A 56865-nucleotide genomic window follows, 5' to 3' on the forward strand; every position below is an offset into this window, starting at 1 on the left:
ATATGTGTATAACAGACTGGGGCCGGGGCCGGGTCGATCACCTTGACCAGCGACTTCGCGCCGACGCTCGCGTCGATGACCTGCGAGAACAGCTTGGCGGGCAGATCGAGATAGACGCCGCCGGGACGGCCGGAGACCGCGGCGCGGATCGCGCGGGCCACGCCGATGCCGATATCGGCGGCGTGCAGCACGCGGAAGGCGGCCTTGCACAGCGGCTTGGCGATGGCGAGCTGGTCCATCTCCTCGTAGTCGCCCTGCTGCAGGTCGACGATCTCGCGCTCGGAGGAGCCGGAGATCAGGATCATCGGGAAGCAGTTGGTGGTGGCGTTCGCCAGCGCGGTCAGGCCGTTGAGGAAGCCCGGCGCGGAGACCGTGAGGCAGATGCCCGGCTTCTTGGTGAGGAAGCCGGCGATCGCGGCGGCGTTGCCCGCGTTCTGCTCGTGGCGGAAGGAGATGACGCGCAGGCCCTCGGCCTGGGCGAGGCGGCCGAGATCGGTGATCGGGATGCCGGGGACGTTGTAGATCGTCTCGATGCCGTTGAGCTTGAGCGCATCGATGACGAGGTGGAAGCCGTCGGTCAGCTCCGCTTCCTCGTGGGGCATGGCGCCCGCGGTGATCGCGTCGATGTTCTGGGCCTGGACGGTCATGCGGCGTTCTCCCTCGTGATGCGGATGGTTCTTGGCCGGCGCGGAACCCGATGGCGTCGGGCCGGGCTCGTTTCGCGTCTCTTGCAGCGCCAAGCTCGGCGCGCGGACCGTTCGATGGACGGCGGGTCTCGTTGCGACCGGGCTGGCATACCAAATACCAAATGGCCGGTCAAACGAAACAGACGCCTTCGGACACGTACGCCTTCGGCGCCTGGAAATCGGGCCGTGGACAGGACGGGCGCGCGGGACGCGAGCTCTTCCGAAGCGGGGAATGCGGCCGATTCGCCCCCATCTATATCCGATCGGGCCCGGCATGGCTCCGGAGCGCGATCCGACCTCGGCTCGGGCCTTGCGCTGACGCGCGCGCCCTGAATGCAAAGACGCGCGCCGGGCGTCATCCGCCGGGCGCGCGTCGCGTCGATCGGGGGCCGGAGCGGCCGGGGTCCGACCCCGGCCCGCGGCCCGGTGGATCGCCTCAGGCGAGCTTGACCGTCTGCGCCTCGGCCGCCTCGGCGATCTCCGCCTCCGCCGCGAGGTAGCGCCGCCGCATCGGCTTCAGCACGAAGACCGCGATCGCGGCGGCCACGATGTTCAGACCGATGATGAGGCCGAACACCGCCGACCAGCCGTAATGCGCCGACAGCACGCTGGCGAGGGGGACGAGGAAGGCCGCCGTGCCCTTGGCGGTGTAGAGCAGGCCGGCGTTGCTGGCCGCGTACTTCGAGCCGAAGGTGTCGCCGCAGGTCGCCGGGAACAGCGAGTAGATCTCGCCGAACACCCCGAAATACATCGCCGTGCACAGCACGAAGACGATCGGGTTGCGCCCGTAGCCGAGCAGCAGGATGCAGGCGGTCGCGGCGATGGTGAAGGCGATGAACATCGTGTTCTCGCGGCCGATGTTGTCGGACACCCAGCCGAAGAACGGCCGGCCGAACCCGTCGAAGATGCGGTCGAGCGAGATCGCCAGGGTGAGCGCGGCCATCTGCAGGCCGAACAGGTTCATCGTCACGCCCGCGACCTTGAAGTCGTGGGCGATCGGGGCGATCTGCGCCGCCGCCATCAGGCCGCCGGAGGCGACCATCACGAACATCGCGTACATCGTCCAGAAGACGGGCGTGCGCACCGCTTCCTTCGGGCTGCGGTCGATCTTGGTCTGGGGCAGGCGCAGGTTCTTGCGCTTGATCGCCACCGCGACCGACGGCTTGCGCAGCAGGAAGGACAGGAGGAGCACGACGGCGCCCTGGCCGAGGCCGAACACGAGGAAGGCCTTCTGGTAGCCGCTCGCCGCGATCATGTTGGCGATCGGGATCACGGTGATCGCCGCCCCGGCGCCGAAGCCGGCCGCGGTCGCACCCGCCGCGAGGCCGCGCCGGTCGGGAAACCACTTCAGGGCGTTGCCGACGCAGGTGCCGTAGACCGAACCCGCGCCGATGCCGCCGATCACCGCCGCGGTGTAGAGCAGGAAGAGCGATTCGGCGTAGGCGTTGAGCGTCCAGGACAGGGCGATCATGAGGCCGCCGAAGCCGACGACGAGGCTCGGGCCGTAGCGGTCGACGAACCACGTCTCGACCGGCACGAGCCAGGTCTCGGTGGCGACGAAGATCGTGAAGGCGAACTGGATCGCCGTGCGTCCCCATTGGTGCTGCGCGTCGATCGGATCGACGAACAGGGTCCAGCCGTACTGGAGGTTGGCGATCATCGCCATGCAGAGCACGCCGAAGGCCAGTTGCCACCACTTGGCGGACGGCGCGTCCGAAGGCGCCGCTGGATGCGCGTGCTGCTCTGCCGGTTGGTAGACCATCCGGTGTCTCCTCAAAACGTTTCCGGTGCTCCCCTGGCGCGGCATCAAGCATGATGATGCCAGGCATACAATATACCAGGGGGACGAAGATCGAGCGGGAAGGCTGCGGCACCCCGGCACACCCACGGGGGGCGCCAGTTCGGCGCGCCCCGTTCGATCGGTTGCAGGAGGTCCGCTGTGAGAACGCGTCGGCGCGCACCGGGCGGTCTGGCCCGGTGCGCGTCGAGGGTCGTGGGTGAGCCGGAGCGGACGAGCCGTCCGGAGGCGGCGCTCAGTGCACCGCTGCGGCGGTCTTCGGCTTGGCTTCCAGGGCGGTCTGCTCGCGCGTGTAGGCCTGCCGCATCGGCTTGAGGACGAAGATCGCCATCAGAGCCGCGAGGATGTTGAGCGCGGCCGCCGCCAGGAACACCGCGTGCCAGCTTCCCGTCATCGTGGTGAGGATGCTGGTATAGGGCACGATCAGCGCCGCCGTTCCCTTGGCGGTGTAGAGCAGGCCCGCATTGGTGGCGGCATACTTGGAACCGAAGGTGTCGCCGCAGGTCGCCGGGAACAGCGAGTAGATCTCGCCCCAGGCGAAGAACACGAGACCGGTCAGGATCACGAACATGATCGGGTCCTGGCCGAACTGGCTCAGCATGTAGATGCCCACGCCCTCGATGCCGAAGGAGAGGAACATCGTGTTCTCGCGGCCGATATGGTCGGAGATCCAGCCGAAGAGCGGACGCGTGACGCCGTTGAGCACCCGGTCGATGGTGGCGGCGAAGGTCAGTGCCGGCAGGGTGATGCCGAACAGGCTGACCGGCACGTCGGCGATGTGGAAGTCCTTGGCGATGGGGCCGAGCTGGGCGGTCGCCATCAGGCCGCCGGCGGCCATCATCACGAACATCGCGTACATCACCCAGAAGATCGGGGTGCGCACCATCTCGCCCGGGCTGAAGTCGCGCTTGCTCTGGCTGACGCGGGCGATCTCGGGCACCTGACCCTTCTTCGGCGCCACCAGGAACAGGGCCATCAGCATCACGACCAGGCCCTGGCCGAGGCCGAACCAGAGGAAGGCCGACTCGTAGCCGTAATGGTGGATCACCGCCTGGATCGGCACCACGGTGAGCGCCGAGCCCGCGCCGAAGCCCATCGCGGTGAGGCCGGCGGCGAGGCCGCGCCGGTCAGGGAACCACTTGAGCGAGTTGCCGACGCAGGTGCCGTAGACCGCGCCCGCGCCGGTTCCGCCGATCACGGCGCCGACATAGAGCAGGGTCAGCGAGTCGGCATAGGCGTTGATCACCCAGGCCAGGCCGCACATCAGGCCGCCGGCGAGCGTCACGACCCGCGGGCCGTACTTGTCGACGAACCAGCCCTCGATCGGAACCAGCCAGGTCTCGGTGACGACGAAGAGTGTGAAGGCGACTTGGATCGCGGCGCGGTCCCAGCCGTGCCGCTCCTGGATCGGGTTGACGAAGAACGTCCACCCGTACTGCATGTTGGCGATCATGCACATGCAGATGATGCCGAACAGCAACTGCAGCCAGCGGTTCGTTGGTGGTCTTACATCGGTGGTTGAGGGATGGGTCATGGACGTATCTCCAGTGTACGCTCGATTTTCCGAGCTTTTTGGTCAGTTTTAGTCCGACTATATTTTTATGAAACGAACGTATTATCGGTTGGCATAGGTCGAGAACGCCGACAAAAGGTCAGCGCCGCAATGATTTAACTGAAACCTTGCAATGTTCCGGTTGACACCTCCGCCGACTGGCTTTGCCGAATCCTGGACGATGTGCGTGCGCGATCGAGGGCCGGGCGGTTGATCGGAGCCGGGTGGAAAGCGGATCCTGACGCGGATCGGGCCGCTCGAATTTCCGGCGTGAAGGCCCGGTGGCTCGATCCTGCCGACGGGTCCGGGCACGGCGGCACCATAATTCAAAACGCAGGATTGACAATAGGTATGTTGTATACCAGCCTGCGGTCCAAGGCGGCCCCATCGAGAGGCACGCCGTTGGAGAAGCGCCGTGTTCGGAACGATGCGCCGTGCGCCGGACGCCGCGGGCGTCCGCACCATCCACAGGGACCGGTCGGTGGCCGAGGCGGCGCAGCTCCTGGCCCAACCGGGAGCCGGCGCGCTCGTCGTCGTCGAGGGCGAATCCGACGAGACCGTGACGGGCCTCCTCACGCAACGCGACATCTTCCGCGCCGTGGCGACCGAGGGTCCCGAGGTCTACAACCGCAGCGTCTGGCTCATCACCGATCACGACTTTCCGGCCGTCGATATCGGGGCCTCGGCGCAGGAGCGCCTGAAAACCTTCTGCGAGCGGAGGGTCGATCACATCGCCCTGATGGAATCCTGCCGCATCAGCGCGATCCTGAGCATCTGGGATTGTGCCGGCCAGGATATCGGCCAAGGTATCGGTCAGGACGGCCAGGCGCGGGCGGCGACGAACCCGTCGCCATCATCGCATACGTGAAGGCGCACGGCCCCTCCTGCGCGCGATCATCACCCGCGCACGACGTGTCGAGGCCATGGACCGCATCCGACGGAGCGGACAGACTGCACCGGGCGTTGTGCAAAAATTGAACCGGAACCGGCCGGACGACATCTCCGAGAAAAGGCGCCCGCCATGGAAACCCCAATGAAACACCTGACCGTCGTCGAATGCCCGGTCGTCTTCCCCGGCGAGAACGAATTCGGTGCGTCGAGCGTCGACATGCTGCCGCGCCTCGGCATCGCCGGCGGCCTCGAGAGCCGCCACATCCGGGTTCTCGACGAGCGCGTCATCGCCGTCTGCATCTGGCGCAGCTCGTTCTGCGCCAAGCTGTTCTTCGACGCGGCGTGGCATGAGCGGGCGGCGGCCGTCTGGGGCGACGCCTACCAGATCCGGTTCGAGGCGATCGAGAACGCCTCCGCGGCCTGACCGGACCGCGCGATCGAAGCAGGGAGGGCCCGCGCGATGGACAAAGCCGCGCCGCCCCCCGCCGACGACCCCTCCAGCGAAGCGCCCGCGGATGCGGCGGGCGCGCCGCCCTTCCATGCCTGGGATCCGGGCCTCGAACCCGGCCTGCCGCGGGCGATGCGCCCGCTCGCGACGGTGTTCCGGCCCGAGAACGTCTCCTTAAGCTTCCCCGACATCCTCGAACTGTCCGACCTGAGCGGTCTGAACGCGACCCAACTCGCCCCCTTCCGCGCCGAGCGCCTCGTCGTCCACGAGGTGCTGATCCGGGTGATGGCGGACATCTCGGTTCCCGTGGGCGAGGTCTACGCCGATCTCGGGCTGAACTTCCGGCGGATCGTCTCGACCCTCCTGGACGAGGGCGTGGCGCACCGCCTCGACGCGGTCGCGGCGGAACTCGAGGCCGTCCGCGCCGAGGCCGACGCGGTCCTCGACCGCGAACTGTCGGCCCTCCTCGACGAGACGCCCGCGCCCGCCCCCGAGCTGGCCTCCGGCTGGACGCGCTGGCTCGCCCGCCTCGGCGCGCGCGAGCCGCCCTCCCCCCGTATCGCCCCTGGTGCCGGCGACAGCCAAGCCGGCCTCCTCGCCCGGCTCGACGCGCGCTGCGCCGCCGCCGACGAGGCGGACACCCTGGAGAGCGCCGCCCGCGAGGCCCTGCGCACCGTGTTCGGCCACGTCATCGCCCGCCAGGGCATGCTGATCCGCGACCGCGCGCTGCTGCGGCGGCTCGCCGGGATCCTCGTCACCAACCGCTGCGGCAGCGACCGGATCGGCGCGCTGATCGCGCCGTGGATCGAGGCGGTCGCCGAGGCCCAGGGCTACCATCGCCCGGCGCCGCAGGCAGAGCCGGTGGTGATGACCGTCAAGGGCGCCTCGGCCTCGGGCAAGAGCACGATCCGGCCGTACCAGCGCGGCCTCGCCGGGCGGATCGGCGCCGCGTGGCAGGACTTCGCCGTCATCACCCCCGATGTCTGGCGCAAGTTCCTGCTCGACTACGACAGCCTCGGTCCGGCCCGCCGCTACGCCGGCCCGCTGACCGGCCACGAGGTCGAGATCGTCGACGCCAAGCTCGACCGCTACATCACCCGCAAGGCCGCGAATGGCCGCCTCTCGCACCTGTTGATCGACCGCTTCCGCTTCGACAGCTTCTCGACGGAGGCCGGCAGCGACGGCGCCGGCCAGCTCCTGACCCGGTTCGGCCATCGCGTCTACCTGCAGTTCATGGTCACGCCGCCCGAGGAAACCGTGGAGCGGGCCTGGAAGCGGGGCGAAGAGTTCGGCCGCTACAAGGCGGTCGAGGATCTGCTCGCGCACAATGTCGAGGCCTTCACCGGCATGCCGCGGCTCTTCTTCAACTGGGCCCTGCGCCGGGATCGGCCGGTCTTCTACGAATTCCTCGACAACAGCGTGCCCCAGGGCGCGCGCCCGCTCACCATCGCCTTCGGCACCAACGACACGATGACCATCCTCGACGCGAAGGCGCTGCTGGCGATCGAGCGCTACCGGCGCATCGACATCCGCGCCCGCAGGGCGGCGGACGTCTATCGCGGCGTCCCCGACGCGCCGGAGGCGGAGGCGGGTTTCCTGCGGGAGGTGCTGCGGCGCCTGTCGGTCGTGCGCTTCGCGGATCGGGCGACGGGCCGGGTCTTCGCGCGCTTCGAGCGGGGTCGCCTGCTCGGCCTGGACCCGGACGGGCTCGCCGCCGCGCTCACCGATGCCGCGACGGCGCGGGCGCTGGCGGCGGCGGGTCTGCCGCAACGGACCGACGACGTGCCGTCGCTCGACGAAGGGCTTTGCCCGACCGAGACATCGACGCTCGGCGCCTGGGGTCGGGAGACCGATCAACCGGCCTCCTGAACGCCCGTCTTCTCGCAGTGCGACATCTGCTGGTAGCCGTCAGGTCGCCCCCCACAGCGGAAGTTGCGCGGTCATTCCGGGCAGACTAGCATACAGGAATCGGCCGCGTGCACGTCACGCATGCCCGTATCTGGTATTTTGTACTTCTTATTCCAAAAAGGCAGAGCTACCCCTTTCGCACCGCACCATAGCCCGCACCGTCGGAGACCATCATGCTCGCTACTTGGCTCGCCGCGCTCCTCTTCTTCGTCGCCCTGCAGGCTCTGCTCGTCGTCAAGCTCGCCGACCGTCTGACCGTTTCGGGCAGTGGTCATGACGGTCAGGCGGACCGCGGCACCGAGACCAAACAGACCGCCGACCGCTACGCCCGCGCGGCCTGACCGACGCCCGAGGGACCAAGCGGAGCGAGGCCCGCGGAGGCCGACCGGGCGAGGGTCATGCGGTCCTGTGCGGAGGAGCCGAGGCACGCCTCCGCGGGCGGCATCGTGGCGAGGAAGGCCTGCGGCTCGGCCTCGGAGATATACCCGAACGCGCCTCCACCAGATCGGCCAAGGAATTGTCCGGAGCATGGTCGGTCATCGCCGTCTCCTCCGGATCGTTTGGGTCTTCGGCATGGCGGGGCGCAGGCGATCAGGTCTCGACCGGCCCGCGATCGGACGAAGGACCCCGCCGGCTACTCCGCGGCGATGCGGTGGACGCCGCCGACGGCTCCCGAGCCCAGAATGTCCCCGATCTCGGCATCGGTGCAGCCCAGCACCTCGCGCAGGATCTCGTCGGTGTGCTCGCCGAGCAGCGGCGCGCGGGTCACCTCGGTCGGGCTCGCCGACAGCTTGATCGGGTTGCCGACGGTCAGGTAGCTGCCGCGGGTCGGGTGCTCGACCTCGACCACCGTGCCGTTCGCCCGCAGCATCGGATCCTCGGCGATCTCCTTCATCGACAGGATCGGTCCGCACGGGATCTCGTAGGCGTTGAGGATCTCCATCGCCTCGAACTTGTCGTGCTTCATCGTCCAGGCTTCGATCCGCGTGAAGATCTCGTTGAGATGCGGAAGCCGCGCCTTCGGCGTGGCGTAGGCCGGATCGGTCTTCCAGTCCGGCTCGCCGATGATGTCGCAGATCGCGCCCCAGACCGCGCCCTGCGTGATGAAGTAGATGTAGGCGTTGGGGTCCTGCTCCCAGCCCTTGCACTTGAGGATGCGGCCGGGCTGGCCGCCGCCGGAATCGTTGCCCGCCCGCGGCACCGCCTCGCCGAAGGGCACGCCCTCGCCGTACTGGCTGTACTCCATCAGCGGACCGTGGCCGAGGCGCTGCTGGTCGCGCAGCTTCACCCGGCAGAGATTGAGCACCCCGTCCTGCATGGCGCAGTCGACCCGCTGCCCCTGCCCCGTCTGGGTGCGCTGGTAGAGCGCGGTGACGATGCCGAGCGCGAGGTGCAGGCCGGTGCCGGAATCGCCGATCTGCGCGCCCGAGACCATCGGCACCCCGTCGCGCCAGCCGGTGGTGGAGGCCGCGCCGCCGACGCACTGGGCGACGTTCTCGTAGACCTTGCAATCCTGGTAGCGGCCGGGGCCGAAACCCTTGACCGAGGCCAGGATCAGACCCGGATTGGCGGCCTGGAGCCGCTCCCAGGTCAGTCCCATGCGGTCGAGCGCGCCGGGGGCGAAGTTCTCGACCATCACGTCGCACTCGGCGATCAGCCGCCAGAGGATCGCGTTGCCCTTGGGGTTCTTGGCGTCGAGCGTGATCGAGCGCTTGTTGTGGTTCAGCATCGTGAAGTAGAGGCTGTCCACGCCGGGAAGGTCCTGCAACTGCTGGCGCGTCGCGTCGCCCGTGCCCGGCCGCTCGACCTTGATCACGTCGGCGCCGAACCAAGCGAGCAGTTGCGTGCAGGTCGGCCCCGACTGAACGTGGGTGAAGTCGAGGATCCGAACGCCGTCGAGCGCCTTGCCCATCGCAGGTCTCCTCCCCAGGAGAGTGGCCTATTGTTCGCGCGCCCGTCGGCCGATGGCGTCGGCCGGAGCACATCGTCGAGAAGCCGTGCCGGCTTCGGAGCACCGCGCGCGCTCGGGCCATCCGAGGAAAGCTGCCCTGCGCCCAGCGAATGCTGACGGTCTCGACTTCAAGGTTTCTTTCTGGCATACCAGATGCCAGACGTCAACATTTGCGGGTCCCCGGGTCGTTGGCCGCACGGGCTCGTGAGGAAAATCCGGAGGCATAAGCCGGGCGCATGGGTGCGGCCGGCTTGTCTTCCCAGAGGCGAGGCGCCATGCTCGTACGGCTCGATGCCCCATCTCCGGGCCCGCATCCTCATCGGCATCAAGGTCGGTCCGACGCGATGGAAAATCTCTCGATCAAGCCGATCGTTCCGGCGACGAGCCTGCGGACCCTCGCCTACGAGGCGCTGAAATCCGCCATCACCAACATGGACATCTACGGCCAGTCCGGGGATGTCCGCTTAGATGAGCGCGGCCTGTCGCAGACGCTCGGCGTGAGCCGCACGCCGATCCGCGAGGCGCTGACGGTGCTGGAGCAGGAAGGCTTCGTGCGCAACGAGCCCCGGCGCGGCGTGTTCGTCGTCAAGAAGACGAGGCGCGAGATCGTCGGCATGATCCAGGCCTGGGCCGCGCTGGAGAGCATGGCGGCGCGTCTCGCCTGCACCGCCGCCTCGGACGACGATCTGGCCTGCCTGCGCCGCACCTTCCCCGAGTTCTTCGACGGCAAGCCCTACGAGCATCTCGACGAGTACTCGGAAGCCAATATCCGCTTCCACCAGAAGATCATCTCGCTGGGGCACAGCGAGGTGATCAAGGACCTGACCAGCAACCTGCTCATGCACGTGCGCGGCATCCGCAGCACGGCGCTCCGCGAGGGCGACCGCGCCTCGACGTCGATCGCGGAGCACGTGCAGATCATCGAGGCGCTGGAGGCCCGCGACGCGGAGCGCGCGGAACGTCTCGTGCGCGACCACGGCCTGGGATTGGCCGACCACGTCCAGCGCTACGGCGACCATCTCGACTGATATCCTCCGCGCCGCTTCTTCGACGCGACACGAGGCGGGCAGCCGTCGCGGTATTGAATCGCTTCATCTCTGACGGCTCACTCTGACGTGGCGTCTCACCCGCTCCGTCGGGTGAGCCATTTTGCGATCGATGTATTGCCTTGCTCCTGTGTATCGATTTTGATACAAGGCGCCTGTGAAACCGATAGCCTTCCTCGGCGACAGCCTCGACCGGCTGCGCGACTTTCCGGACAGTGCACGATCGGAAGCTGGTTACCAGCTCAGTGAGATTCAGAAGGGCAACGAGCCGGACGACTGGAAGCCGATGAAGGCGGTCGGTCCCGGCGTTCGAGAGATCAGGATCAGAGACGAGGCCGGGGCCTTTCGGGTCATCTATCTGGCGACGCTGCCGAACGCGGTGCTGGTCCTCCATGCCTTTCAGAAGAAGACGCGGGCCACGCCGCAACGGGATATCGATCTGGCGGCAAGCCGTTTGCGCGCCTGGAAAGGGTGATGCGATGGAAGTCCAGATGTTCGACGACGTGTTCGATGCGTTGGCCGATACCCCGGCCGAGGCCGCGAACATGAAGGCGCGGTCCGAGCTGCTCTCGGCCCTCAAGGCACGCATCCGATCGTGGGAGCTGCCGCAAGAGGCGGCCGCGAGCCGGCTCGGCATCACCCGTCCGCGCCTCAACGACCTGCTTCAGGGCAAGATGGCGAAGTTCTCGCTCGACGCGCTGGTAAACCTCGCCACGGCCGCCGGGCTGACCGTGCGGATTCAGATCGCGGACGCCGCCTGAACCGGCTCCGCTCTTCCGCACCGATCGGTCATGATTCAGCACTCGTCGCCGCCTGCGTCACTTTTATTCCTCCTCCACTTCGTTTCCTGAAGGGTTCGTTCATCGGGCGTTCCTAGAGCACCGGCGATGGTGCGGTCAGAAGCCTGGCCATTGGACTTCCCCAAGGTCCTTCACGCCGCCGACGTCGGACAACGCCCTTGAAGATCGCCGTCATCGCTCATCTCAAGTTCCCGATCGCGCAGCCCTATCTGGGCGGCCTCGAGATGCACACGCATCACTTGGCCGGCGCGCTGCGGGCGCGGGGCCACCGGGTCACGCTGTTCGCCTCCGAAGGCTCCGACCCGGCGCTGGTGCCCCATCCCGTCTGCCCGCCCACCGGCGACGCGCTGGGCGACCCGGTGGCCTGCGAACGGATCGAGCGGGCCGAACTCGCGGCCTACGAGCGCATCATGGAGGCGGTCGCCCGCGGCGGCTTCGACCTCGTGCACAACAACAGCTTGCACGATTTTCCGCTGCGCGCGAGCAACACGCTCGCCGTGCCGATGACGACGGCGCTCCACACCCCGCCCTTCGAATCGCTGGCCGACGGCGTGCGCGCGGCCAAGCCCGGCATGATCTTCGCCGCCGTCTCGCCCTCGCTGGCGCAGGAATGGCGCGACCTCGTGCCGGACGCCCGCATCATCGGCAACGGCATCGACCTCTCGACCTTCGCCTTCAGCCCCGAGGCCGACCCGGCCGACTACGTGTTCTGGAGCGGGCGGATCGTGCCGGAGAAGGGCACGCATCTGGCCATCGACGCCGCCCGCCGCGCGGGTGTGCGTCTGCGCTTTGCCGGCCCGAAGCCGAACCCGCGCTACTGGGACGAGTGGATCGCCCCGCGGCTCGGGGACGGCGTCGCCTATGCCGGCCATCTCTCCCATCGCGAGCTGGCGCGCCAGCTCGGCGGCGCCCGGGCGGCCATCGTCTCGCCGCGCTGGGAGGAGCCGTTCGGCCTCGTCGTCGCCGAGGCGCTGGCCTGCGGCACGCCGGTCGCCGCCTTCGGCCGCGGCGCGATCCCCGACATCGTCGATCGCTTCTCCGGCGCGCTCGCGCCCGCCGACGACGTGGCGGCCCTGGCCCGGGCGATCGAGCGCGCCGTCACCCTCGACCGCCGCGCCTGCCGCCGCCGGGCCGAGACGCTCTTCGACGCGCAGGTGATGACCGACGGCTACGAGGAGCTCTACCGCGAGGTGCTGGCCGGAGCTCCGGCCAACCGCTCCCGCGCCGCCGTCCTCGAGCGCCCGGCGGCCTGACGCCATGTCGCCTGACGCCATGTCGCCCGGCGCCATGCCCGCGCTGCCCGGTCCGGCCGTCGTCTGCATCCCGGCCCGCAACGAGGCCGAGCGCCTGCCGCGCCTGCTGCGGGCCCTGGCCGCGCAGGACGGGTTCTCGGCGGCCGCGCCCCTGAAGGTCGTGGTCGTCGTCAACAACTGCACCGACGGCACGGTCGAGGCGGTGCGCGCCCTCGAAGGCGCGGGCGCGCTCGATACCCTCTCCCTGCGCCTGATCGAGGCGACCTTTCCCGCGGCGGAAGCCCATGTCGGCACCGCCCGGCGCCGCGCCCTCGACGCGGGCGCCGACTGGCTGGAGAGCGAGGGGGCGCCCGCGGGCGCGCTGCTCACCACCGATGCCGATGCGCGGCTCGCCCCCGGCTGGGTCGCGGCGAACCTGCGCGCCCTGGAGCGGGCCGAGATCGTCGGCGGCCGTCTCGTGATCGACGACGAGGGCGCTGCCGATTCTTCGCTCGCCGCCTTCCACGCACGGGTCGAGCGCTACTGGTCCGGCGTGCGCGCGCTGGAGGATGCCCTCGATCCACCGCCCCACGACCCGGCCCCGCGCCACGGCGACCATACGGGGGGCAGCCTCGCGCTCCGGGCCTCGCTCTACCGCGCGGTGGGCGGCCTGCCGGCCCTGCCCCGCGGCGAGGACAACGCCCTGGTCGGCGCCGTGCAGCGGGCGGGCGGGCGCCTGCGCCACTGCCCCGACGTGTCGGTGCTCGTCTCCGCCCGAACCGCCGGGCGGGCCGAGGGCGGCATGGCGACCGAGATGCTGCGCCGCGCCCGCGTCGTGCGCGAGGGCGAGGCCTACCGCCTGCCGGTGGCGGCCCACTGGGAACGGATCATCCTGCGCCGGGCCGCCCTGCGCCGCGCCTACCGCGAGGGCGATGCGCCGGCTGCCCTGCTCGGGCTCGGGCTCGACGCGGATGACCTGGCCGCCATCGATTGCGCGGCCTGCCCCAACGACATCGCCTTCGTGGAGCGCGCCCATGCGCGCCTGGAGGCGCGGGACGGCCCGGCCGCCGAATGCGGCCTCGACGAGGCGGTCGCGGCGCTCGATGCGCGCGTCGCGGCCCTGCGGCGCGACCGGGCGGCCTGAGATCTGCTTGCCGTCGCGGCGGTCACCGCCTCGCACCGCACTGTTTCGGAGCCCGCATGACGCGTCCGGTCGGCTACTACGTCCACCATCAGGGCGCCGGGCACCTTCAGCGGGCGATCGCGCTCGCGCGGGCGCTCGACGCGCTGGGGCGGCGCTGCACGCTGATGGGCAGCTTTTCCGGCCTCGACATTGCGGGCGCGCCCGGCCCCGTCCTCGACCTGCCCGACGACCGCCTGGACCGGAGCTTCGACGGGCAGGACGGCGCCGACCAGCGCCCCGAATGCTTCCACTACGTGCCGCTGAACCATCCGGGCATCCGCGCGCGAATGGGCCGGATCGCCGCCTGGGCGGCCGAGCACGACCCGGCGCTGATCATCGTCGACGTCTCGGCGGAGGTGGCGCTGCTCGCCCGGCTGCTCTCGGTGCCGAGTCTCGTCGTGCGCCTGTCCGGCACCCGCACCGACCGGCCGCACCTGGAGGCGTTCCGGGCCGCCTCGCGCCTGCTCGCTCCCTTCCCCGAAGCGCTCGACGGCGGCGACGTGCCGGCCTGGATCCGCGAGAAGACACTCTACGGCGGCTTCCTCGGGGGAGCCCCCGTGAAGCTGGCGCCCGAGGAGGATGGGCGCATCGTCGTGGTCTTCGGCCGCGGCGGCGAGGGCGGGCGGATCGAGGCGCTGATCGCGGCCGCCGCGGCGGTGCCGGACCGCGCGTGGCACGTGCTCGGTCCGGTCACCGGCACGGGATCGCCACCGGACAACTTGAACCTGCACGGCTGGGTCACGGATGTCCGCCCGCACCTCGTCCCCGCCTCCCTCGTCGTGGGCGGGGCGGGGGACGGGCTCGTCACCGCGGTGGCGGCCCTCGGCAAGCGCTTCCTGTGCCTGCCCGAGCCGCGCGCCTACGACGAGCAGGGCGCCAAGGCGGACGCGCTGGAGCGGCTCGGCGCGGCCGTCGTGCACCGCGCGTGGCCGGAGGCGGCGGCGTGGCCTAAGCTCGTCGCCGACGGCCTCACCCTCGATCCGGGCATCGTCCGGCGCCTCGCCGAGCCCGACGCGCTCGCGCGCACGGCGGCGGCGATCGACGCCCTCTGTCGGGATGCCGGCTGACCGACGTTCGGCCGGCATCCGTTCGTCGCGATCCTGTTCGAAGGAGCAGGCCGGTCAGCGCTTCGGAGACGAACTCGGATCGCTGATGCGGCGCAGGTTCTCCGGCGGGGTCTCCGCCTCGGTGGCCTCCACCGACTCGATGCTCCCGCCGGCGATCGAGTCGCGCCGGTCGAAGCCGGAGGCCGTGCGCGCCACCTGCGCCTCCCAGCCCGGGTCCTCCTGCAGGGCCCGCTGGAGGTCGGCGGGACGGGCGACGTCGAGGGGGCTGTCCTGCCCGAAATCCTGGCCGTTGCGGTCGGCGTGGGCGTTGAAGTCGCGCAGGGAATCGTGCTCGGAAGCGGGCTTGCTGCGGCGCTCGTCCATGTCTCTTCTCCTGTGGCGGAGGGAAAAGGTCCGCTCGATGTCGGTCGGGCGCGAAGGCCTCAGTGCGAGCGGTCGGTGCGGTCGGGGGCGTTGCCCTTGCCGCTGTGGGCGTGGTGCGCGTCGCGCTCACCGCCGCCTCCGGACACGCCGGACTTCGACGCATTGGTCGGGCTGCCGGGGGTCGGCCCGTGATCGGGCTCGACGGAGGGCTTCGACCGGTCCTGATGGCTGCTGCCCGGCCCGCCGTGATGACGGTCGGTGTTGGGATGCTTCGCGGACGTGCTCATTCAGCGATCCTGCTGGTGGCCCTGATGGGTGGTGTTGACCTTCGCGTTGCCGGTTTGGCCGATCTTGTCGGGATCCTTCGTCTGCGAGGAGGCCTGTCCCTGAGCAGCGGCGGTCTCGGGCGCGCTGCCGGGGCCCTTGTCGGAGCGGTTGGCCGGCGGAACGGGTGGGGGCTTGGTGCTCATCGAGAGTCCGGGGTTCGCAAGTCGGAGACGATCCTTGAAGAACCGACCGCGCCTCGAAGAGTTCGGATCGATGGACGAAACTTTTCAGCTAAGGTTCGTGTCCTCGCACTGCGCCGCAGGAAATGGCTTAGGCATCATCGATGCGTCTTGCGCTCGCATTTGACGCGGAAATGCTTTGCCGAGAGGATGAATTTGCTTGGCCGGAGCGCTTTTTTTCGGAAGCTCTGCTCCTCCAATACGACAGTCGCTTGATCGCTTCGGTCTTTCCGCCGTCGTTGTGAGGCGGAGCCGAAGCGATGGAGAAGTCACGTCGCCCGGTCGCCGATGACGCTCCGGCTCGGCCCCGCTCAGAACGGCCGCTCCGCCGGGACCCGGGCGGCGGCGATTTCCTCGGGGCTCGGGCCGCGCAGGAGGGTGATGTCGGGCTCGCGATCCGCGCCGATCAGGCCGAGCCGGGCGAAGGCGTCGAGCCAGCCCTCCATCGGCCAGAGCCCGTGCCGGGCGCGGAAGCGGCGGGCGTTGCGGACGATGTCGGCGAAGTGCTGCAGCGGCGGGTCGCAGGAGAGGTGGTGCTGGTGGAAGGCGGGCGGCGCGCCCGCCAGCAGCACCGGCACGCCGATCTCGGCGGCGCGGAAGGCGAGATCGGTGTCCTCGGCGCCGTAGCCGTCATAGCCCTCGTCGAAACCGCCGAGCCGGTCGTAGGTCGTCGCCCGCACCGCGAAGGCGAGCGACCAGAACAGGCCGGGATTCTCGGTCTTCCTCACGCCGCTGTCCGGAAAATCCCGGGCCGGGTGGAGAAGGCCGGCCCGCAGGAGGTCGGCCTCCTGCCAGCCGTCGCGGACGGCGCCGGCGGGCAGGTAGCGGATCGGGCCGCAGACCAGGGCGTCGTGCGCCGCCGCCGCGGCGGCGAGCGCCGGAACGAGGCCCATGGAGGGAATGCAATCGACGTCGAGGAAGACGAGGATGTCGCCGGAGGCCGCCGCCCGGCCGGCGTTGCGCGCAGCGGCGAGCGGCAGGCCCGCGCTCGGGAAGGCGACCCGCCGCAGCGGGAACGGCGTCTCCGGCAGCGGCTCGGGAGCGGGCCCCATCTCGACCACGACGCATTCCGCCGGGCATCGGGCGGCGTCAGGATTGCGGGCGAGCCCCTCGATCAGGCGCGCGAGATGGGCGTCGCGCCCCTTGTTGAGCGTGACGACGCTGATGGTGCTCACGGGGATCTCGGTCCGGGCCAAACGTTACGGGCGGGACCGTCCTGCCAGCCTCAACCTGAAACGCGGATGAAGGGGATCATACGACATCCGATTGATCACCTCGGGTTTTCCCCACGCCGTCATCACGAGGCGAAGCCGAAGTGATCCAGGGCGCGACATCTCTGGAAAGGTCGTGCCCTGGATTGCCACGGCTTCGCCTCGCAATGACGAAAGGAGAGACCGAAGCAAGCAAACGGAGGGCGTATCAGTCGAGCGTGATGTACCATTCGTGCGGGCCGCAGAGCCGGTCGATCATCGCCGGCTCCAGCTGGAAACCGGACGGGTCGTCCTCGATCAGGCCCGACACCTGAGAGGCGTGGGCCTCGACCGCCCGGCGCTTGGCCGCGCGCTCGCCCTCCACGGCGAGGCGAAACCCCTCCGGGGACGGCCCGACCTCGCGCTCGGCCGGCAGGGTCCAGCCCCAGACCGGGTAGGCATAGGCGGCGAGGCCGGGGAGCCGGGCGCGGGCGAGATCGACGATGGCCGCCGACGCCGTGTGATCGCAGTGGGGATCGTGCCGCCACGTCACGAACAGGGCGCTCGCCCTGCCCTTCCGGGCGATCTCGGCGATCCGGTCCGCCGCCGCCTCGGCCTCCGCGCCCTCGCTCGGCACGCCGCCATCGGGCAGGCGCAGGAAGTGGATGTGCTCGAGGCCGAGCCCGAGTTCGGCCATCGCCGCCACGGTCTCCGCCTCGCGCAAGCTCCGCAGGCGGTCGTGCGGGTAGGCCTTGGAGTTCGGGTGCGAGCCGCAGCCGTCGCTGACGATGACGACGCGCACGGCGCGGCCCTGCTTCAGCGCCTGCGCGATCAGCCCGCCGCAGCCGAGGCTCTCGTCGTCGGGATGCGGCGCGACCACGACGAGGCCGCCCCCGTCCGGCACGAGGGTCGCGAGATCGGCGACGGGAAGGGCCTTCACGGCCTCGAGGAAAGCGTCGGCGCGCATGGCTCCTCCTGGGTTCGAGGCGCGGTCGGGCTCGAAAGCCGAACGCGCGGGAGACCGCTACCGATCCGGCCTCGCCGGAGCAACCGGCGAACGGCGCTCGTGTCGGCACGCCCTCCGTGTCACGGCTCCGGGAGCAGGGCCTCCGTCCGGCCGCGCAGGGCCTGGATGCTGCGGTAGCCGACCGAGGCCGCCACTTGCCGCGGCGCCACGCCGTCGGCCGCGAGCGCGAGCGCCCGCACGACCCTGGCGCGCGCCCGCCACTGCCCGAAGGTGAGGCCGGTCTCGCGGCGGAACCCGCGCGTCAGGGTGCGGCGGCTGAGGCCGGCGCGGTCGGCCCAGGCGTCGAGGTCGAAGCTGGTGGCGGGGGCTTCGATGAGGCCGAGGCAGATCCGGCGCAGGCGCGCGTCGCTCGGCAGGGGCAGGGTCAGCTTGGTCTCCGGCGCCCGCCGGATCTCTTCGAGCACCAGGGCCGCGAGGTGGCCGCCGCGCCCGGCCTCGTCGTAGAGCACGGGCTCCCGCGTCAGGGCGGCGATCGCGGCGGCGAGCAGGGGCGAGACCTCGATGACGCGGGCGCGGGCGGGAAAGCCGGCGATCGCCTCGACCGCGAGGTAGGCCGAGCACATTGCGACCGCGCCGTGCATCGCCACCGCGTGGGGCAGGCGCGGCGGGATCCAGAGGGCGTGGCCCTCCGGCACGACCCAGGTCCCGTCCTCGGCGGTCGCCATCATCAGTCCGGCGGTGGCGTAGAGCAGCTGCGCCCGCGGGTGGAAGTGCCGCTCCGTACGGCTGTCCGCGGCGAAGGTCTTGGGCATCACCGCGACCGCGCGGGGGATGTCCTGATAATCCTCGGCCCGGATCGAACGCATGGATCTGTTCCGCCCATTTTGGCCCGATCGCGTACACCTTCGGCCCGACGGCGTGCAACGGGTCAGATAGGGAGAGGGCAGGTTTACGGAGAGGCCGCCCGATGGACGCCGAGACCCTGTCCCGCCGCACTCTGCGCTTCGTCAACGTGGCGCACGCCCTCGACCATTTCGTGCTCCTGATCTACCCGACCGCGGTCATCGCCATCGCGGCGCAGACGGGCCTGAGCTACGGCGAGCTGATCGGGCTGGCGACCGGCGCCTTCGTCGCCTTCGGGCTGTGCTCGCTGCCGATGGGCTGGCTCGCCGACCGGTTCGGCCGGCGCAACCTCCTGGCGGTCTTCTTCTTCGGCTACGGCCTGTCCTGCCTCGGCGTGGCGAGTGCCGCGAGCCCGACCGCCTTCGCGGTCTGGCTCTGCGTGCTGGGACTCGCCTCGGCGATCTACCATCCCGTGGGCTCGACCATGCTGGTCACCCATGCCCGCCGCCTCGGCCGCGACCTCGGCGTGAACGGGGTCTGGGGCAATGCCGGCGCGGCCACCGCCTCCGGCGTCACGGCCTTGCTCGCGGCCGGCCTCGGCTGGCAGGCGGCCTTCATCGTGCCGGGCCTGTTCTGCCTCGCCGTCGGCGTCGCCTTCCTCGCGCTGGTGCCCGGCGACGGCGAGGGCGCGGGTGGCAGGACCGGGGGCGCCCCGCTGATCCCCGTGGCGCGGCCGCTTCCCCTCCTCGTCGTGTTCGCCTTCGCCATCATCGCCGGGGGCATGACCTTCAACATCACCACCATCGCCCTGCCGAAGGTGGTGGACGAGCGCGTCGGCGCGGCGCTTCCGCTCGCTCTGATCGGATCGGTGGCGACGCTCGTCTTCGCCTTCGGCGCCCTGACCCAGCTGGCGATGGGGCGACTGATCGACCGCTACAGCCTGCCGACCCTGTTCCTGGCACTCTCGATCCTGCAGCCGCTCGGCCTCGGGCTCGCGGCGGTGAGCACGGGCCTGCCGCTGCTCGTCGGCCTCGTGCTGACGATGGCGGCGCTCTACGGGCAGGTCGTCATCAACGACGCGATGGTGGCCCGCTACGTGCCGGCCGCCTACCGGGCCAGGGCCTACAGCGTGCGCTACTTCCTCGGCTTCACCGTCAGCGGCTTCGTGGTGCCGATGATCGCCGTCCTGCACGACCGCGGCGGCTTCGGGCTGGTGCTCGGGATCGCGGCCGCCTTCGGCGCCGTCATCGTCGCCGCGGCCTTCGGCTTCTTCGTGCTCACCCGCGGGCCGGCCGCGCGCCCGCTGGTTCCCGCGGAGTAGCGGGCGCCGGCTCACCCCGCGCGGGCGGCGAGATAGCGCGAAAAACCCTTGGCGCGCAGGTCGCAGGCCGGGCAGGTGCCGCAGCCGTAGCCCCAATCGTGGCGCTGCCCCCGCTCGCCGAGATAGCAGGTGTGGCTCTCCTCGACGACGAGATCCACCAGCGCCCGCTCGCCCAGGCTCTCCGCGAGGGCCCAGGTCTGCGCCTTGTCGATCCACATCAGGGGCGTGTGCAGCACGAAGCGGCGCTCCATCCCGAGATTGAGCGCGACCTGCAGCGCCTTGATCGTGTCGTCGCGGCAATCGGGATAGCCCGAATAGTCGGTCTCGCACATGCCGCCGACGATGTGGCGCAGGCCCCGGCGATAGGCGAGCGCGGCGGCGAAGGTGAGGAAGGCGAGGTTGCGGCCGGGCACGAAGGTGTTGGGCAGGCCGTCCCGGGCCAGGGCGATCGCGCTGTCGCGGGTCAGCGCCGTGTCCGAGATCTCGCCGAGCGCGGCGAGGGAGAGCGTGTGGTCGGGTCCGAGCCGGCGCTCCCAGGCCGGGTCGAGGGCGCTCATGCCCTGCCGCAGCGCCGCGCGCCGGTCGAGCTCGACCCGGTGGCGCTGGCCGTAATCGAAGCCGAGCGTCTCCACCTGCGTGAACCGGTCGAGCGCCCAGGCGAGGCAGGTCGCCGAATCCTGACCGCCGGAGAACAGCACCAGGGCGCCGTCCCCCCGCGCCGCCTCCGAAGCGTCCGCGGCCTCCGGCATGACCGTCAATCGCCCTCGTACTCGGCCCAGGAATAGGGCGTCTCGAAGATCCGCACGCTGGCAAGCCCCGGAATCGCCGGCTTGGCGCGATGCCAGATCCAGGCCGCGATGTGCTCGGCGGTCGGATTCTCCAGCCCCTCGATCTCGTTGAGGCAGTGGTGGTCGAGCCGCTCCAGGAGCGGCGCGAAGGCGCTCTCGATGTCGTAGAAATCCACCACCCAGCCGCTCGTCGGATCGACCGCGCCCGCGACCGTCAGCTCCACGCGGTAGGAATGCCCGTGCATGCGGTGGCAGCGGTGGGTCTCGGGCACGTTCGGCAGGCGGTGGGCCGCCTCGAAGGTGAAGGCCTGGGTGATCTTCATCGCGTGATCTTCACGGGGTCTCGAACGGTCCCGCCGCGGGGAGACGGCGGGTTGACGGCGGCCGTCGGGCGCACCGAGATCGTGGATATGTCATCGCCTCCGACGAAATGCACCCTTTATCCGGTCTTCGCGGCCGCGAGCCCGCGCGCGGTGATCTACCGGCGCGGTCCCTCGAACCAGACCTGCCTCATCGCCTGGGACCGCTCGGACGATACCTTCGCGGTCGGGCAGTGGTTCAAGGGCAGCGTGAAGCCGTCCTGGGGCGGGCTGTCGCCGGACGGCGAATGGCTCGTGAGCTTTCTCGGGAAATACAGGGGCCCGTTCGCCACCTGGACGGTGCTGTCGCGGCCGCCCTACCTCACGGCCGCGGCGCTCTGGCCCAAGGGCGACACCTGGGCCGGCGGCGGATTCTTCCTCTCGAACGACACGCTCGTGCTGACGCACGGCGAGGGACCCTACGACACCGCCCCCGGATCCGCCCCGCCGCCCGGCCTCACGGTGCTGCCCTTCACGCGCGCCACGGCGCCGGGGCTGACGGCGCGGGCTCGGACGGCCCCGGCGGCGAACCGCTGGCATCCCGATCCCGAAGCGCCGGGCAGTTGGATCCTGGCCGGGCCGCAGGGCCATGCCCGCATCCGGTCGATCAGCGAATTCACGGCCGACCCGCTCCGGTCGCTGCCCGAGAGCGTGCGCCACAGCCTGTGCGTCGAGGGCGGCCCGCCCGTGCCGCTGCCGGTCTCCGGCTGGGCGGCCTTCGACGGCAACGGCGACCTGCTGTTCTCGCAGGGCGGCAAGCTGTTCCGGCTGGGCGCGGACCGTCTCGGCGGGATCGCCTCGACCGAGACGCTCCTCGACCGCGCCCGCTGTCTCGCCGACTTTTCCGACCTGCGCTTCCGGCCGCTCGCCGCCCCCTACGCCGCGCCGCGGGTCGAGACGGAGGCCGGCTTCACCCCCGCCCTCGACCGGGTGAGCCGCGAGGACCGGCAGCGGCGGCGGCAGATGCGCAAGGCGAGCGAGCGCACGGACCGGGCCCCGTGACGGCCCCCGGGCTCAGCGGGTGCGGACGGGGCGCAGCGGTCCGAGAAAGCCGCTCCATTCCATCCCCATCCCGCGGGCGCGCTGCGCGATCACGCCGAGGCCGCCCATCAGCGTGGCGATCGGCGAGCCTCGCATCTCGGGGCTGTCGAGGGCATGCCCGATCTGGCGCCCCTCCCACCACAGCTCCGCGAAGAGGGCGGCGAGAAGCCCGAGCAGCCCCCAGGTCGTCAGGTCCCAGCCGAGAAAGTAGACGCCGTAGGGCGGGGACAGCGCGGTCCCGAGATGCGACAGGCCGATCACCGCCGCGATGCCGAGAACCAGGATCAGGGGCAGCCGGATCAGCAGGCGCCGGTAGAACCTCAGGGCAAGGTTGAGATCCTCGACGGAGGAATCATCAAGGCTGAGCGTCATCACAACCATCCTTCGGCGCGTCCGCCGCGCCCGCTACGGGATCCCGATGATCTTGTGCGTCTGGAGCGAGAGCCGCCAGCGGGCATCCGACCGGCAATAGGCCGCCGCCGCCGCGGTGTTGGCGGCGGCCTGCGGTCCGTCCATGGGCTGGAGGAAGCGGTGGCGGAAGGGCAGGTCCGCGAAGCGCTCCGGCGGCGCCTCGGCCTGCGGGTAGACGAGCTTCAGCTCGTCGCCGGAGGTCTGGACCAGGCCGTTGCCGGCCTTCGGGCTCACGCAGATCCAGTCGATGCCGGGCGGCGCGGGCAGCGTCCCGTTGGTCTCCACCGCGACCTCGAAGCCACGGGCATGGACGGCGGCGATCAAGGCCGGGTCGAGCTGGAGCAGCGGCTCGCCGCCGGTGAACACGACGTAGCGGTTGGCTCCGCCCCCGGCCCAGGTCGCGGCGATGGCCTCGGCCAGCGCCTCGGCCGACGCGAAGCGACCGCCGCCCTCCCCGTCCAGGCCGACGAAATCGGTGTCGCAGAACCGGCAGGCGGCGCCGGCCCGGTCCTCCTCGCGGCCGGACCAGAGATTGCAGCCGGCGAATCGGCAGAACACCGCCGCGCGCCCGGCCTGGGCCCCCTCCCCCTGAAGCGTGTGGAACAGTTCCTTGACCGCGTAGGACATCGCTGCGTTCTTCTGCCAGGGCTTGCCCATACCCCCGCGAGGCTCGGAAGACCAAGCGGTGTACGATTTCCGGGAACGCAACCCCGATCGGCAGCTTAACCGTGGGCAAAACGCCGTGGTCTGCCATGCTCTCGCCACGGAGGGCACGTTGATGAACGGGTCTCCTCGATCCGACGCGTTCCGGACGCCTCCTCGCGAACGTCCGGGGCCGGCAACGGAATTCCTGCTCCGCGGCGTCCCGCGCCCTCACACCCTTTCGAGATTGGCCCGATGGTGAACCGTGTTTGGGGACGGCTGATCGGCTCGCTCGCGGCGCTCGGCCTGATGGCCGGGGCGGCCTCGGCGGTGACGGCGCCGATCCTCGTCGCCGATGCCGAAACCGGCAAGGTGATCTACAGCCAGGGCGCGACCGACCCCTGGTATCCGGCCTCCGTCACCAAGCTGATGACGACCTACGTCGCCCTCGACATGGTGCGCCAGGGCAAGGTCTCCCTCGACACGCTGCTGACGATCTCGGCCGCAGCCGCCGCCGAGCCGCCCTCGAAGATGGGCTTCAAGCCGGGCACGCAGATCACCCTCGACAACGCCCTCAAGATCATCATGGTCAAGTCGGCCAACGACGTGTCCTGGGCGATCGGCGAGGGGCTCGCCGGCTCCGTCGAGGGCTTCGCCGACATGATGAACGAGACCGCGCACCGGATCGGCATGCGCGAGAGCCGCTGGTACAACCCGAACGGCCTGCCCGAGCCGCGGCAATGGACGAGCGCCCGCGACATGGCGATCCTCGCCCGCGCGCTGATGCGCGACTTCCCCAACCAGCAGGGCCTGTTCTCGATCTCGGCGATCCAGTTCGGCCGGGCGGTGATGGCCAACCATAACGGCCTGCTCGGGCGCTATCCCGGGGCCGACGGGATGAAGACCGGCTTCATCTGCTCGGGCGGCTTCAACGTGGTGGCGACCGCGACCCGCGGGGGCCGGCGCATCATCGCGGTGGTGATGGGCCAGCCGAGCGCCCGCGAGCGCGACATCAAGGCCGCCGACCTGTTCGACTACGGCTTCGCCCAGTCGGCGGGCTGGACCGCGCCGACGCTCGAATCGCTGCCGCCCTCCGGCATCGCCACCCCGCCGGACATGCGGCCCTACATCTGCGACAAGCGCAAGCCGATGCCGGTGGACGAGGGTCCCGGTGCCCTGACCGCGAGCGGCCCCGGCGCCGACAGCGCGACGACCCGGCTCCTCGGCTCGGCCACGCCCGACGCCTCGAACCTCGCCTTCGCCGCGCTCAGCAACGCCAATGTCCGCGGCCGCACCCTGCCGCCGCGGGCGCCGCTGCAGCCGGTCGCGGTCTGGATCGGCAGCAGCCCGACGGAAGGCGCGATGGCGCTCGCCCGCGAGGAGCAGGAGGCGCAGGCCGCCAAGCAGGCGGCCCGGCAGGCCGCCCTCGAGACCGCCCAGCGCAAGCGCGCCGAGGCCAAGGCCGCCAAGGACGCGGCCCGGGAGGCCGCCAAGCAGGCCGCCTCGGAGAAGGCCGCCAAGGCCCGCGCCGCCGCGGTGACGGCGCCCAAGCCCGCCACGAAGACCGCCGGCAAGGACAAGGGGATGCCGGCCGCGACCAGCGCCTACACCGCGGTCGACTCCGAGCCGAAGGCCGCCAGGCCCGCGGCGAAGGCGGCGCACAAGCCGGCGGCGAAGAAGCCCGAGGCCAAGTCTGACGCGAAGCCGGACGCCAAGCCCGCCGCGAAGAAGGCGGACAAGAAGGCGAAGAACGGCGAGTCGTAAGGGGTTTTCGCGGGCGGCCGGCACCGTCATATCGGTGCCGAGCCACAGACTGCGATCCCACGATGTCCCACCCCGAACAACCCGTCCGCCCCGAGCCGATCCCCCTCACCGTGCTCACGGGCTTCCTCGGCGCGGGCAAGACCACGCTGCTGAACCGCCTGCTCGGCGATCCGGCGCTCGCCGACACGGTGGTGATCGTCAATGAGTTCGGCGAGGTCGGGCTCGACCACCTGCTGATCGAGACGGTCGACGAGGGGATGATCCTGCTCGGGGCCGGATGCCTGTGCTGCACCGTGCGCGGCGACCTGATCTCGACCCTCGAAGACCTGCTGCGCCGCCGCGACAACGGCCGCATCAACCCGTTCCGCCGGGTGGTGATCGAGACCACGGGGCTGGCCGACCCGGCACCGATCCTCCACGCGCTGATCTATCACCCCTACCTGGCGATCCGCTTCCAGCTGCAGGGGGTGGTGACCGTGATCGACGCGGTCAACGGCGCCGGCACCCTCGACGCGCATCCCGAGGCCCTGCGGCAGGCGGCGGTGGCCGACCATCTCGTCGTGACCAAGGCCGACCTCCCCGGCGCCGGGGCGGAGGCGCTCACCCGGCGGCTCGCCGCGCTCAATCCCGGCGCGCGGATCCACGGACCCGACGTGCCGGCGGAGCACCTGCTCGGCGGCTTGTTCGGCCTCGACGGCAAGGGGGCGAGCAAGGGCGAGGACGTGCGGGCGTGGCTCGGCGCCGAGGGGCACGATCACGACCACGGTCATCACCATGGCCACGCCCACCATCACGACGTGAACCGGCACGACGCGGCGATCCGCGCCTTCCACCTGACCAGCGACGCGCCGGTCCCGCGCCCGGCCTTCGAGATGTTTCTCGACCTCCTGCGCTCGGCGCACGGGCCGAAGCTGCTGCGCCTCAAGGGTCTCGTGGCGCTCGCCGACGATCCCGAGCGCCCGGTCGTGGTGCACGGCGTGCAGCACGTCGTCCACGCGCCGGTGACGCTGCCGGCCTGGCCCGACGCGGATCGCCGCTCGCGGCTGGTGCTGATCGTGCGCGACCTCGACCCGGCCTTCGTCCGCCGGATCTGGGACGCCTTCCTGGGCAAGCCGGCCGTGGACACGCCGGATCGGGCGGCGCTGACCGACAATCCGCTGGCGATTCCGGGCGGGTAGGCCCCTACTCGTCCTCGCCGAACCGGTCGGCGAGCAGGGCCTCGATCGCGTCGAGGGCGGCGCCCGCGTCGTCGCCCACGGCGACCACGGCGATGGTGGTGCCCTTGGCCGCACCGAGGGTCAGCAGGCCCATGATCGAGCGCCCGCCGACGGTCTCGCCGCCGCGGGTCACCGTGACGGCGGCGGCGAAGCGCTCCACCGTCTGCACGAACTTGGCCGAGGCGCGGGCGTGCAGGCCGCGGCGGTTGATGATCGGCAAGACCCGGACGAGGCCGCCCTCGGGCACCTCCGGCTGCGGCTCGACCTCGCCGTCCACGCTCTCTCCCATCGGCCCTGGCACTCCCTCCCCGCTCGTCCGGTACGGACCGACGGCGCGTCGATGCGCGCCGTCCGGATGCGGGACGACGTGGTTAAGCCGGGAGCGGGGCGAAGAAAAGGCGGTGCGGGCGGGCGACCGGGCTACTTACCCGCAAGAACCCGCGAGGCGACGTTGATGTACTTGCGGCCCGCCTCCTGCGCGTGGAGGACCGCGTCGCCGAGGCTCTCGGCCTCGCGCACGCTGGCGAGCTTGATCAGCATCGGCAAATTGATTCCGGCGACCACCTCGACCTGGCCGCCGTTCATACACGACAGGGCGAGGTTCGACGGCGTGCCGCCGAACATGTCGGTGAGCACCACGACGCCCTGACCGGAGTTGACCCGACCGACCGCGGACATGATGTCGCCGCGGCGCAGTTCCATGTCGTCCTCCGGGCCGATCGTGATCGTCTCGACCTGCTTCTGAGGGCCGACGACATGCTCCAGAGCGGCCTTGAACTCGGTCGCCAACAGCCCGTGGGTGACGAGCACCATTCCAATCATCGAAGCGTGTTCCAACGCCCTGTGAGCGGAGACGCCATCTTGTGCAGCGCAAGGTGAAGCGCAAGCGGGTCGCGTCGCTTTTGACCAACGCAACGTCGCTACCATGACACGGTGGTGGCAGCCGCGCTACACATCGCGGGCGCCGCCGGGCACGAGAGCGGCCGGGTGCGTCCGCATTGCCACGCCGGCCTGCAACGCCTCGCGAATCAGGTATTCGCGCGGATGACGCGGTTCAAGGGCGAGGCGCGGGACTGCGACGCCGAGGAGCAGGGCCGACGCGGCGCTGTCGGGCAGGCGTTCGGGAAAGCGCTCGGCCTCGGGGACGAGATCGACCACGAGCCGCAGCACGGCGGCCGGCGCGTGGGTCGCGAGACGGCGGATGCCGAGGCCGCGGATCTCGATCAGCCCGGCGAGCGCCGGGTGCGGCCGGGCGACGAGGCGGCCGTAATGCGCCTCCAGCCGGACGCGGTCGTCGCCGACGAGGCGGGCGTGGCGCCCCTCCAGGAAGAAGCGGTCGAGCAGCGCGAGGCAGAGCGCGGACTTGCCCGATCCGGACGGGCCCCGGATCAGGACGCCGGCCTCGTCGAGGAGCACGCAGCTCGCGTGAACGGTCTCCTGCGCCGCCGCCTGCGTCGGCTCGCCCTCGGGAGCCGCCTCCCCGCTCATGCGGCGAGGTCGTCGTCGCCGTAGCGGTCGGCCCGGGGGGCCACGGGCAGGCGGACGATGAAGCGGGCGCCGCGCACCGTCGGATGCCCCTCCTCGTCGGCCGGGCCGGGGCGGTTCTCGGCGCGGATCGTGCCGCGATGGGCCTGGATGATCTGGCGGGAGATCGACAGGCCCAAGCCCGAATTCTGGCCAAAGCCCTGTTCCGGCCGGTCGGTGTAGAAGCGCTCGAAGATCCGCTCCAGGGCGTGCTCGGGAATGCCGGGCCCCTCGTCCTCGACCACGAACTCGACCTCGTTCTTGAGGCGGCGCAGCGCCACCCGCACCTTGGCGCCGGGCGGCGAGAACGAGCGGGCGTTGTCGAGCAGGTTGTTGACGACCTGCCCCAGCCGGCTGTCGTGGCCGATGATGCGGAACGGGTCCTCGATCTCGGCGCCGGGGCGCTCGACGTCGAACTGGATCAGCGCCGCGTTCCCGCGCCGCCGCTCGTTGGCGACCGAGGTCACGGTGGTCAGGAGCTTGCCGAGATCGACCCGGCGCGCCTCGGCGCGGGCGAGCTCCGCGTCGAGGCGCGAGGCGTCGGAGATGTCCGAGATCAGCCGGTCGAGGCGCTTCACGTCGTGCTGGATGATCTGCATCAGCCGGCCGCGCGACTCGTCGGTCTTGGCGAGCGGGAGCGTCTCGACGGCGCTGCGCAGGGATGTCAGCGGGTTCTTCAATTCGTGGCTGACATCCGCGGCGAAACTCTCGATGGCGTCGAGGCGGCGGTAGAGCGCCTGGGTCATGTCCCGCAGCGCGCCGGAGAGGTGGCCGATCTCGTCGGTGCGGTTGGTGAAGTCGGGGATCTCCTGGCGCGACTTGATGCCCCGGCGCACCCGCTCGGCGGCATCCGCCAGGCGGCGCACCGGTCCGGCGATGGCGCCCGCGAGCAGGATCGACAGCACCAGCATCACGGCGGCGGCGACGAGGAACACCTGGAGCAGGCCGAAGCGCTCGGAGGCGATCACCCGGTCGATGTCGCCCCCTTGGGTCGAGACCATCAGCACGCCGCGCACCGAGCCCGCCCGCTGGATCGGCACCGCCACCGAGACGATGGTCTCGCCGCGCTCGTTGCGCCGGGAGATGGTGCCGCGCGAGCCCTTCAGCGCCGCCTGGACCTCGCGGAAGGCGCGCCCGTCCTGCGGCCCCGCCTCCTCCTGGGCCGAGCGCTCGCTGACGACGAGGCCGAGGACGCGGGTGCCGATGAAGTCCCAGATCCGCTCCAGCACGTTGGGCTTGGGCGGCTTCACCGCGGTGTCGCTGCGGGCGATGTCGCCGCGGGCGTAGAGCGAGCGGGTGTCGAACAGCAGGCTCCCCTCGCGGTCGTAGACCCGGGCGCGGTTGCCGGTCGGCGTCACGAGGCGGCGCAGCAGGGGCGCGACCTTCTCGGGGTTGAGGGAGAAGGCGAGCGAGGCGGGGTCGTCCTCCAGGTCGCGGCCCTCGCCGGCTTGCTGCTGCAGCAGCTTGTCCGGATCGACCCGGATCGCGTCGGTGTCGACGGAGGCCTGGGCGGCGATGGCGCCGGCGATGATGTCGCCCTGGATCAGCAGGCTCTGCACGCGGGCCTGGATCAGCCCCTGGCGGAACTGGTTCAGGTAGAGGAAGCCGAACAGCAGGACGATCAGCCCGACGAGGTTGAGCACCACGATGCGGCGCGTCAGGCTCGACGAGGCGCGCTGGCCGACCGCGTTCCAGAGGTCGCGCGGCCAGGTCAGCGGCGGGCGGGTGAGGGAGCCGACGAGCCGCGCGAGGACGCCGCGGCGGGCGTGAGCCTCATCGGAATCGGGCTGGCGGGACAGGGGGGCGAGCATCGACGGACGGGACCGCGGGAAAATCGCCTCAGCCCTCCTTGAAGCGGTAGCCGACGCCGTAGAGCGTCTCGATCATGTCGAAGCTCTGGTCCGTCACCTTGAACTTCTTGCGCAGCCGCTTGATGTGGCTGTCGATGGTGCGGTCGTCGACGTAGACCTGATCGTCGTAGGCCGCGTCCATCAGGGCGTTGCGGCTCTTCACGACGCCGGGGCGCTGGGCCAGCGCCTGGAGGATCAGGAACTCGGTGACGGTGAGCGTCACCGGCTCGCCCTTCCAGGTGCAGGTGTGGCGCTCGGGATCCATCATCAGCTGGCCGCGCTCCAGCGAGCGGGCGGCGGCGTCGGCCTCGCGGGCGGCGGCGCCGGGCGAGGCGTCCTTCGGCGCGAAGCGGCGCAGCACCGCCTTGACCCGCTCGACCAGCAGGCGCTGCGAGAACGGCTTATGGATGAAGTCGTCCGCGCCCATCTTGAGGCCGAACAATTCGTCGATCTCCTCGTCCTTCGAGGTGAGGAAGATCACCGGAAGGTCCGATTTCTGCCGCAAGCGCCTGAGAAGCTCCATGCCATCCATGCGCGGCATCTTGATGTCGAAGATGGCGAGATCCGGCGGCGAGTGGCGCAACCCGTCCAGCGCCGAGGCGCCGTCGGTATAGGTCTGGATGCGGTAGCCCTCGGTCTCCAGCGCGATCGAGACGGAGGTCAGGATGTTGCGGTCGTCGTCGACGAGGGCGATCGTGGGCATGCAGTTTCCCTGACTTGACGGCGCGCGCGCCGCCCCTGGCGCGTCCTTATACGGGCCCGCGGCGGGTGTGCACGGCGCCCGCAAACCGGGGGCCGCGATCCGTAGCGGTGGGTCTCGTCCTTTACGACCATCGTTCGAAAAAAGCGAGCGGCCATCTAAGCTTGGCCTTATCGGCAGGCTCGGCGGAGGGCCCCCCGGGGGGAGGAAACAGGGCGGACAACGCGCCGCGCCCTTCCCGTCCGCCGGCTCTTCTGCCCCGGCCCCGCACCGCGCTATGCTCGTTCCCGCAATTCGGGAGAACAGTTTCCATGGCCAACGAGGCGATGCCGTCCGCAGGGGAACGGCGCGGACCGGCCGAACCGCTGCCCGCATCGGAGGCGCCGTTCGACGCGATCGGGCTCGCGCGGCACCTGCTGCGCAGCGTGCGCTCGGGCGCGCTCGCCACGATCGACGCCGCCGACGGCACCCCCTTCGCCTCCCTCGTCACGATCGCCACCGACGGCGACGGCACGCCGCTGATGCTGCTCTCGCGGCTCTCGGCGCACACGCGCAACCTCGACAAGGACCCGCGCGCCTCGCTGCTGTTCTCGGTGGGCGGCAAGGGCGATCCGCTCGCCCATCCGCGCCTGACGGTGACGGGCCGCGCCGCGCGCTCCGACGCGCCGCGGGTCCGCGAGCGCTTCCTGGCCCGCCACCCGAAGGCGAAGCTCTACGCCGACTTCCCCGATTTCGGCTTCTTCACCCTCGCGCCGAGCGCGGGTCATCTCAACGGGGGCTTCGCCAAGGCGGCGACCCTGACGCCGCAGGAACTGCTGCTCGACATGGCCGGCGCCGAGGCGGTGATGGCGGGCGAGCGCGGCGCCGTCGAGCACATGAACGCCGACCACGCCGACGCGCTCGCCCTCTACTCGGCGAGCGTCGGCGAGGCGGGCACCGGCTGGCGTCTCACCGGGCTCGACCCGGAGGGGCTCGACCTGATGGCCGGCGAGCGCACGGCGCGGGTGCCCTATCCCGAGCCGGTGCGCGACATGGGGAGCCTGCGCAAGACCCTGGTGGCGATGGCCGCCGCGGCACGGGCCGGGGAGGCGCCGCAACCGGAGGCCTGAGCGGTCGAGGAGCACCGCTCGCGACGGGACCGCACAACCCGCGGCGCTCCCCCGCCTTGGCGCGCGTGCCCGCCGCTGCTATTCCCGCCCCGGCCAATCCCGACAGACCTGCCGTGCGCCGCGCCAGCCCGCAACGGGTTCGCCGTGCCGGAGACCCTGATGACCACCCGCACCATCGACAACATCCGCAACTTCTCCATCGTCGCGCATATCGACCACGGCAAGTCGACGCTCGCCGACCGGCTGATCCAGCAGACCGGCACCGTGGCCCTGCGCGACATGAGCGAGCAGATGCTCGACTCGATGGATATCGAGCGCGAGCGCGGCATCACCATCAAGGCCAACACCGTCCGCCTCGAATACAAGGCCGAGGACGGGCAGGACTACGTCCTCAACCTGATGGACACGCCCGGCCACGTCGACTTCGCCTACGAGGTCTCGCGCTCGCTCGCGGCCTGCGAGGGCTCGCTCCTGGTCGTCGATGCCAGCCAGGGCGTCGAGGCGCAGACGCTCGCCAACGTCTACCAGGCGCTCGACGCCAACCACGAGATCGTGCCCGTCCTCAACAAGGTCGATCTCCCGGCCGCCGAGCCCGATCGGGTGAAGGAGCAGATCGAGGAGGTGATCGGCCTCGACGCCTCGGAGGCCGTGCCGATCTCGGCCAAGACCGGCCTCAACATCGAGGCGGTGCTGGAGGCCATCGTCAAGCGCCTGCCCCCGCCCAAGGGCGACCGCGAGGCGCCGCTGAAGGCGCTGCTGGTCGATTCCTGGTACGACGTCTATCTCGGCGTCGTCGTGCTCGTGCGCATCGTTGACGGCGTGCTGAAAAAAGGCATGACCATCCGCATGATGGGGGCGGATGCCGCCTACGGCGTCGACCGCATCGGCGTGTTCCGCCCGAAGATGGCCGATATCGGCGAACTCGGACCCGGTGAGGTCGGCTTCTTCACCGGCTCGATCAAGGAGGTGGCCGACACCCGCGTCGGCGACACCATCACCGAGGACAAGCGCCAGACCACGCAGATGCTGCCGGGCTTCAAGGAGGTCCAGGCGGTGGTGTTCTGCGGCCTCTTCCCCGTGGACGCCGCCGACTTCGAGAACCTGCGCGGCGCCATGGGCAAGCTGCGCCTCAACGATGCGAGCTTCTCCTACGAGATGGAGACCTCGGCCGCGCTGGGCTTCGGCTTCCGCTGCGGATTCCTCGGCCTGCTCCACCTCGAGATCATCCAGGAGCGCCTGGAGCGCGAGTTCAACCTCGACCTGATCTCGACCGCGCCGTCGGTCGTCTACCGCCTGATGATGCGCGACGGCGAGCTCAAGGAACTGCACAACCCGGCCGACATGCCGGACCCGATGAAGATCGAGACCGTCGAGGAGCCGTGGATCCGCGCCACGATCCTCACCCCCGACGAGTATCTCGGCGGCGTCTTGAAGCTGTGTCAGGACCGGCGCGGCATCCAGATCGACCTCAACTACGTCGGCAAGCGGGCCATGGTCGTCTACGACCTGCCGCTCAACGAGGTGGTGTTCGATTTCTACGACCGGCTGAAATCGATCTCGAAGGGCTACGCCTCGTTCGACTACCACGTCTCCGACTACCGCGAGGGCGACCTCGTGAAGATGTCGATCCTCGTCAACGCCGAGCCGGTCGACGCCCTGTCGATGCTCGTCCACCGCTCGCGCGCCGAGAGCCGCGGCCGGGCGATGTGCGAGAAGCTGAAAGATCTGATCCCGCGCCACCTGTTCCAGATCCCGGTCCAGGCGGCGATCGGCGGCAAGATCATCGCCCGCGAGACCATCCGGGCGCTGTCCAAGGACGTGACCGCCAAGTGCTACGGCGGCGACATCTCGCGCAAGCGCAAGCTTCTGGACAAGCAGAAGGAAGGCAAGAAGCGCATGCGCCAGTTCGGCCGCGTGGAAATTCCGCAGGAGGCCTTTATTGCGGCGCTGAAGATGGACGATTGACGGAACCGCCGCATCGTCATCGCGCGTGTCAGCGAAACGATCCGGCGGCGCGCCCTATCCTGATAAAGGCGGAGGCTCGGATCGCTTCGGCCCCGCCGCGCGATGACGGCGAAGAAGTCGCACGAGCAACAACCGTAAAAAATCCCGTCCGAGGCATCAAATCGGCCCCCTGATTTCATTTGTAAGAAACGAGTCTCGTCATACCCCGGTCAAGCCGCCACGGTAACGGCATAATTCGGGAGCTTCGGTTGCGCGCAAGCGACACGCCGAATCAACCGGCGCGCGGCGCGCCCGTCGTAGAATCGAGGCGCTGGGTCGAATCGGGATCGGACAACGATGGGCGGGGCGCACGAAGAGAACCTCACGCCGCGGCCGATGCAGCTGCGCACGCAGCTCCTCGTCGCCGTCGTGCTCTGCGCGGGCGCGGGTGCCGCCCTGTGGTACGGCCGGCCGAAGGAGGTCGATGCCGCGGTGCCGACGCCAGCCGCCGTCACCGCCGCGGCGCCGGGTGCGGGACGCTTCGTGCTCACCGACAGCCAGCTCGCCACCGTCACCACCGTCCCGGTGCAGCAGCGCCTGTTCTACGAGGACATCGCCACCGAGGGGAAGATCAGCGTCGACGAGTACCGGGCCACCCCCGTCTTCTCGCCCTATGCCGGCCGGGTCATCACCATCTTCGCCCGCTCCGGCGAGCAGGTGAAGCAGGGTGACAAGCTGTTCTCGCTCCAGGCCAACGAGATGGTCCAGGCGCAGAACGACTTCCTCGCCGCGCTCAACGTGCTCAACAAGGCGCGCTCGCAGCTCGCCTACGCCACCAACACCGAGAAGCGCCTGCACGACCTATACGATTCCCGCGTCACCACGCTGAAGGAATTGCAGACGGCGCAGAACGACCTCGCCACCGCGCAGAACGACGCCAAGACGGCGGAGGTCGGGCTCGAGGCGGTGCGCAACCGCCTGCGCATCCTCGGGCTCGCCGACGACGACATGAAGGCGCTCCAGACCAAGGGCGCGATCAATCCCGAGACGACGATCTACGCGCCGCTGTCGGGCACCGTGATCCAGCGCAAGATCGGTCCGGGCCAGTACATCAACACCGGCGGCGGCGACCCCTCCTACGTCATCGGCGACCTCGCCCGGGTCTGGATCGTGGCGCAGCTGCGCGAGACCGACGCGGCCAAGGTCGATATCGGCGAGCGCATCCGCTTCCGGACCCTCGCCTACCCGAACCAGAACTTCGAGAGCCGGGTGAACTTCATCGGCGCCTCGGTCGATCCGGCGAGCCGCCGCATCGTCGTGCGGGCCGAGGTCGACAACCCCAAGGGTCTCCTGAAGCCCGAGATGTATGCCAGCGTCCACATCATCAACGAGCGCGAGACCGTCTCCCGCGCCGTGCCGCGGCAGGCGGTGATCTTCGAGGGCGACAAGGCGCGGGTCTGGGTGCTCGGTGCCGGCAACACCGTCGAGAGCCGCCCAGTCAGGACCGGCCTCATCGACGGCAACGACATCGAGGTCACGGAAGGCCTCTCGGTCGGCGAGCGCGTGATCTCGAAGGGCGCCCTGTTCATCGACGGCATGACCGAGCAGCCGGGCTGACGGGCCCGGTCGACGTTTCCCGCGAAAAGACGCATTCCGAGCCGGGGCCGCCCCCGGCCGCGCCGTAACGGCGCGAGGCTGGAACCGACCCCATGAACGGCATCGTCGCGCTCGCGCTCCGGCAACGGCCCCTCGTCATCCTCGCCTTCGTGCTGTTCGTGGTGGGCGGACTGGCCGCCTTCCAGAACCTCAACATCGAGGCCTATCCCGACCCGACGCCGCCAATGGTCGACGTCGTGACCCAGACCGACGGCCTCTCGGCCGAGGAGATCGAGCGCTACGTCACGATCCCGATCGAGCGCATCACCTCGGGGATGCCGAACCTGCGCCAGGTGCGCACGATCTCGCTCTACGGCCTGTCCGACGTGAAGCTGCAATTCGGCTTCGAGTTCGACTATCTCCAGGCCGAGCAGCAGGTCCTGAACCGGCTGCAGCAGCTCGATCCGCTGCCGGCGGGGGCCAAGCCCACCATCTCGCCGATCAGCCCGATCGGCGAGATCTTCCGCTACAAGCTCACCGCGCCGCCCGGCTACAGCGTGCTCGACCTGCGCACGCTCCAGGAATGGGTGCTGAAGAAGCGCTTCCGCGCGGTGCCCGGCGTGATCGACGCCATCGGCTGGGGCGGCAAGACCAAGACCATCGAGCTGTCGGTCGATCTCGACCGGCTGATGGCCTACGGCCTGACCCTGTCGAACGTGGTCAAGACCCTCAACGACAGCAACCTCAACGTCGGCGGCAACCGCGTTGCCATCGGCGGCCAGTCGGCGGTGGTGCGCGCCGTCGGCCTGATCCGCGACGTGGACGACATCAACGGCACAGTGCTGGCCCAGGTCGGCGGCGCGCCGGTGCTCGTCAAGGACATCGCCACCGTCACCATCGGCCACCAGCCGCGGCTCGGCATCGCCGGCATGAACGACGAGGACGACATCGTCCAGGGCATCGTCCTGATGCGCCGCGGCGAGAAGAGCACGCCGTCGATCGAGGCGGTGAAGGCGGAGGTCGCCAAGATCGAGGCCGCCGGCATCCTGCCGCCGGGCGTGAAGATCGAGCGCATCTACGACCGCGCCGACCTGATCGCGGTGACCACCCACACCGTGCTGCACAACATGGTGGTCGGCATCTTGCTGATCCTCGCGATCCAGTGGCTATTCCTCGGCAACCTGCGCTCGGCGCTGATCGTCGTGGCGACGATCCCCTTCGCCCTGTTCTTCGCCGTCGTCATCCTCGTGGCGCGCGACGAGTCCGCCAACCTGCTCTCGGTCGGCGCGCTCGATTTCGGCCTCATCGTCGACGGCACCGTCATCATGGTCGAGGCGATCTTCCGGCGGCTCTCCGGCCACGGCATCCCCGGCTATCCGCCGCCGGGGCTCGACGCGAAATCGGGGCGCATCGCGCTCGCCGCGGGCGATGTCAGCCGCTCGATCTTCTTCGCGGCGGCGATCATCGTCACCGGCTTCCTGCCGCTCTTCACGCTCACCGGCGTCGAGGGCCACATCTTCGGGCCGATGGCGACGACCTACGCCTACGCGCTGCTGGGCGGCCTGATCGCCACCTTCACGGTCACGCCCGCGCTGGCGGCCTACCTCCTCCCGGCGCAGATCGAGGAGAAGGAGACGATCCTCGTGCGCGTCCTCGACCGGCTCTACCGCCCGGCGGTGCGCGCCGCGATCGGCGCCCGGCTCGTCACGGTGGCCTGCGTCGCGCTGATCGCCGTCGGCGTCGGGCTGGCCGCGCGCAACCTCGGCTCGGAATTCCTGCCCAAGCTCGAAGAGGGCAACCTCTGGGTCCGCGCCACCATGCCGGCGACGATCTCGCTCCGGGAGAGCAACACCTACGTCAACGACATGCGCAGGATCATCGCCTCGCTGCCCGAGGTCGAGCGCGTGGTCTCGCAGCACGGGCGCCCGGACGACGGCACCGACGCGGCCGGCTTCTTCAACGCCGAGTTCTTCGCGCCGATGAAGCCCCTCGACCAGTGGCGCCCCGGCATCGACAAGGAGAAGCTCACCGAGGAGATGCTGCACAAGCTCCAGACGGCCTTCCCCGGCGTCGACTTCAACCTGTCGCAATATCTTCAGGACAACGTCGCCGAGGCGGTCTCCGGCATCAAGGGCGAGAACTCGTTCAAGATCTTCGGACCCGACCTGCAGACCCTGACCGACAGCGCAAAAAGCGTGATGAAGGTGCTCTCGACGATCCGCGGCGTCGAGGATCTGGCGGTGTTCCAGTCGCTCGGCCAGCCGACCATCGAGATCGACGTGGACCGGGTGCGGGCCGCCCGCTACGGCCTGACGCCGGGCGACATCAACACCACCGTCCGCACCGCCATCGGCGGCGACTCGGCCGGCGACCTCTACGATCCCGGCTCCGAGCGGCACTACCCGATCATGGTGCGCCTCGCGCCGCAGTTCCGCCAGAGCATCGAGGCCATCGCCAACCTGCGCATCGCCGGCCAGAGCCCGGCCAACGGCGCCCCCGTGCAGTTCCCCCTGAGCGCGGTGGCGAAGGTCCAGCTCGTCTCCGGCCCCGCCTACATCTACCGCGAGGCGCAGGAGCGCTACCTGCCGGTGAAGTTCTCCGTGCGCGGGCGCGACCTCGGCAGCACCATCGAGGAGGCGCGCGCCCGCGTCGCCAACGAGGTGAAGCTGCCGCCGGGCTACCGGCTGGAGCTGGTCGGCGAGTTCAACAACATGAAGGGCGCGATCGCCCGCCTCTCCGTGACCGTCCCGGTCGCCATCGGCATCATCGCGATCCTGCTGTTCATGAACTTCTCGTCGGTGATCGATTCGCTGCTGGCGCTCAGCGTGATCCCGATGGCGATGGCCGGCGGCATCCTGGCGCTCTCGCTCACCGGCACCTCGTTCAGCGTCTCGGCGGCGATCGGCTTCATCGCCCTGCTCGGCATCGCCGTGATGGACGGCATCATCGTGCTCTCGTCCTACAACGGCCTCCTGGCCGCGGGCGTGGAGCGCGTGCCGGCGATGCTGCGCACCTGCTACACGCAGATGCGGCCGGTGGTGATGACCTGCGTCGTGGCCGGCGTCGGCCTGCTGCCGGCGGCCTTCTCGGAAGGCGTCGGCTCGCAGGTGCAGAAGCCCCTGGCGCTGGTGGTGGTGGGCGGCATGGCGCTCGCGCCCCTGCTGATCCTGCTCGTGCTGCCGGTGCTGATCCTGACCTTCTCGCGCCGCAAGCCCGCCGCGCATTCGGAGGCCGCGGACCGGGTCGCCGCCGCGCAGGCGCATGCCGGGGCGCATTGAGGAGAGGACGGAGGGCTCTATCCCTCCGTCAGCACCTTTTCCCGCGCCGCCGAGACCAAGAAAGCACTGCGGGTGACGCCCCGCTCCCGCGCGGCCTCGTCGATCATGGCGAGCGCTGCGGCATCGAGAGACAGGTTGACCCGCACCGAACGGCCCGCGTCGAGAAACAGCGGCACGCTCGCGACGACGGCTCCCGCCGCCGCTTCGGCCTCCTCGCGATCGGCCAGGATGACATCGACGGACCGTGCTTCCGGCGGTGCGATCCCCGCGGCGACACGGTCCTCCATCCACTCGCGCAGCGCCTCTGCGGCATTCCGCAGGGTCTCATCGACCGTTTCCCCCATGGCCGTGCAGCCGGGGCAGTCGGGGAAAGCGGCACCGTAGGCGCCAGCTTCTCCGTCGATCAGTGCAATGTAGCGCGCCATCGCTTCGATCCTCAGGGCGTTCTAGGCGGACGCAGAGCCATGCGGCCGCTTTGGCGATGTTCCGAGCCACGCCTGGCGAGAGCGTGCGATGGCGCGGCACCATGATCTTGATGCCGGCTTTGGAGGGGTGAGCGAATTTGCCGTGCTTGCTACCGGCCTCGCTCAGCCAGCCTTCGCGGATCAACCAGTCGATCACAGCCTTGGCATTGTTTCGACCTGCGGCATCGCAACTCCGCATGTGTATTTATTTATACACGCCCGTTCAGGCGGATCGCAAGTCGCCGCCCGTCACCCCCGCCGGGTCGAACCCCGCAGCACCGTCCGCCCGCTGAGCGTCACCGTGCGCACCGGCTGGCCCGGATGCTCGATGCGCTCGAACAGCAGGCGCATCGCCTGGGTGCCGATCTCGGCCACCGGCTGCTCGATCACGGTGAGGCCGGGCTCGACCAGATCAGTCCAGGGCTCGTTGTCGAAGCCCGCGAGCGCGAGATCCGTCGGCACCGCGAGCCCGAGACTCCGCGCCGCGCGCACCGCGCCCATCAGGATCAGGCCGTTGGAGAGGATCAGCGCCTCGGGCCGGTCGGGCTGCGACAGCCAGCGCGCGGCTTCGGCTTCCGCGGCCGCCGCGTTCGGCGCCACCGAGCGGGCAAGCGGCGCGAGGTCGGAGCGGAGCATCGCCGCCGCGTAGCCGGCCTGCCGCTCCCGCGCGGTCGAACTCGTCGAGCCGAACAGGCCGCCGATCCGCCGGAACCCCTGCGCGACGAGGTGATCGACCAGGGCCGCCGCCGCCGACGCGTTGTCGAGCACCACGCTGTCATGGGCCCCGGGCAGCCCCGAGCGGTCGATGAACACGGTGGGGAAGGACAGGCTGTCGGCCTTGAGCCCGTCCGCCGTCACCCTGGTCGGCGCGAAGATCACGCCGGTGACGCGCTCCTCCTCCATCAGCCGCAGATACATCGCCTCGCGGGCCGGATCCTCGTCGGTGTTGCACAGGATCACCCGCATCCCGGCGGCGTAGGCCGCATCCTCCACCGCCCGGCTCACCGCGGTGAAGAACGGGTTGCGGATGTCGGCGACGATCAGGCCGATCGTCTGCGCCGCCTTCGAGCGCAGGCGCCGGGCCGAGAGATTCGGCCGGTAGCCGGTGGCGCGCACCGCCGCCTCGACCTGCTCGCGCACCGCGTCGCTCACCGGGCCGCGGCCGAGCGCCCGCGAGACCGTGGCCGTCGAGACGCCCGCCATACGGGCCACATCGCGGATTCCGACGCTCATCGTTGGGGAAACGTTTTCAGCGGCATGAAGCGGTTCTGACACCCCGCATCGCGGGTGGCAAGCACAGGCACTGCACTTTGATGCAGGGATCGCTTGACACATGTTGTGAAAACGTTTTCATTCGGAACAACAGGTCAGGCCGGCAGGCCGAAAATGACCGACGCATCCGGCGAAGCCAGCCGGAGCGCCCCGAGGTTGAGGAGAGCACGCCATGCTCGCGCTGACGCCGATCGTCTCACACCCGCGCACCGGCCCGCGGCTGCTGGTCCGCCTCGCTGCCGCCCCGGCGAGCAAGGAGGCCGCGATCCGCGAGGCCGCGGGGCTGCTCACCGCCGCCGGCTGCATCGACGGCGCCTATTGCGAGAGCATGCTGCGCCGCGAGGGGGTGGCGAACACCTATCTCGGCCACGGCGTGGTGATCCCGCACGGCATGGTCGACGACCGCCATCTGGTGCGCGAGAGCGGCCTCGCTGTCCTCCAGATCCCCGGCGGCATCGAATGGCACGACGGCCAGACCGCCCACCTCGTCGTCGCTATCGCCGCGCAGTCGGACACGCACATCACCGTCCTGCGCCGCCTCACGCGCCTGATCCAGAACGAGGCACGGCTCGAACAACTCCGCACCACCGGCAGCGAGGCGGACATCGCCGCGGCGCTTTCCGAGGATGCCGCCGCGCCGGTCGCCTCCGGCCCGGCCAGGGACCTGCGCCAGCGCTTCGACTGGACCGTCGACTACCCGACCGGCCTGCATGCCCGCCCGGCCGCGCACTGGGTCGAGACCGCCCGCGCGCTGCCGGCGCGCATCCAAGTGCGCCACGGCGATCAAGTGGCGGATGCCAAGAACCTGATCGCCCTGCTGCAACTGGGCCTGCGCTGCGGCGACGAGGTGACGATCTCGGCCGAGGGCGACGATGAGGCCGGGGCGCTGGCCAGGATCTGCGCCGCGGTGACCGGGTTGAGCGCCGGCGAGAAGGCCGCCGCCCAGCGCGCGGCGGAGGCCGCGGCCAAGGCCGCCGCCCCGGTGGCCGGCTGGAACCCCGCCGACGCGCCGCGGGTGATGGCCGGCATCGCGGCCAGCCCCGGCATCGCCATCGGCCCGATCCACGTCCTGGCGGCGGCCGAGGTCAGCGTCCCCGACGAGCCGGAGCCGCTGACCTCCGGCGCCGACCGGCTGCACCGGGCGCTCGCGACGACGGGCGGCCAGCTCAAGGCGCTCGCCGACGACACCGAGCGGCGTCTCGGCAAGGCCGATGCCGGGATTTTTTCCGCGCAAGCCGAGTTGATCAAGGACACCGACCTGATCACGCTCGCCTGCCAGCTCATGGTCGAGGGCCACGGCGTGGCCTATGCCTGGAACGCGGCGGTGGAGCGGATGGCCGGCCAGCTCTCGGCGCTCGGCAACCCGGTGCTCGCCGCCCGCGCCGCCGATCTGCGCGACGTCGGCCGCCGGGTGCTGGCGCAGATCGACCCGGCGCTGAAGAGCGGCCACGACCTGCCGGACGTGCCCTGCATCCTGGTCGCGCCCGACCTCGCCCCCTCCGACACCGCCGGTCTCGACCCGGCCCGCGTCATCGGGCTGGCCACCGCCCAGGGCGGGCCGACCTCGCACACCGCGATCCTGGCGCGCACGCTCGGCATCCCGGCGGTGGTCGCGGGCGGCCCCGGCCTGCTGGCGCTCGCCAACCACACGCTCGCGATCCTCGACGGCACCACCGGCCGGCTCTACCTCGATCCCAGCGAGGCGGACGTCGCCTCGGCGCGGGCGTGGCAGGCGCGCCAGCGCGCGCAGGCCGAGGCCGAGGCGCGGGAGCGGGCCAAGCCCGCCGAGACCCGCGACGGCCACCGCATCGCCATCGGCGCCAACGTCAACAATCCGGAGCAGGTGCCGCTGGCCCTGGATCAGGGCGCGGAGGGCGTCGGCCTGATGCGCACCGAGTTCCTGTTCCTGGAGCGCGGCGACACGCCCACCGAGGACGACCAGTACGCGACCTACTCGGCGATGCTGAAGGCGCTCGGGGGCCGCCCGCTCATCGTGCGCACCCTCGACATCGGCGGCGACAAGCAGGTCGCCCACCTCCACCTGCCGAGGGAGGAAAACCCGTTCCTCGGCGTGCGCGGCGCCCGCCTGCTCCTGCGGCGGCCGGACCTGATGGAGCCGCAGCTGCGCGCCCTCTACCGCGCCGCCAAGGACCACGTGCCGGCCGACGCGCCGAGGGGCAAGGACGCGCCGCTCTCGATCATGATGCCGATGATCACCTCGGTCCCCGAGGTGCTGCGGCTGCGCGCGATCTGCGAGACGATCCGGACGGATGTCGGCGCGCCGGAGGTGCCGCTCGGCATCATGATCGAGGTGCCCGCCGCCGCCGTGCAGGCCGACGTGCTCGCCCGGCACTGCGACTTCTTCTCGATCGGCACCAACGACCTCACCCAGTACACGCTCGCCATCGACCGCCAGAACACCGACCTCGCGCCGGAGGCCGATTCGCTCCACCCGGCGGTGCTGCGGCTGATCCGCCTGACCTGCGAGGGCGCCGCCCGGCACGGGCGCTTCGTCGGCGTCTGCGGCGGCATCGCGGGCGAGCCGTTCGGCGCCGCCCTGCTCGCGGGACTCGGCGTCCACGAGCTGTCGATGACGCCCCGCGACCTGCCCGGCGTGAAGGCGCGGCTGCGGGCCTGCGACCTCTCCGAACTGAAGGCGCTCGCGGAGCAAGCCTGCGCGCAGGAGGACGCGGCCGCCGTGCGCGCCCTCGAGACCGCCGCCCGAAGCGCCGCCAAGGAAGCCTGAGCGATGCGCCTCGTCACCCTCACCCTCAACCCGGCGATCGACCAGACCGTCACCCTCGACGCGCTGACCCCCGGCAGCGTCCACCGCGCCCGCTCGGTGTGGGCGGATGCCGGCGGCAAGGGCGTCAACGTCGCCTGCTGCCTCGCCGATTGGGGCCTCTCGGTCGCGGCCACCGGCGTGCTCGGCCAGGACAACGCCGCGCCCTTCGCGCAGCTTCTCGCGGCCAAGGGCATCGACGACCGTTTCGTCTGGATCCCCGGCGAGACGCGCACGAACCTCAAGCTGCTCGACGCGTCGAGCGGCGACACCACCGACATCAACCTGCCGGGGCTCGAATTCGGGCCCTCCACGGTCGAGGCGGTGCGGGCCGTTCTCGCCGACCTCACCGGCGCGGGGGACCTCGCGGTGCTGGCCGGCAGCCTGCCGCGCTCGCTCGGTCCGGACACCTATGCCCGGCTCACCGCCGAGCTGAGGCGCCGCGGCGCCCGCGTCGTCCTCGACGCCTCCGGCCCGGCTCTCGCCGCGGCGCTCGCCGCCGGGCGGGACCGGCTGCCCGACGCGATCAAGCCGAACTGGCACGAGCTGGAGGAATGGGCCGGGCGCCCGCTTCCCGCGCTCGCCGACGTGCTCGACGCGGCCCGAGCGCTTCAGCGCGGCGGCATCGCGCTGGTCTGCGTCTCGCTCGGGGCGGAGGGCGCGCTGTTCGTCTCGTCGGAGGGCGCGCTGCGGGCGCTGCCGCCGCCGACGCGGGTAGCGAGCACCGTCGGGGCGGGCGACGCCCTCGTCGCCGGCCTCGTCGCCGGGTTGCACGACCGCTTGGATCTGCCCGACCTCGCCCGGCGGGCGCTCGCCTTCGCCGCGGGCAAGCTCAGCCGCACGGGGGCGAACCTGCCGGGGCGGGCGGAGATAGAGGCGCTCGCGGGCGAGATCCGGGTGGAACGCGTCAGCTAGGCGCGGAGCGCATCACCCTCCCCCCTCCGCGGGGGAGGGTGCCCGCGGAGCGGGCGGGAGAGGGGAGCGACGCTTCCGGAAGAACCTGAGCCGCCCCTCACCCGCCCCCCTTCGGGGGCCACCCTCTCCCGCAGAGGGGAGAGGGGAATGCAGCGGTCGAGAGATCGAACAATCAGATTACGGGAGGAAATCCATGGCACAGCTCTTGGCCGTGGTGGGAGGCGGAGACCTCTCCACCCACGCCGTCCTCGCCGCCGAGGCTCTCCGCAAGGCGGCCGGGCGGCGCAACACGCAGATCGCCCTCGAAGTCCGCGGCAACGGCGCCAGCGGCAACCCGCTCTCGGAGGCGGCCATCGCGGGGGCGAAAGCCGTGCTGCTCGTCGGCGAGGGCGATCTCGGCGAGGGCCGGTTCGGCGCGCTCCATCGGGCGCGGGCGGCGATCGAGGACGTGCTGACCGACGTCAACGCCGTGTTCGACCGCCTGAGCGCCGGAGCGGACACCCCCTTCCCCGCCGCGGCGGCCGGTCCCAGGAAGATCGTGGCGATCACCTCCTGCCCCACCGGCATCGCCCACACCTTCATGGCGGCCGAGGGCATCCAGGCGGCGGCCCAGGCCCTCGGCCACGACGTGCGCGTCGAGACGCAAGGCTCCGTCGGCGCCCGCGACGCCCTGACCGCGCCGGAGATCGCGGCGGCCGACATCGTCCTCATCGCCGCCGATACCGGCGTCGACCGGTCTCGATTTGCCGGCAAGAGGGTCTACGCCACCAACACCAAGGCGGCGATCCGCGACGGCAAGGGCCTGATCGCCACCGCGCTCGCCGAAGCGCAGCTGCAGGCGGCGGGCGGCCCCGACACGGCGGACGGCCCGGCCCGCCCGGCGGCGGCCGAGAAGAAGGCGGGCGCCTACAAGCACCTGATGACCGGCGTGTCCTTCATGCTGCCCTTCGTGGTGGCGGGCGGCCTCCTGATCGCGCTGGCCTTCGCCTTCGGCGGCATCGACGCGATGAAGCCGGAGAACGCGGGCACGCTGGGCTACGCGCTCGGTCAGATCGGCGCCAAGGCGGCCTTCGCCCTGATCGTCCCGGCGCTCGCCGGCTACATCGCCTATTCCATCGCCGACCGGCCCGGCATCGCGCCGGGCATGATCGGCGGCATGCTCGCCGCCAACCTCCAGGCGGGCTTTCTCGGCGGCATCGCGGCAGGCTTCATTGCCGGCTACACGACGAGCTTCCTCAACCGGCACATCCGCCTGCACAAGAACCTGGAGGGTCTCAAGCCCGTCCTGATCCTGCCGCTGCTCGCCACCGCGATCACCGGCCTGCTGATGGTCTACGTCGTCGGCGTGCCGGTGGCCGCCGTGCTCGCCGCGCTCACCGAGTGGCTCAAGGGCATGCAGGGGGCGAGCGCCCTCGTCCTCGGGCTCGTGCTCGGCGGAATGATGGCCGTCGACATGGGCGGGCCGATCAACAAGGCCGCCTACGCGTCGTCGGCGGCGCTGCTCTCGTCGGGCGTCGATGCGCCGATGGCGGCGGTGATGCTCGGCGGCATGACGCCCCCGCTCGGGATCGCGCTCGCCACCCGCCTGTTCCCGAACCGCTTCACCGGGCCGGAGCGCGAGGCCGGCGGCGCGGCGGCGGTGCTCGGCGCAGCCTTCATCACGGAGGGCGCGATCCCCTTCGCCGCCGCCGATCCGCTGCGGGTGATCCCCTCCATGGTGGCCGGTTCGGCGATCGCCGGGGCCATCGCCATGACCTCGGGCGTGACCCTCAAGGTGCCCCATGGCGGCCTGTTCGTGCTGCCGATCCCGAACGCGGTGACCAACCTGACCGGCGCGCTGAGCGCGCTCGCCGCCGGCACCGTGGTGACGGGCCTGCTGGTCGGCCTGCTCAAGAAGCGGGCGGCCTGACCGGGCGGCCGGCGCCGGAGCGTCCGGCCCCGCCCGGCAGACGCGGGAACGCAGCCGATCGGCCTCTGCCGCGACCTGCGAAACTAAATACTACTTCTGATTAAATCAGCGGTCGCGCTCAGCCAACCAGGCCGGGAAGACACCGAGAGGGGGAAGGGATGAAGGCTGGAAAGGCAGCGTGGGCCGCACTCGGCCTTTGCACGGCGCTCGCCGGCGGAACGATGCCGGCCGGCGCGCAGGAGCCGCCCGCGCAACCGGGTCTTGCCGGAACCCGGACCGGCGTGCCGGTCACGGTCCGGCGCCCCGCCCTGCGGCGGATCGCGCGGCGCGCCCCGTCCCGCCGGGTCTTCGGCAATGACGGCAGCGCCGCGGCGGCGGCCGACGTGCTCGGCCAGACCGCGACGCCCCCGACCCTGCCGCCCGGCACCTTCGACCTCGGCAACGGCCTCTCGTTCCTCCTGAACTACACCGGCCAGGGCGCGGCCAACCCCGTCGGCGGCATCCGCCAGGGGGCGGCCTGGGCCGGTCAGGTCTTCTTCGGCATCGACGGCGACCTCAACCGCCTCGCCGGGATCGAGGGCGGCTCGTTCCACGTCGCGGTCACCAACCGCCACGGCCGCAGCCTCGCCCAGGACGCCATCGGCAACAACACGAGCGTCCAAGAGATCTACGGCGGCGGCCAGACCACCCGGCTGACGCTGCTCTCCTATCAGCAGAAGCTGTTCGACAACCGGCTCGACATCGAGGTCGGACGCTTGGTGGCGAACATCGCCTTCCTCAACTCGCCGATCTACTGCAACTTCCAGACGAACTCCGCCTGCGGCAACCCGACTTTCGTGTTCAAGACTTCGAACTTCACCTTCTGGCCGGTGGCGAGCTGGGGCGGGCATGCCAAGGCGTGGCTGACCGACACGGTGTTCTTCCACGTCGGCGCCTACGAGGTGAACCCGCTGCATCAGCAGCCCGGCGACAACGGCCTCGAATTCTCGACCAAGGGGGCGACCGGGGCCATCGTGCCGTTCGAACTCGGCTACTCGACGACCTTCGCCAACGACGAACTGCCCCGCAACTACGGCATCGGCGGCTGGATCGACCGCTCCGATTATTCCGATCCCGTGCGCGACATCGCGGGCGGGCGCGCCGTGCTCACCGGGCTCTCCCCCGCGACCCGGTTCGGCCGCTCCGGAATCTACGCCCGCTTCGACCAGATGGTGTGGCGGCCTGATCCGAAGGGTATCCAGGGCCTGACCCTGTTCGGCGTCGCGATGGCGGGCACGGGGGGCCGCCTGGTCGAGGATTACTTCCTGGAGATCGGCGCGCTCCAGACCGGCACCTTCGCGGGCCGGCCCTACGATACGGTGGGCTTCGTCATCAACACGCAGGCCTTCAGCCCGCTGGCGCTCGGCAACATCGAGGCGGCGCAGGCCTCGCTCGGGCTGTTCCGCAGGATCCCGAGGCAGCAGATCATGATGGAGCTGAATTACGGGATCCAGGTCACGCCCGCGATCCGGCTGACGCCGAACCTGCAGTACATCGTCAACCCGGATCAGACCCGCTTCCCGTACCACCCGAAGAACATCCCCGACACCCTCGTGGTCGGCGCCAAGCTCTCGGTGGACCTGTTTACCCTGGCCGGGCTCGCCAGGGGGCCGGGGAGCCCGTAGGGGCGTCCACAAGAAAAAGCGGCGCGCCCATCAAGGGCGCGCCGGCTGAGGTGACTCGCGGTCTCAGGAACGAGTCGAAGAACTTTATCCAATATACCAGCGAATGTCTGTGCCCTATCGGCGACACGAGTGACATTGGGCACAGGTTTGTGAGGACTGGATGACGCCCGCGGACGTGGGTCAGCGCTTCGCCAGGGCGTCGGCGAAGGCGACGATGCGGTTGCGGGCGTAGGTCGGCACGCCGGCGCTGATCGAGGTTCCGGTGTTGAACGAGGAATTGCCCATCAGCACCTGCACCGGCAGCAGGTTCTTGAGCACCGGCACGCGGGCATATTCCTGCTTGCGCTCCAGCACGTCCGCCTTGATGGCCAGCGCCATGTAGGTCGTCACCACGGTCCGGTTCGGGTCGTCGGGGGCGGGCTGCATCACCGCCAGGAACTTGCCGAAGCGCAGGATCTGGTTGACCCAGAAGATCGTCTGTTCGAGCCCGCCCGCCACGGGGGTGTCGATCTTGGTGAGCGCGGCGAGACCCGCGGCCTCGGCCGGCGGCAGCACCCGCAGCTCGCTCTGGAACGAGACGAACTCCGCTATCCTTTTCGAGCTGCCGAGTTCGAGCTTGTTGGCGAGCTTCACGCCGAGCGGCAGCTTGCCTTCAAGGTCGTAGCGCGACTCGATGCAGACGCCCCCCGCCCCGCACCAGGGCCGGTCCGGCCGCTTCGCGAAGGCGGCGGCGGGGTCCTTGGTCGGCGTCGCCTCCGCCGGCTCGAGCCGCTTGTGGCGGATCACCGGATCCATCCTGGCCAGGAAATCGAGATTGGCGAAGGCCGACAGGTCGATGGCGGAGGGCGGCTTGGCCACGACGAAGCGCCCTTCCGCGACGTAGACCTTCAGCGCCTCGTGGCGCTGCTTGGCGACGCCGTTCACGGTCTGGGTGTATTCGGGCTCGGTATAGCCGGGCCAGGGGCTCAGCGCCGCGGCCTCCTGCGGCCGGCTCTTGCACCACGCGTCGAAGGCGATCAGCCCGCTCTCCGGATTGGTCGAGGCGGCCTCACGGCGGTCGCTGAACAGCACCGTTCCGGGCTTGAGGCTCGCGGCGTCGCCCGGCGCCAGGGCCGGGACGTCCCTGACCCGGTCGGAGACCAGGGCGGCGGGTTTCGGGAGATCTTTCGCCGTCTCCTGCGCCCGGGCCGGCACGGCCACCGCGAGCGCGACGAGGAGGGCGGCCGGAAACTGCCTGGGCAAAGCGGACCTCGGATGCGTCGATGGGGGGAGAGCGGCGAAGGGCGGCGCGTCAGTAGCCGGGGTCTTCGCCGAACAGGTAATCGGGATCGCGGCGGCGCTGGCGGCGGCGCGTGTCGCCGTCGTCGTCGAAGGGCGAGCCGAACGGCACCGGGTTGACCTGCCCGTAGCGGTCGCGGCCGGGCCAGGCCTGCGGCTCGTCCCGCCGGTCGCGGCGCAGGCCCCAGGGATCGGCGCTCCGATCGGACTCCGTGTCGGCGCTGCGCCTCTGGGCGAAGGGATCGCCGCTGTCGCGGCGCCCGCCCGGCAGGTTGCCGAAGAGGTCGCCGGCGACGTCCGCCCCGTCCTCGGCATTGCCGACATCGCCGTCCTCCGCGTCGGGGCGCATGGCGTAGAGCGTCTCACGGGGCACCAGCGCGTATTGCGTGTCGGCGACGCGGCCGTCCTTGAGCCGGAAATGCTCGACGAAGCCGCCGCCCGCGACGCGCTGGCCGCTCCGCGGCTCGATCGGCAGGTCGGCGATGAGCGCCTTCGCCTCCGGCGAGGGCGGCGCCAGCGGGGTGCGCGGCACGCCGTTGGCCCAGGCCGCCTGGAAGATGGATCGCGCGATCGGCACCGAGACGTGACCGCCGGTCTGGCCGCGGCCCAGCGTCCGGCGCACGCCGTCGGCGTTGTCGTAGCCGACCCAGACCACCACGGTGATCTCGTTCGAGAAGCCGGCAAACCACGCGTCGTTCTCGTTCTCCGAGGTGCCGGTCTTGCCCGCGACGTAGGGCGAGATGCCGGCGAGCGCCGCGGCGGTGCCGTGCTGGGTCACGCCCTGGAGCATGGTCTTGAGCTGGTAGAACGCGACCCGGTCGGCCGAGCCGATCCGCACCGGTGCCTTGTCGGGGTGGCTGTAGACCGACTTGCCGTCGCGCTCGATCGCCTCCAGCGCGTAGGCGCTCGGGCGCGCGCCCTCGTTGGCGATGGCCGCGTAGAAGCTCGCCAGATCGATCATCCGCACCGGCTGGGCGCCGAGCACGAAGGGATAGTAGCGCTCGCACTCGGCGTAGAGCTGGGCTTCGAGCGCGATATCGCAGACCCGCTGCAGGCTGTCGGGCGCCTTGGCCGCGATGCCGCCCTGGAGCAGGCGGGCGGTGACGAGGTTCTTGGAGAATTCGAGCCCGCGCCGGATCGTCGTCGCGCCGGAGCCGCCGCCGTCGTAGTTCTTGGGCGACCAGGAATCGCCGATCCCGCCGATCGGCGGCAGGGTCACGGCGGAATCCATCACCAGGGTGTTGGGTTGCATCCCCGCGTTCAGCGCGGCGAGGTAGGTCAGCGGCTTCAGGGTCGAGCCCGGCTGGCGCACGGTCTGCGTCACCCGGTTGAGCTGGCTCAGGGGATAGGAGAAGCCCCCGCTCATCGCCAGGATTTTTCCGGTGCGGTTCTCCAGCACGAGGGCGGCGCCCTGCACGGTCGGACGCACCCGCAGGTCGGCGCGCGGGCTGCCCTTGCCCTCGCGCAGGCGCACCCGCACCGCGTCGTAGAGCTGAAGCTTTCCCCGTGCCGGGCCGGCCTCCAGGCTGGCGACCCGGCCGTCGGGCAGGCCGACCTTGGTTCCGTTCTTCCCCGTCTGGAGCACCACCGCGAGGGGCCAGTGCACGTCGTAGAGCTGCGGCCGGGCGGAGACGAGCGCGCGCTGCCACGCGGGCTGCACCGCGGGCTTGGCCGGCGCCTTCGCGGCCGCCTTCCGGCTCCCCTTCTTCGTCTCGGGGGGCGGCACCGGCTCGGCGGCGGGTTCCGGCGCGGGCGCGGCGGCCTCGATGCGCTTCACGGCCTCGGCCAGATTCAGCTCAGGCCCCTCGTAGCGGGCGCGTCCGGTGCCGCGCTCGTAGGTCGCGAGCCCTTCCTGCAGCGCGCCTTCGAGCGCCGACTGCAGCCCGGCATTCACCGTGGCGCGCACGGTGTAGCTGGCGTTGGTGAGCGATTCGAGCCCGGCGAAGGTCCGCGCCTCGCGGGCCACGTGATCGACGAGGTAGAAGCCGGAATCCTGGCGCGCGGCGTCCGGCGGCTTGATGCCGAGGTCGGAGGCCATCGCCGTGTTCATCTGCGCCTCGGTGATCGTGCCCTCTTCCTTCATCCGGCTGAGCACGTAGGCGCGGCGCTCCCGCGCCCGTTCGGGATACTTGTCGGGGCTGTAGTAGTTCGGGCCCTTCGGCAGGCCGGCGAGCAGGGCGGCCTCGGGCAGGGTGAGCGCGCCCACCGACTTCCCGAACCAGCTCCGCGCCGCCATCTCGATGCCGTAGGCGCCGCGGCCGAGATAGATCCCGTTGAGGTAGAGCCCGAGGATCTGCGGCTTGGTCTGGAGCTTCTCCAGCCGCGAGGCCACGATCATCTCGCGGATCTTGCGCTCGTAGGTGACGTCGTCGCCCACCGACAGGTTCTTCACCACCTGCTGCGTGATGGTGGAGCCGCCGGCCGGGCGCCCCGGCGAGGCGAGGTTGCCGACGAAGGCGCGGATCACCCCGCGCTCGTCGATGCCGTGGTGCTGGTAGAAGCGCTTGTCCTCGGCCGCGACGAACGCCTTCTGCACGAGGTCCGGCACCGTGCCGATCGGCACCACGAGGCGCCGGCCGCGGGCCTCGAAGGTCTCGGAGAACGGCTTGCCCGCCCCGTCGAGGATCACGCTCGCGCTGGGGAGCTTGATGTCGCGCAGGGCTTCCGCCGAGGGCAGGTCCTTCACGGCGTTGTTGTAGAACGCGATCACCGCCCCCGCCTCGAACGGGGAATTGGCCGGGTTCTCGCCCTTGCAGAACTGCTTGTAGCTCGTGTTCAGCTCGGTCAGGTCGAGCCCGTGCAGGATCTTGGGCGCGTTGTCGCCCGCCACCGCGGTCGGATCCTCCATGGCGGTAGAGATCAGCTCGTCGAGGTTGATGTCCTCGATGTCGAAGGACTTGCGCATGTGGGCGCAGCCGTCGCGCAGGATCGCCACGACCTCCGCGCCGTCCTTGGCAGGGTCGAACTGGGTCCGCACCGCGTCGGGCCGCGTCGTGACCTGGGACAGGGTCAGCGCGGTCGCGAACAGCTTGATCAGGATGGCGTTCATCGAACCTGTGACAGACCCCGGCCGACACGCGAGGGACAGCGTGTCGGCGCCGATCAAGCGGCGCACAACGCGGCTGATTTATGGACGCGCGCGCCCGGACGCCATGGCGCGGACACGGGGGTGGGGATGCGTCGCCCGCCCGTGCGGACGCGGGGGCCCGCACGACGAAAAGGGCGACCGCTCGCGCGATCGCCCCCGAAACCCGCCCGCCTGCGGCGATCGATGCCGCCGATCAGCGCAGGAGCTGGAGGATGCCCTGCTGCGCCTGGTTGGCGAGCGACAGCGCCGAGATGCCCAGCGACTGACGGGTCGAGAGCGCCTGGGAGTTGGCCGCCTCCTCGTTGAGGTCGGCGTTGGTCAGGTTCGCCGCGCCGGTATCGAGGATATTGACGAGCCGCTTGGTGAAGTCCTGCCGGTTCTGCACCACGGAGAGGTTCGAGCCGAAGGTCGAGCTCGCCGTGCGCAGGGTGTCCGAGGCGCCGGTCAGGCTGGTCAGCGTCCCCTTGATGTCGGTGTCGAGCAGGAAGTTGCCCTGGCCGTTCGCGGTCGCACCGGAATTGCCGGTGATGGGATCGAGGTCGAGGCCGTCGGCCGTGAGATCCTGGCCCTGGACGTCGAGATTGGCGGTGTCGCGCTCGTTGAAGGCGATGTGCAGCTTGTTCGAGGCGTCGCCGTTGCTGATCAGGTTCACGCCGTTGAAGCTCGAATCCTTGGCGAGCTGCGTGATCTGGATCAGCAGGCTGTTGTACTGCTCGGCGAGCTTGTTGCGCGTCTCCACCCCCGAGATGGTCAGGTTGGCGCTGTTGCTCGCGGCCGTGTTGCCGGTGCCATACTTGTTGGCCGTGTCGGCGCCCCCTCCGGCCGTGAAGCCCAGCGCCGTCTGGCCGGTCGTCGATGCGAACTCGACCGCCGCGCTGGCGTTCAGCACGATCTTCTTGCCGGTCGTGTCCTTGGAGAACATCGTCGAGCCGGCCTGGGTGTTGAGCTGGGTGATGGCCGCGTCGATCGTCGAGCTCGAGGCGATGGTCGCCGTCTTGCTCGTGCCGTTGACGTAGAAGACGACGCTGGTCGCCGCCGAGGTGTTGGCGGCGAAATCGTTGGCCGCGGTGCCGGTCGTGGTGATCTGCGTCGACAGCGCCTGGTTGGCGGTGGATTTCGCCGAGTCGATCAGCTTCTGGATCGAGGTGATGCCCTGGTTGGCGGCCTGGATCGTCTGGATGCCGTTCGAGATCGAGTCGAGGAGCGAGCCGAGATCGCCCGAGCGGCTGCCGAAGGACTGCGCCGTGAAGAAGTTGACCGGGTTGTCGAGGGCGGACGAGACCTTGAGGCCCGTCGCCAGACGATTCTGGGTGGTGGCGGTCAGGCCCGCGGTGTCCTGCAGCGAGAGCAGGTTCTGGCGGGTGGCGGCGGAAAGCGTGACGCTGGAAGACATGGGTAACAACCCCGTTCAGATCGATACCGAACCGGCATTAGGGTTAATTGACCACATCTCGGGTTGCCGTAGCGTTAACGATCCTTTCCCAAGCCCAGATTCTTCGATTTTGAAATGAGAAAACGGCCGGGACAAGGTCCCGGCCGTTTCTTGTATGGCGCGCTCCGTCTCAGATGACGTGATCAGCGCAGGAGCTGGAGGATGCTCTGCTGCGCCTGGTTGGCGAGCGACAGCGCCGAGATGCCCAGCGACTGGCGGGTCGAGAGCGCCTGGGAGTTGGCCGCCTCGAGGTTGAGGTCGGCGTTCGTCAGGTTGGCCGCGCCGGTGTCGAGCACGTTGATCAGGTTCTTCGAGAAGCTCTGACGGTTCTGCACCACGGAGAGGTTCGAGCCGAAGGTCGAGCTCGCCGCGCGCAGGGTGTCCGAGGCCGAGCTCAGGCTGGTCAGCGTCCCCTTGATGCTGGCGTCGAGGAGGAAGTTGCCCTTGCCGTCCACGCTCGCACCGGAATTGCCGGTGATCGAGTCGAGGTCGAGGCCGTCGGCCGTGAGATCCTGGCCCTGGACGTCGAGGTTCGAGGTGTCCTTCTCGTTGAAGGCGATGTGCAGCTTGTTGGAGGGGTCGCCGTTGCTGATCAGGTTGGTGCCGTTGAAGCTCGAATCCTTGGCGAGCTGCGTGATCTGCGTCAGCAGGCTGTTGTACTGCTCGGCGAGCTTCTTGCGGGTGTCCACGCCCGAGATGGTCAGGTTGGCGCTGGTATCCGCAACCGTGTTGCCGGTGCCGTACTTGTTGGCCGTGTCGGCGCCCGCGCCGGCCGTGAAGCCCAGAGCGGTCTGACCGGCCGTCGACGCGAACTCGACCGCCGCGCTGGCGTTCAGCACGATCTTCTTGCCGGTCGTGTCCTTCGAGAACATCGTCGAGCCGGCCTGCGTGTTGAGCGTCGCGATGGCCGTGTCGATCGTATCGGTGGTGGCAATGCTCGCCGTCTTGCTCGTGCCGTTGACGAAAAAGGTGACGCTGGCGGCGGCGGTCGGGGCGGCGAAATCGTTGGCGGCGGTGCCGGTCGTGGTGATCTGGGTCGACAGGGCCTGGTTGGCGGTGGACTTGGCCGAGTCGATCAGCTTCTGGATCGAGGTGATGCCCTGGTTGGCGGCCTGGATCGCCTGGACGCCGTTCGAGATGCCGTCGAGCAGGCCGCCGAGATCGGTCGAGCGGTTCGACAGGTTCTGGGCGGTGAAGAAGTTGACGGGGCTGTCGAGGGCGGAGGAAACCTTGAGGCCGGTGGCGAGGCGGTTCTGGGTGGTGGCCGTCAGGTTGGAGGTGTCCTGCAGCGAGAGCAGGTTCTGACGGGTGGCGGCCGAAAGCGTGATGCCGGAGGACATGGGGGCGATCCTTGTGGGTCTTGATGCCGCCCTTTTGGCGACACCCGGACCCTCCACCCCGCGCCTTGCCGAGACCTTAATCCGACCGTCGGATTCGGGGGCTTTCGCCCGTCAAACGGGAAGCAGAGCGAAAGGCCCTGCGATCATGGTTAAGAAAAGTTCACCGCCTCTACTTCGTTTCGCCCGATCAAGGATTTGTTCACCATGGCTCTGCGCATCGAACTGAAGCCTCAGGAGCGGCTGATCATCAACGGCGCGCTGATCCGCAACGGCGACCGCCGCTCGGTCTTCGTGATCGAGAACCAGTGCAAGTTCCTGCGCGAGAGCGAGATCATCACCGAGACCGAGGCCGACACCGCCGCCAAGCGGCTCTGCGTCACGCTCCAGTTCATCTATCTCGCCGACAACCCGCCGGAGGCCGAGGATCTGTTCGTGCGCCAAGCCACGGAGATCATGAAGGCCTCGCCGAGCATGGGGCCCTACATCCTCGCGATCCAGGACGAGCTCTCGGCGCGGCAATATCACCGCGCGATCAAGCGCGGGCGCGAGCTGATCGCCTACGAGCGCCAGCTCCTCGACCATCTCGAGACGGGCCGCGGGACGGGCGCGCCGCAGGGCTGAGCGCCGCGCCGCGCGCGCGCTGCCGCTTCAGACGATGCCGGTCTTCTCGTAGGGCCAGGGCTTGCCGAGATGGGCGGCGACCCGGGCCGCGTCGGAGCCGACCGCCTCGACCGCCGCCTGCACCTGCTCCGCCGGCACCTCGAATCGGCGCGCCCAGTAGGCGCGGTCACGCGGCGCGTCGAGAACGACCTGGGCGGGATCGCCGCTGACCGCATGCCCCTCGTCGGACGCTTCCTGCACCATGCTCCGGTCCCTCCCGATCACGCCCGCACCGTCGCAGCGGGCCGTCAGGGACAAACCGGCGGGCGGGGCGGGATGGTTCCGGAGGCCGGGCCTTTCCGTTCACGCCTCGCGCGCGGCCACCGGGGCGGGCCGCAGGCGCGACGGGGCGGCCGGGGCGGGCACGATGTGGAAGGCGGCCGGGCGGCGGAACAGGAAGTCCAGGCGGGTGCCACGCACCAGCCGCTCGACGGCGAGCGGCACCGTCACGGCCACCACCGTGACGACCAGGCTCGCGAGCCCCACATCGAGGGCGAGATCGGGCTGCACCCCGTTGAACTTGGCGATCACGGTGCGGGTGAGCGCCATCGGCAGGAAGAAGCCGAGATAGATCACGATGGAGCGCTCGCCGCAGGCGCGCAGGGCGGCGGTCACCGGCCCGCCGGCGCGGGTCATCAGCGCGGCGAAGGTGACGATGGCCAGCGCGCCGACCGTGCCGAGCCCGAGGCTGACCACCGGCAGGCGCGCGAGCGTCGGCAGGCTCTCGATCCCCGTCGGCGTGTACACGAACACGGCCTCCGCCACGGCCCAGAGAGCGAGGCCCAGGACCGCCAGGCCCGCCCGCTCGCGCACCCGGTCGGCGAGGCGGAAGATCCACTCGGCGAAGAGGTAGCCGCCCAGGAAGTAGACGTAGCGCTCGCAGAACTCGTCGAGGAGTTCCGGCAGGCCGCTGGTCGGCAGGATCTGCAGCACGGCCGCCGCGACGAGCAGCACGGCCGGCGGCACCCGGCGGTGCAGCAGCTTCGTCACCACCGAGAACACGGCGAGCAGGTAGACGAACCACAGCGTCGAGTAGGGCACCACCAGCGCCTCGGCGAGGTGCCAGCCGAAGGCGGCGAGCTGCGCGGCCGTTCCCTCCGCCCCAGCGACGATCGACCCGGCCTTGAACAGCGACTGGATCACCACCCACAGCCCGTAGAAATAGGCGAAGTGGACCACGCGCCGATCCGCGAACAGGCGCCAGTCGCGGTCGATCACGCGGCCGAGGAACAGCCCCGAGAGCAGGAAGAAATCGGGGATCCGGAACGGCCTGGCAAATTCGACGACCTCGTGCAGGAAGCCCTCGCCGCCCAAAACCTCGCCGGTGCCGAGGGTCGAATGCATCATCACGACGAGGATGATGCACAGGCCCTTGGCGACATCGACCCAGGCGAGCCGGGCGGCTTCCTCGGGACGCGGGCGGAGGGGGCGTGTGGCCGCTTCGGGCGCTGCGGACATGGCGGGCGGTCCTGGTGCGGACGGGATCGAGCCGCGACCCTCGCACCCGACGGTTAAGCGCCGCTCAGCGCCGAGGAGCGATCGCGCCGCGCGGTTAATGGCCCGCCAAGGCAACCGATGGATTTTTCGCGAGTGGCCCGCGCTGGCGCGCACGACGAGCGCTTCTTTTCGGGCAGGGACACCGGCTCTGCCGACGGGACGACGCGCCTCGGGTCGCAAGCCGGCACACGTGCTCCGGCGAGACGCTGTTTGCCACCGCGGACCCTTGGAAAGTTCGTTTGCCGAAAGTCGCTTGGCCCGAAACGACCGAGCGTGGCGGAGGGCGGATCGGCCGCTTTCGAACGGGCATCTTTCTTGGACGGACGCCGCCATCCACGGCCACACCCTCTCGCAGATCGAAGAACGACGCGCTACACAACCGAACGTTTTCCTAGCGAGCGTCTTGTGTTCCTCTCCATCGCCACATCGCACCAGCCCGCGACCGATCTCGGATTCCTCCTGCACAAGAACCCAGCGCGCGTGCACGAACTCGACCTCGGCTTCGGTCAGGCCGTGATGTTCTATCCTGAGGCGACCCCGCAGCGCTGCGAGTTCGCGATCACGCTCGACATCGATCCCATCGCCCTGG

51 protein-coding genes (1 of these 51 only partly in view) are annotated in these 56865 nt (G+C 70.4%); 24 read left to right on the top strand and 27 right to left on the bottom strand.

Going from position 1 to position 56865, the window contains the following annotated elements; all coding sequences use genetic code 11:
• The 3 genes from ABS772_RS20505 to oxlT (ABS772_RS20515) all read right to left on the bottom strand — a co-directional run.
• The coding region (locus ABS772_RS20505) for a thiamine pyrophosphate-binding protein (protein WP_350396590.1) at positions 1-647 on the bottom strand (647 nt) is incomplete at its 3' end.
• 475 nt (positions 648-1122) lie between these two features.
• Positions 1123-2448 carry an oxalate/formate MFS antiporter gene (oxlT, locus tag ABS772_RS20510; RefSeq protein ID WP_238254718.1) on the bottom strand — a complete coding sequence of 442 codons (1326 nt, stop codon included), beginning with the start codon at positions 2446-2448 and terminating at the stop codon, positions 1123-1125.
• Between the two features lie 271 nt (positions 2449-2719).
• Positions 2720-4018 (bottom strand): oxalate/formate MFS antiporter, encoded by a 1299-nt coding sequence (oxlT, locus tag ABS772_RS20515; protein WP_350396591.1) that lies wholly within the window; start codon positions 4016-4018, stop codon positions 2720-2722.
• A 433-nt stretch (positions 4019-4451) separates the two neighbouring features.
• Here oxlT (ABS772_RS20515) and ABS772_RS20520 point away from each other — a divergent pair, with 433 nt between their 5' ends.
• The 4 genes from ABS772_RS20520 (at position 4452) to ABS772_RS20535 (ending at position 7624) form a co-directional block, all read left to right on the top strand.
• Positions 4452-4904: a CBS domain-containing protein gene (locus ABS772_RS20520; RefSeq protein WP_238253712.1), complete on the top strand. Its 453-nt coding sequence runs from the start codon at positions 4452-4454 to the stop codon at positions 4902-4904.
• 165 nt (positions 4905-5069) lie between these two features.
• Positions 5070-5351, top strand: coding sequence for a hypothetical protein (locus ABS772_RS20525; RefSeq protein WP_238253721.1), 282 nt, complete (start codon positions 5070-5072; stop codon positions 5349-5351).
• A gap of 36 nt (positions 5352-5387) precedes the next feature.
• Positions 5388-7244, top strand: a complete 1857-nt coding sequence (locus tag ABS772_RS20530) for a hypothetical protein (protein WP_350396592.1) — start codon at positions 5388-5390, stop codon at positions 7242-7244.
• A 212-nt stretch (positions 7245-7456) separates the two neighbouring features.
• A complete protein-coding gene (locus ABS772_RS20535) occupies positions 7457-7624 on the top strand; it encodes a hypothetical protein (RefSeq protein WP_350396593.1) in 168 nt (55 codons plus the stop codon).
• 293 nt (positions 7625-7917) lie between these two features.
• Here the strand turns inward: ABS772_RS20535 and frc are convergent, their stop codons facing one another.
• Entirely contained in the window at positions 7918-9195 is a 1278-nt protein-coding gene (gene frc, locus ABS772_RS20540) for a formyl-CoA transferase (protein WP_350396594.1), read from the bottom strand.
• Between the two features lie 383 nt (positions 9196-9578).
• Between frc and ABS772_RS20545 the strand changes: the two genes are divergently transcribed.
• The 6 genes from ABS772_RS20545 (at position 9579) to ABS772_RS20570 (ending at position 14562) form a co-directional block, all read left to right on the top strand.
• Positions 9579-10262: a GntR family transcriptional regulator gene (locus tag ABS772_RS20545; RefSeq protein ID WP_238253739.1), complete on the top strand. Its 684-nt coding sequence runs from the start codon at positions 9579-9581 to the stop codon at positions 10260-10262.
• Positions 10263-10437: 175 nt separating this feature from the next.
• Positions 10438-10755, top strand: a complete 318-nt coding sequence (locus ABS772_RS20550) for a type II toxin-antitoxin system RelE/ParE family toxin (protein ID WP_350396595.1) — start codon at positions 10438-10440, stop codon at positions 10753-10755.
• A 4-nt stretch (positions 10756-10759) separates the two neighbouring features.
• A complete protein-coding gene (locus ABS772_RS20555; protein ID WP_350396596.1) occupies positions 10760-11041 on the top strand; it encodes a helix-turn-helix domain-containing protein in 282 nt (93 codons plus the stop codon).
• A gap of 197 nt (positions 11042-11238) precedes the next feature.
• Positions 11239-12333, top strand: a complete 1095-nt coding sequence (locus tag ABS772_RS20560) for a glycosyltransferase family 4 protein (RefSeq protein ID WP_350396597.1) — start codon at positions 11239-11241, stop codon at positions 12331-12333.
• 34 nt (positions 12334-12367) lie between these two features.
• Positions 12368-13456 (top strand): glycosyltransferase, encoded by a 1089-nt coding sequence (locus tag ABS772_RS20565; protein ID WP_350396668.1) that lies wholly within the window; start codon positions 12368-12370, stop codon positions 13454-13456.
• Between the two features lie 56 nt (positions 13457-13512).
• The gene (locus tag ABS772_RS20570; RefSeq protein WP_350396598.1) at positions 13513-14562 is read left to right on the top strand and encodes a glycosyltransferase; all 1050 of its coding nucleotides are present in this window, start codon (positions 13513-13515) and stop codon (positions 14560-14562) included.
• Positions 14563-14616: 54 nt separating this feature from the next.
• Here ABS772_RS20570 and ABS772_RS20575 read toward each other — a convergent pair whose 3' ends face one another.
• From ABS772_RS20575 to ABS772_RS20600, 6 genes are all read right to left on the bottom strand, one after another.
• Entirely contained in the window at positions 14617-14925 is a 309-nt protein-coding gene (locus tag ABS772_RS20575; protein WP_350396599.1) for a hypothetical protein, read from the bottom strand.
• Positions 14926-14984: 59 nt separating this feature from the next.
• Positions 14985-15212 (bottom strand): hypothetical protein, encoded by a 228-nt coding sequence (locus ABS772_RS20580; protein ID WP_350396601.1) that lies wholly within the window; start codon positions 15210-15212, stop codon positions 14985-14987.
• Positions 15213-15395 (bottom strand): hypothetical protein, encoded by a 183-nt coding sequence (locus ABS772_RS20585; protein WP_238253748.1) that lies wholly within the window; start codon positions 15393-15395, stop codon positions 15213-15215.
• 347 nt (positions 15396-15742) lie between these two features.
• A complete protein-coding gene (locus ABS772_RS20590; protein WP_350396602.1) occupies positions 15743-16606 on the bottom strand; it encodes a glycosyltransferase family 2 protein in 864 nt (287 codons plus the stop codon).
• Between the two features lie 244 nt (positions 16607-16850).
• The gene (locus ABS772_RS20595) at positions 16851-17588 is read right to left on the bottom strand and encodes a PIG-L deacetylase family protein (RefSeq protein ID WP_350396603.1); all 738 of its coding nucleotides are present in this window, start codon (positions 17586-17588) and stop codon (positions 16851-16853) included.
• A 119-nt stretch (positions 17589-17707) separates the two neighbouring features.
• A complete protein-coding gene (locus tag ABS772_RS20600; protein WP_350396604.1) occupies positions 17708-18454 on the bottom strand; it encodes a helix-turn-helix transcriptional regulator in 747 nt (248 codons plus the stop codon).
• 101 nt (positions 18455-18555) lie between these two features.
• Here ABS772_RS20600 and ABS772_RS20605 point away from each other — a divergent pair, with 101 nt between their 5' ends.
• Positions 18556-19752: an MFS transporter gene (locus ABS772_RS20605; protein ID WP_350396605.1), complete on the top strand. Its 1197-nt coding sequence runs from the start codon at positions 18556-18558 to the stop codon at positions 19750-19752.
• Positions 19753-19763: 11 nt separating this feature from the next.
• On the opposite strand, the gene queC is transcribed toward ABS772_RS20605, so the two are convergent.
• A complete protein-coding gene (gene queC, locus ABS772_RS20610; protein WP_350396606.1) occupies positions 19764-20501 on the bottom strand; it encodes a 7-cyano-7-deazaguanine synthase QueC in 738 nt (245 codons plus the stop codon).
• Between the two features lie 5 nt (positions 20502-20506).
• Positions 20507-20863, bottom strand: a complete 357-nt coding sequence (gene queD, locus ABS772_RS20615) for a 6-carboxytetrahydropterin synthase QueD (protein WP_238253511.1) — start codon at positions 20861-20863, stop codon at positions 20507-20509.
• An 87-nt stretch (positions 20864-20950) separates the two neighbouring features.
• On the opposite strand from queD, the gene ABS772_RS20620 reads away from it, so the two are divergent.
• On the top strand, positions 20951-21901 hold the full coding sequence (locus ABS772_RS20620) for a hypothetical protein (protein ID WP_350396607.1): 951 nt from the start codon (positions 20951-20953) through the stop codon (positions 21899-21901).
• A gap of 12 nt (positions 21902-21913) precedes the next feature.
• On the opposite strand, the gene ABS772_RS20625 is transcribed toward ABS772_RS20620, so the two are convergent.
• Positions 21914-22312 carry an ABC transporter ATP-binding protein gene (locus tag ABS772_RS20625; RefSeq protein WP_350396608.1) on the bottom strand — a complete coding sequence of 133 codons (399 nt, stop codon included), beginning with the start codon at positions 22310-22312 and terminating at the stop codon, positions 21914-21916.
• A 33-nt stretch (positions 22313-22345) separates the two neighbouring features.
• Positions 22346-22978 (bottom strand): 7-carboxy-7-deazaguanine synthase, encoded by a 633-nt coding sequence (queE, locus tag ABS772_RS20630; RefSeq protein ID WP_350396609.1) that lies wholly within the window; start codon positions 22976-22978, stop codon positions 22346-22348.
• Positions 22979-23248: 270 nt separating this feature from the next.
• Between queE and ABS772_RS20635 the strand changes: the two genes are divergently transcribed.
• Together ABS772_RS20635 and ABS772_RS20640 are read left to right on the top strand one after the other, a co-directional pair.
• Positions 23249-24757 carry a D-alanyl-D-alanine carboxypeptidase family protein gene (locus tag ABS772_RS20635; protein WP_350396610.1) on the top strand — a complete coding sequence of 503 codons (1509 nt, stop codon included), beginning with the start codon at positions 23249-23251 and terminating at the stop codon, positions 24755-24757.
• Positions 24758-24819: 62 nt separating this feature from the next.
• Positions 24820-25935 carry a CobW family GTP-binding protein gene (locus ABS772_RS20640; protein ID WP_350396611.1) on the top strand — a complete coding sequence of 372 codons (1116 nt, stop codon included), beginning with the start codon at positions 24820-24822 and terminating at the stop codon, positions 25933-25935.
• 4 nt (positions 25936-25939) lie between these two features.
• Here the strand turns inward: ABS772_RS20640 and ABS772_RS20645 are convergent, their stop codons facing one another.
• The 5 genes from ABS772_RS20645 to ABS772_RS20665 all read right to left on the bottom strand — a co-directional run bounded on the left by ABS772_RS20645 (position 25940) and on the right by ABS772_RS20665 (position 30051).
• On the bottom strand, positions 25940-26263 hold the full coding sequence (locus tag ABS772_RS20645; protein ID WP_238253993.1) for an HPr family phosphocarrier protein: 324 nt from the start codon (positions 26261-26263) through the stop codon (positions 25940-25942).
• 131 nt (positions 26264-26394) lie between these two features.
• Positions 26395-26796: a PTS sugar transporter subunit IIA gene (locus ABS772_RS20650; protein WP_003606016.1), complete on the bottom strand. Its 402-nt coding sequence runs from the start codon at positions 26794-26796 to the stop codon at positions 26395-26397.
• A 126-nt stretch (positions 26797-26922) separates the two neighbouring features.
• A complete protein-coding gene (locus ABS772_RS20655) occupies positions 26923-27462 on the bottom strand; it encodes an HPr kinase/phosphorylase (protein WP_350396612.1) in 540 nt (179 codons plus the stop codon).
• Positions 27459-29309, bottom strand: a complete 1851-nt coding sequence (locus tag ABS772_RS20660; protein ID WP_238253996.1) for a sensor histidine kinase — start codon at positions 29307-29309, stop codon at positions 27459-27461. Before ABS772_RS20660 ends, ABS772_RS20655 begins: the two co-directional genes overlap by 4 nt.
• A 28-nt stretch (positions 29310-29337) precedes the next feature.
• The gene (locus tag ABS772_RS20665) at positions 29338-30051 is read right to left on the bottom strand and encodes a response regulator transcription factor (protein WP_183436753.1); all 714 of its coding nucleotides are present in this window, start codon (positions 30049-30051) and stop codon (positions 29338-29340) included.
• Between the two features lie 308 nt (positions 30052-30359).
• Between ABS772_RS20665 and ABS772_RS20670 the strand changes: the two genes are divergently transcribed.
• The 4 genes from ABS772_RS20670 to ABS772_RS20685 all read left to right on the top strand — a co-directional run bounded on the left by ABS772_RS20670 (position 30360) and on the right by ABS772_RS20685 (position 37975).
• Positions 30360-31157, top strand: a complete 798-nt coding sequence (locus ABS772_RS20670) for a HugZ family pyridoxamine 5'-phosphate oxidase (protein ID WP_350396613.1) — start codon at positions 30360-30362, stop codon at positions 31155-31157.
• A 159-nt stretch (positions 31158-31316) separates the two neighbouring features.
• Positions 31317-33122 (top strand): translation elongation factor 4, encoded by a 1806-nt coding sequence (gene lepA, locus ABS772_RS20675; protein ID WP_238254006.1) that lies wholly within the window; start codon positions 31317-31319, stop codon positions 33120-33122.
• 336 nt (positions 33123-33458) lie between these two features.
• Positions 33459-34718, top strand: coding sequence for an efflux RND transporter periplasmic adaptor subunit (locus ABS772_RS20680; protein WP_350396614.1), 1260 nt, complete (start codon positions 33459-33461; stop codon positions 34716-34718).
• A 92-nt stretch (positions 34719-34810) separates the two neighbouring features.
• Positions 34811-37975 (top strand): efflux RND transporter permease subunit, encoded by a 3165-nt coding sequence (locus tag ABS772_RS20685; protein WP_350396616.1) that lies wholly within the window; start codon positions 34811-34813, stop codon positions 37973-37975.
• A 17-nt stretch (positions 37976-37992) separates the two neighbouring features.
• Here ABS772_RS20685 and ABS772_RS20690 read toward each other — a convergent pair whose 3' ends face one another.
• Together ABS772_RS20690 and ABS772_RS20695 are read right to left on the bottom strand one after the other, a co-directional pair.
• Positions 37993-38400 carry a type II toxin-antitoxin system HicB family antitoxin gene (locus ABS772_RS20690; RefSeq protein ID WP_350396617.1) on the bottom strand — a complete coding sequence of 136 codons (408 nt, stop codon included), beginning with the start codon at positions 38398-38400 and terminating at the stop codon, positions 37993-37995.
• 288 nt (positions 38401-38688) lie between these two features.
• Positions 38689-39672, bottom strand: coding sequence for a LacI family DNA-binding transcriptional regulator (locus ABS772_RS20695; protein WP_350396618.1), 984 nt, complete (start codon positions 39670-39672; stop codon positions 38689-38691).
• Between the two features lie 211 nt (positions 39673-39883).
• Here ABS772_RS20695 and ptsP point away from each other — a divergent pair, with 211 nt between their 5' ends.
• From ptsP to ABS772_RS20715, 4 genes are all read left to right on the top strand, one after another.
• Positions 39884-42457 carry a phosphoenolpyruvate--protein phosphotransferase gene (ptsP, locus tag ABS772_RS20700; protein ID WP_350396620.1) on the top strand — a complete coding sequence of 858 codons (2574 nt, stop codon included), beginning with the start codon at positions 39884-39886 and terminating at the stop codon, positions 42455-42457.
• A 3-nt stretch (positions 42458-42460) separates the two neighbouring features.
• Positions 42461-43408: a 1-phosphofructokinase gene (gene pfkB / locus ABS772_RS20705; RefSeq protein ID WP_350396621.1), complete on the top strand. Its 948-nt coding sequence runs from the start codon at positions 42461-42463 to the stop codon at positions 43406-43408.
• A 193-nt stretch (positions 43409-43601) separates the two neighbouring features.
• Positions 43602-45317 (top strand): fructose-specific PTS transporter subunit EIIC, encoded by a 1716-nt coding sequence (locus ABS772_RS20710; RefSeq protein WP_350396623.1) that lies wholly within the window; start codon positions 43602-43604, stop codon positions 45315-45317.
• 158 nt (positions 45318-45475) lie between these two features.
• The gene (locus ABS772_RS20715; RefSeq protein WP_350396624.1) at positions 45476-46981 is read left to right on the top strand and encodes a carbohydrate porin; all 1506 of its coding nucleotides are present in this window, start codon (positions 45476-45478) and stop codon (positions 46979-46981) included.
• Positions 46982-47161: 180 nt separating this feature from the next.
• Here the strand turns inward: ABS772_RS20715 and ABS772_RS20720 are convergent, their stop codons facing one another.
• The 4 genes from ABS772_RS20720 to ABS772_RS20735 all read right to left on the bottom strand — a co-directional run bounded on the left by ABS772_RS20720 (position 47162) and on the right by ABS772_RS20735 (position 54119).
• Positions 47162-48223 (bottom strand): hypothetical protein, encoded by a 1062-nt coding sequence (locus ABS772_RS20720; RefSeq protein WP_350396625.1) that lies wholly within the window; start codon positions 48221-48223, stop codon positions 47162-47164.
• A gap of 49 nt (positions 48224-48272) precedes the next feature.
• Entirely contained in the window at positions 48273-51308 is a 3036-nt protein-coding gene (locus ABS772_RS20725) for a penicillin-binding protein 1A (protein WP_350396626.1), read from the bottom strand.
• A 232-nt stretch (positions 51309-51540) separates the two neighbouring features.
• The gene (locus tag ABS772_RS20730) at positions 51541-52740 is read right to left on the bottom strand and encodes a flagellin N-terminal helical domain-containing protein (RefSeq protein ID WP_238254568.1); all 1200 of its coding nucleotides are present in this window, start codon (positions 52738-52740) and stop codon (positions 51541-51543) included.
• Positions 52741-52922: 182 nt separating this feature from the next.
• Complete coding sequence (locus ABS772_RS20735; RefSeq protein ID WP_350396627.1) at positions 52923-54119, bottom strand: flagellin N-terminal helical domain-containing protein; 1197 nt, start codon at positions 54117-54119, stop codon at positions 52923-52925.
• Between the two features lie 204 nt (positions 54120-54323).
• Between ABS772_RS20735 and ABS772_RS20740 the strand changes: the two genes are divergently transcribed.
• Positions 54324-54740: a flagellar biosynthesis repressor FlbT gene (locus tag ABS772_RS20740; protein WP_350396628.1), complete on the top strand. Its 417-nt coding sequence runs from the start codon at positions 54324-54326 to the stop codon at positions 54738-54740.
• A 27-nt stretch (positions 54741-54767) separates the two neighbouring features.
• On the opposite strand, the gene ABS772_RS20745 is transcribed toward ABS772_RS20740, so the two are convergent.
• A complete protein-coding gene (locus ABS772_RS20745) occupies positions 54768-54983 on the bottom strand; it encodes a DUF3606 domain-containing protein (RefSeq protein WP_238256033.1) in 216 nt (71 codons plus the stop codon).
• 99 nt (positions 54984-55082) lie between these two features.
• The gene (locus ABS772_RS20750) at positions 55083-56237 is read right to left on the bottom strand and encodes an acyltransferase family protein (RefSeq protein ID WP_350396630.1); all 1155 of its coding nucleotides are present in this window, start codon (positions 56235-56237) and stop codon (positions 55083-55085) included.
• A gap of 444 nt (positions 56238-56681) precedes the next feature.
• Between ABS772_RS20750 and ABS772_RS20755 the strand changes: the two genes are divergently transcribed.
• On the top strand, positions 56682-56865 hold the 5' end (the start) of the coding sequence (locus ABS772_RS20755; protein ID WP_350396631.1) for a 3' terminal RNA ribose 2'-O-methyltransferase Hen1. 1208 nt of this gene lie beyond the right edge of the window; the window shows 184 of its 1392 coding nt (coding positions 1-184); its start codon is at positions 56682-56684; the stop codon falls past the right edge of the window.

Source organism: Methylorubrum podarium, assembly GCF_040270385.1.
GTDB classification, from domain to species: domain Bacteria; phylum Pseudomonadota; class Alphaproteobacteria; order Rhizobiales; family Beijerinckiaceae; genus Methylobacterium; species Methylobacterium podarium.

Bases quoted from the DNA above. Each gene is read 5' to 3' on its own strand.
- ABS772_RS20750 (WP_350396630.1), bottom strand. From the start codon at position 56,237: ATGTCCGCAGCGCCCGAAGCGGCCACACGCCCCCTCCGCCCGCGTCCC.
- ABS772_RS20595 (WP_350396603.1), bottom strand. From the start codon at position 17,588: ATGCGCGCCGACGCTTTCCTCGAGGCCGTGAAGGCCCTTCCCGTCGCC.
- ABS772_RS20735 (WP_350396627.1), bottom strand. From the start codon at position 54,119: ATGTCCTCCGGCATCACGCTTTCGGCCGCCACCCGTCAGAACCTGCTC.
- queC (WP_350396606.1), bottom strand. From the start codon at position 20,501: ATGCCGGAGGCCGCGGACGCTTCGGAGGCGGCGCGGGGGGACGGCGCC.
- ABS772_RS20605 (WP_350396605.1), top strand. From the start codon at position 18,556: ATGGACGCCGAGACCCTGTCCCGCCGCACTCTGCGCTTCGTCAACGTG.
- ABS772_RS20530 (WP_350396592.1), top strand. From the start codon at position 5,388: ATGGACAAAGCCGCGCCGCCCCCCGCCGACGACCCCTCCAGCGAAGCG.
- ABS772_RS20640 (WP_350396611.1), top strand. From the start codon at position 24,820: ATGTCCCACCCCGAACAACCCGTCCGCCCCGAGCCGATCCCCCTCACC.
- ABS772_RS20535 (WP_350396593.1), top strand. From the start codon at position 7,457: ATGCTCGCTACTTGGCTCGCCGCGCTCCTCTTCTTCGTCGCCCTGCAG.
- ABS772_RS20665 (WP_183436753.1), bottom strand. From the start codon at position 30,051: ATGCCCACGATCGCCCTCGTCGACGACGACCGCAACATCCTGACCTCC.
- ABS772_RS20570 (WP_350396598.1), top strand. From the start codon at position 13,513: ATGACGCGTCCGGTCGGCTACTACGTCCACCATCAGGGCGCCGGGCAC.
- ABS772_RS20545 (WP_238253739.1), top strand. From the start codon at position 9,579: ATGGAAAATCTCTCGATCAAGCCGATCGTTCCGGCGACGAGCCTGCGG.
- oxlT (WP_238254718.1), bottom strand. From the start codon at position 2,448: ATGGTCTACCAACCGGCAGAGCAGCACGCGCATCCAGCGGCGCCTTCG.
- ABS772_RS20660 (WP_238253996.1), bottom strand. From the start codon at position 29,309: ATGCTCGCCCCCCTGTCCCGCCAGCCCGATTCCGATGAGGCTCACGCC.
- ABS772_RS20625 (WP_350396608.1), bottom strand. From the start codon at position 22,312: ATGACGCTCAGCCTTGATGATTCCTCCGTCGAGGATCTCAACCTTGCC.
- ABS772_RS20525 (WP_238253721.1), top strand. From the start codon at position 5,070: ATGAAACACCTGACCGTCGTCGAATGCCCGGTCGTCTTCCCCGGCGAG.
- ABS772_RS20695 (WP_350396618.1), bottom strand. From the start codon at position 39,672: ATGAGCGTCGGAATCCGCGATGTGGCCCGTATGGCGGGCGTCTCGACG.
- queE (WP_350396609.1), bottom strand. From the start codon at position 22,978: ATGTCCTACGCGGTCAAGGAACTGTTCCACACGCTTCAGGGGGAGGGG.
- ABS772_RS20580 (WP_350396601.1), bottom strand. From the start codon at position 15,212: ATGAGCACGTCCGCGAAGCATCCCAACACCGACCGTCATCACGGCGGG.
- lepA (WP_238254006.1), top strand. From the start codon at position 31,317: ATGACCACCCGCACCATCGACAACATCCGCAACTTCTCCATCGTCGCG.
- ABS772_RS20690 (WP_350396617.1), bottom strand. From the start codon at position 38,400: ATGGCGCGCTACATTGCACTGATCGACGGAGAAGCTGGCGCCTACGGT.
- ABS772_RS20600 (WP_350396604.1), bottom strand. From the start codon at position 18,454: ATGCGTTCGATCCGGGCCGAGGATTATCAGGACATCCCCCGCGCGGTC.
- oxlT (WP_350396591.1), bottom strand. From the start codon at position 4,018: ATGACCCATCCCTCAACCACCGATGTAAGACCACCAACGAACCGCTGG.
- ABS772_RS20725 (WP_350396626.1), bottom strand. From the start codon at position 51,308: ATGAACGCCATCCTGATCAAGCTGTTCGCGACCGCGCTGACCCTGTCC.
- ABS772_RS20715 (WP_350396624.1), top strand. From the start codon at position 45,476: ATGAAGGCTGGAAAGGCAGCGTGGGCCGCACTCGGCCTTTGCACGGCG.
- ABS772_RS20620 (WP_350396607.1), top strand. From the start codon at position 20,951: ATGTCATCGCCTCCGACGAAATGCACCCTTTATCCGGTCTTCGCGGCC.
- ABS772_RS20575 (WP_350396599.1), bottom strand. From the start codon at position 14,925: ATGGACGAGCGCCGCAGCAAGCCCGCTTCCGAGCACGATTCCCTGCGC.
- ABS772_RS20655 (WP_350396612.1), bottom strand. From the start codon at position 27,462: ATGAGCGGGGAGGCGGCTCCCGAGGGCGAGCCGACGCAGGCGGCGGCG.
- frc (WP_350396594.1), bottom strand. From the start codon at position 9,195: ATGGGCAAGGCGCTCGACGGCGTTCGGATCCTCGACTTCACCCACGTT.
- ABS772_RS20745 (WP_238256033.1), bottom strand. From the start codon at position 54,983: ATGGTGCAGGAAGCGTCCGACGAGGGGCATGCGGTCAGCGGCGATCCC.
- ABS772_RS20685 (WP_350396616.1), top strand. From the start codon at position 34,811: ATGAACGGCATCGTCGCGCTCGCGCTCCGGCAACGGCCCCTCGTCATC.
- ABS772_RS20710 (WP_350396623.1), top strand. From the start codon at position 43,602: ATGGCACAGCTCTTGGCCGTGGTGGGAGGCGGAGACCTCTCCACCCAC.
- ABS772_RS20585 (WP_238253748.1), bottom strand. From the start codon at position 15,395: ATGAGCACCAAGCCCCCACCCGTTCCGCCGGCCAACCGCTCCGACAAG.
- ABS772_RS20680 (WP_350396614.1), top strand. From the start codon at position 33,459: ATGGGCGGGGCGCACGAAGAGAACCTCACGCCGCGGCCGATGCAGCTG.
- ABS772_RS20650 (WP_003606016.1), bottom strand. From the start codon at position 26,796: ATGATTGGAATGGTGCTCGTCACCCACGGGCTGTTGGCGACCGAGTTC.
- pfkB (WP_350396621.1), top strand. From the start codon at position 42,461: ATGCGCCTCGTCACCCTCACCCTCAACCCGGCGATCGACCAGACCGTC.
- ABS772_RS20730 (WP_238254568.1), bottom strand. From the start codon at position 52,740: ATGTCTTCCAGCGTCACGCTTTCCGCCGCCACCCGCCAGAACCTGCTC.
- ABS772_RS20645 (WP_238253993.1), bottom strand. From the start codon at position 26,263: ATGGGAGAGAGCGTGGACGGCGAGGTCGAGCCGCAGCCGGAGGTGCCC.
- queD (WP_238253511.1), bottom strand. From the start codon at position 20,863: ATGAAGATCACCCAGGCCTTCACCTTCGAGGCGGCCCACCGCCTGCCG.
- ABS772_RS20555 (WP_350396596.1), top strand. From the start codon at position 10,760: ATGGAAGTCCAGATGTTCGACGACGTGTTCGATGCGTTGGCCGATACC.
- ptsP (WP_350396620.1), top strand. From the start codon at position 39,884: ATGCTCGCGCTGACGCCGATCGTCTCACACCCGCGCACCGGCCCGCGG.
- ABS772_RS20635 (WP_350396610.1), top strand. From the start codon at position 23,249: ATGGTGAACCGTGTTTGGGGACGGCTGATCGGCTCGCTCGCGGCGCTC.
- ABS772_RS20740 (WP_350396628.1), top strand. From the start codon at position 54,324: ATGGCTCTGCGCATCGAACTGAAGCCTCAGGAGCGGCTGATCATCAAC.
- ABS772_RS20670 (WP_350396613.1), top strand. From the start codon at position 30,360: ATGGCCAACGAGGCGATGCCGTCCGCAGGGGAACGGCGCGGACCGGCC.
- ABS772_RS20565 (WP_350396668.1), top strand. From the start codon at position 12,368: ATGCCCGCGCTGCCCGGTCCGGCCGTCGTCTGCATCCCGGCCCGCAAC.